Genomic DNA, 55,629 nt, shown 5'->3' on the forward strand with positions numbered 1-55,629 from the left:
CCCACCTGCGTATCGGCAAGTACTGGCGTGGGAGACCCGCTGGGACCCCCGATTCGCCGCCTCCACTCATACTTCAAGCTTCACACAGCGCGTGCTGTGTGGGGCTTTTTTGCATTTCGGGCTCGCTCCTGGCGGATGGTGTGGTCGCTTTGGGGGGAGTGGCCACGCTGGCGCGTGCTCACTCGCGGAGGTACGCTCCCGATGGCCAACCCGTGGCGTGGGTCTGAGAGCGTTTTTCCGGCAATACATTCAGGAGGCCAAACCGATCGGATTTGATTGGGGAGACGAGCACGCGGACAGCGAGGAGAAGTGGCTGGCAGGGGATCGGCGACGCCTGCGTTCTACAACTGCGGCAGTGGCGACGATGTGAGCGCGGGAGGTGAAAACGTAACTCTCCAGAGATCGGAGACCTACTACCCGGATCTCGTCCTGTCGACGAGCTTCGTCCGGCCTGACGCGAGTGTCGCCCGGGGTTGAGGATTTCCGCTCGATGTGCCTGTCGAACTGTTTATTTGAACTGTGGGACTACCGTACTCGTATGTCTGTAGACGAGTCCGGCACTATCAGGAGGCTTCCGGCACGTGACCGACTGTTCCTCCCAGTGTTCGTCGTGACGTACGTCGCTGGCGGACTTGGCTTCGTTTCGTTTGAAACGGCAGTGTTGACGTTCCTCCTGTTCGTCGGATTGTACCTAGTGTTTTCGTAACGTGGTCCGTTCTCCCTTCCAGATCACAGTGAGTGGCGATGCTGTGCGGAGCGATACGGGAGGACCACCTTTTTAGCCCCTGCCCCGCGCATGGCCGTCCATGGTCGAGTCGGATCTACTCTCGCGGACGGCGGACGTACTCGCGGTCGATCCGGAGTCGTATCGGGCTGCGGTCGACGACGAAGCCGCGGAACTGAAGGCGGCACTGGCGGAGGGTGTCTTCGACAACCCCCAGGCCATCGTCGGCCTGGAGTACGAGTTCTACGCCGTCGATGCTGACGGCGCCGCCCTCGTTCGGGTGCCGCGGCGACTGCTCGACCTCATCGGATTCGAGAAGGAACTCGGGTTGCACAACGCGGAGATGACGACCAGTCCGCAACCGCTGTCGGCTCACGGCTTGCAGGCACAGGAGTCTGAGGTCAAGGCCAGACTCGAGACGGCGCTGTCGGTGACGAGTACGGAGGATATGCACCTGGTGAGCGATTCGATGTGGACGATCCCGCCGGAAGGTGAGACGGCCAGGGCGTACCTCACCGAGAGTGTCGAGCGGACCGTCGAGGTCGACGGTGCGGAACGGACGCTGCAGATCGCGGCCAACATGAGCGACTCGGCACGGTATCACGCGATGGCTAATACGGACCGTGCGTCGGCTGCGGGGATGCGGATCGAAGCACCGCACGTCTCGCTCGACGCGGATACCGTGATGCCGGAGAGTTTGATCACCTCGATCCAGCCCCACTATCAGGTCCCGCACGCACCCGACCTGCCGGCGTACTTCAACTACGCGCTGCGGATCGCCGGTCCGCTGGTCGCCCTTGGCGCCAACTCGCCGTTCTTTCCGCCGGATTGCTACGACGACGCCACGACCGTCGAAGACGCCCTCGCGGACGGCTGGATGGAACATCGGATCAGCGTCTTCGAGACGGTGCTGAACGCGAGTCGAGAGGCCCCGGGAAAGGTTCGATTCCCGGCAGATCTGGTCTCGACTGACGAAGCCGTCGATCGAATCGCTAACGACGACACCGTCGTCCCGATGCCCGTCGAGAAGCTCGGCCGATACGACGATCGATTTGCCCACCTCCGCCAGACCCACGGCACGTACTGGCGCTGGGTTCGGCCCGTCTTCGACGGCGCCTCTCGATCGGCAGCCAACGCCCGCATCGAGTTCCGTCCGATCCCGGCCCAGCCGACGGTCCGCGATTCGATCGCGTTCCAGGCCACGTTCGCCGGATTGATGGAGAGTCTCCCGCGGCTCGAACACCCGGTCGCGGACCTCGAGTGGGAATACGCCCGTGAGAACTTCTACGACGCGATGCGGGACGGCTTAGACGCTGACCTGTTCTGGATCACCAACGACGGACAGGAGACGACCGACGTCGACCGAATATACGCCGATATCCTCGCGTACGCGACCGACGGGCTGACGAGCCGGGGCCTTTCGAGCGCCGAGGCCGCCGCGTACGTCGACCCCCTTCGGAAACGCGTCAAGCAACGAACGACGCCGGCGGGCTGGAAACGTGACTGCGTTCGCGAGCACGCCGACGTCGGCGCCGATCTCGCCGAGGCGATCACCGAAATGCAGCGAGCGTACGTCGATGCCCAGCGCGAGACGATTCTCGACGGCTCGTTCGCGGAGTGGTTATAACTTTCCGTGAGGACGGCAGGGACCGCTTCGGGGGCCGCAACACCTTAGCCATCCCTCTCGAAACGTCCGTTCATGGTTACGTTCCTCTCCGGTGGGACCGGGACACCGAAGCTCCTCGACGGGGCGACGGCGGCGTTCACGCCGGCGGAGACGACGGTCGTCGCCAACACGGGCGACGACGTCGAACTCGGTGGTCTCTTCGTCTCTCCCGACATCGATACCCTTCTCTTTCAGGGTGGCGGCGTGCTGGATCGCGACACGTGGTGGGGTATCGACGGCGATACGCACCGTACGCACGACGCGCTCACCGATCTCGCCGCGTCGATGGGTCGGTCGTCGACCCCGACGTACCTTCCCGACGACGAACAGACGGCCGGTCGCGACCTCGCCAACTGGCGGCGCTTCTCCGGCGTGGGCGAGTTTATGACGATCGGGGACCGCGACAGGGCGGTCCACATCACGCGAACGAGTTTGCTCGACGAGGGCAAGTCGCTCTCGGGGGCGACCGCCGCGATCGCCGACGCGTTCGGCATCACCATCGACATTTTGCCGATGAGCGACGACCCGGTTGCGACGCTCGTGCACACCCCGGACGGTCTCATGCACTTCCAGGAGTTCTGGGTGGCAGAGAACGGTGAGCCGACGATCGAGAACGTCGAGTTCAGAGGATCGGCCAACGCCTCGCCGGCGCCGGGCGTGATCGATGCACTCGACGACGTCGTCGTCGTTGGCCCGTCGAACCCGGTCACCAGTATCGGGCCGATGCTCTCGGTTGCCGGGATTGGGGATGCGCTCGCCTCGACGACCGTCGTCGCGGTCTCTCCGTTCCTCGGCGACGACGCCTTCTCCGGCCCAGCCGCGAAACTGATGGACGCCGTCGGCGCACCACCGGGAACGGCTGGCCTCCCATCGGTCTACCCCTTCGCCGATGCGTTCGTCGTCGACGAAGCCGAGTCACGCTCGTTCGATCGGCCGACGATCGAGACGGACATTCGGATCGATTCGCCCGCGGACGCCCGTCGCGTCGTCGACGCGGTCTCCCGGGCGATCGACCGTGTCGAGTGACGATCGACCACTGATGGCACTGAGTTCCGATGCACCCTTCGAGCCACGACTCGCCCTGGCAAGCCTGAGCGGTGAGTCAGATGCCGCCTGGGCCCGTGAGGGAGCCGAGGAGGCCGGCGTCGCGTTCATGGGCGGGATCGCCCTCGACGAGGCCGCACGAGCGGCCGCTCGCGACCTCGTCGCTCGTGGCCGATCCGAGTTCCTTCCGCCCGACCCGATCCAGTTCGTCGACGAGCAACTCGGGGCGCTGTCGTCGGTGCCGATTCGACCGGGAATCAACGTCAGGTCCACCGCTCTCGAACCGATCCGGGCCGTTGCCCACGTGTGCCGACGCCACGATGCTCTGCTCGAACTCAACGCCCACTGCCGTCAGGATGAACTTCGAACCGTTGGGTGTGGCGAGACGCTCCTCGCGGATTCCGACCGGCTCGGCGAGTACGTCGCGACCGCGGCCGACACTGGTGCGACGGTCGGGGTGAAAGTCCGGGCCGAGGTACCGGGCGTCGACCTGCCGTCAGTCGCCCGCACCATCGAGGCTGCGGGGGGCTCGTTCGTGCACGTGGATGCGATGGATTCGGAATCGGTCGTGGCCGACGTCGTCGACGCCACCGAGTTGTTCGTCGTCGCGAACAACGGCGTCCGCGACGAGGCGACCGTTGCGGAATACGCGTCCATGGGGGCCGATGCAGTGAGCATCGGTCGACCAAGTACCGACCCACGCGTTCGCGAACGCGTTCGTGATGCCGTCGATCGATTGCTTCCAACCGATGAGAGGACCGAGGGCGGCGAGGTGGTTCGATTCACCTCGAATCGGCCTGGACCGGACGGCGACGAATCTCCCACCTCGATCGAGTCAGTGGACAAAAGCTAAGGACGCTCCTCGCTCACATTTGGTATGAACGGGCCGGCGGATCGCGCCCAGCTCGCGTTGTTGCTCGAGGTTGCCGGGACACCGAAACCCGGGAACGTCGACCGTGACCGTGACCTTCCGGACCTCCTGTTCGAGCACTTTCTCGCCGGTGCGATCGGTGCCAGACCGGGCCTCGAACTGGCCGAAGCTGGCGACCCGATCGGGACAGCCTTCGAACGAGCCGTCGAAGGGATGGCGACCCAGCGGGGCGGAAACACGCAGTTCGGTGCCTTACTCTTGCTCATCCCACTCGTGCGCGCAGCTGCCGAGGGGATGACACGACCGCAGTGTGAATCCGTCGTCGACGAGACGTCCGTCTCGGATGCGGCGTCGTTCTACCGTGCGTTCGACCACGTCGACGTCGCGGTCGGCGACCCGCCACCTGATGCACCCGCGCTCGACGTGCGCCGCGGTGCGGACGCGATTCCCGCCGTTCGCGAACGCGGGCTCGATCTCCAGTCGGTACTCGAACTCGGCGTTCCAGGCGACGACGTCGCGCGCGAGTGGGTGACGGGGTTCGAACGGTCGTTCGCGGCGGCCGATCGATTCGCCGATCGGGACGGTCCGATCGCCGACCGAGCCGGGGGCGTCTATCTGTCGTTGCTCGCCGAACGACCGGACACGCTAGTCGCGACGCGCCACGGCGAGTCCGTCGCGGCGGATGTCCACGAGCGAGCGGCGACGCTGGCCGATCGGAACGCGTTCGAACGTGATCGAACCGCGGTCGCCGACTTCGCGGACGACCTCGTCGCGGCTGGGATCAATCCGGGAACGACGGCAGATCTCACCGCGGCCGGGCTGTTCATCGCCCTGGAACGAGAATCGATCACTGTATGACGGGGACTGACGAGCCGGACGCGCCAGGTTGGTCTGCTGGGGCGCCCACCGATGACACCCCCGGCGACTGGCCGGTCGAACTCGCCGGCGTCACGGAGTCCCTCGTGACGACGCTGGGGCCGAACGACCGGTGGAACGTCGCTCCACTGGGGCTCTTCGCGGACGAGCCGGTGACGGCCACTACGTGGGGTCGGACGCGAACCCGGCGGAACGTCGAGCGGACCGGCGAGGGGTACGTCCAGTTCGTCACCGACCCGGTCACGTTCGTCGACGCGGCGCTCTCGATCGTCGAGGTGGACGATCCGATCCTGGAGCGGGCACTCGCGTGGGCGCGCGTTGAATTCGAACGGAGCGCGTCCGGTACCGAGGACGGGACCGAGTGGGTCCGCTGGAAACTCACGCCCGTCGAATCTGTGGTCGTCTCCAGCGGCGTCCCGACACTGTCGCGCGGGCTCGGGGCCGTCGTCGAGGCCAGCGTCGCCGCCTCTCGCCTCGATGTCCCGGGATACGACGACGGTGTATGTCGACGGACGATTACCCACGCGAAGGAGGTGGTCGAACGAGCGGGCAGTCCCCGCGAACGGGAGGCGTTCGACCGGCTGGTGTCGCACGTCGATGCTGACCTCGAACTCGAGTGAGTGAGATCGTCGGCCCCTTCGACGATCGGAAAACGGTGTTTATTAAGGGCCGGGGATCGGAGGCATACGCATGGCCATCAAACCCGCCTACGTGAAGAAGACCGCGACGCTCCTGCTGGAGCGCTACCCGCAGGCCTTCACGGACGATTTCGAGCAGAACAAAGAGAGCGTCGAGAAGCTGACGAACGTCGACTCGAAGGGCGTCCGGAACCGGATCGCCGGCTACGTCACGCGCAAGCAGAGCGTTCCGGCGTCGGCCTGACGTCGCTTTTTGACGTACGTCTTGTTGAACCTCGACCAAGTGAGTTGACGCAACGTCCTGGATCGGTCGACCCACGAGCCGTCGTTCGGAAGCAATATGGCTCGCTTTCCGACTCGTGCTATCGCTCTATCAGTTCGGTCAAAAGCCGCCTGTGAACGCGTTCAAGAACGAGTCCGTCGAGCAGGGCGTCAGTGTGAGGGTTCGGGGCTCAGCGAGAAGTCCGCGTATTTGCCGAGAATGATGGCGAAGAGGCCACCGATCACGCAGATGAACGCGGTGAGGATCGGTCGAAGCCGGTCGGTTTCACTCGGACCAGGGATGAGTTGATTCCAAATCTCTGCGTAAACGCCCAGAATCGTATACGCCCCGTAGAGAACGAGGCCAATCCCAACGACTAGGGCGAGATAATTGATGACCTTCCGTTCTACCAGCGTTTCGTAGATCGCGATGAGTTTGTCGAGCATGGGTGTTCGATTGCTCGCCGATGGCCCGGTCACCGTCCGGTTCGCCACCAGCTGCATGGTTGGTCGGACTAATTCGCTCCGGTCGCTTAATATCTTCTATCTGTGCGGGCCGCGGCCGGTGTCACCGTCGGTACGAGCCAGGAGTGAGGAGCATCTACGCGGCAACGCGACGGTTTCGACGCGGCCCAGATTTTGCACACATCCAAACGGCTTTCTTCGCCGGCGGCCGATGAGGACCTAATGAGCGTACGTGTCGGAATTCTCGGGGCAACCGGGGCGGTCGGCCAACGCCTCGTCGAGTTACTCGCACCGCACCCGCAGTTCGAGGTCGCCGCCCTGACGGCGAGCGAATCGAGCGTTGGACGCCCGTATCGTGAGGCGGCCACGTGGCGATTGGACGTTCCCATTCCGGATGGGGTCGCTGATCAGACCGTCGTCGAGACGGACCCGTCGGCGCTTCCCGGGGACGTGTCGTTGCTGTTCTCTGCGCTCCCGTCGGACGTCGGTGCCCAGGTCGAGCCGGCCTTTTGCGAGGCGGGCTACGTCGTCTCGTCGAACGCCTCGAACGAGCGCATGGCGACCGACGTCCCGCTCGTTATCCCCGAACTCAACGCCGATCACCTCGAACTACTCGAGGTTCAGCGCGCGGAACGCGGCTGGGACGGCGCGCTCGTCAAGAACCCCAACTGCTCGACGATCACGTTCGTTCCGACGCTGGCGCCGCTGACCGATTACGGCCTCGAACGCGTCCACGTCGCGACGTTGCAGGCCGTTTCGGGGGCCGGGTACGGCGGCGTCACGTCGATGGAGATACTCGACAACGCGGTTCCACACATCGGTGGTGAGGCCGAGAAACTCGAGACCGAGTCGCGCAAGCTGCTGGGATCGATCGACGGCGACCGGGTCAGCCACCACGACGTGACCGTCTCGGCGTCGGTCAATCGAATCCCGACGTTCGACGGCCACTTGGAGAACGTCTGGGTCGAGACGACTGACTCCATTTCGCCTGACGTCGCTGCCGACGCGATGGCCACGTATCCTGGGATCGACCTGCCCACCGCGCCCAATCCGTTCATCGAGGTCCTGGCAGATCCTGATCGACCCCAGCCGCGACTGGACCGTCGTCGCGGTGACGGTATGGCCATCTCCGTCGGCGGACTCGAATCGACGACCACCGACGGCATCCAGTACAACTGCCTCGCACACAACACGATTCGCGGTGCTGCCGGGGCGAGCGTTCTCAACGGCGAACTGCTCGTCGAGCGCGGCTACGTCTGACAGCCCGGTACGTCGTTGGTTGCGTCGTCAAGTGCGTCGGGTGGCGTCGTTCGGTAGGTAGTCAGGGGCACCGTGTGGTGAGCGACGTCGGTACCAGCGTCCTTCCGAGCCTGTCCGCGTTCCGAACGGCTTAATCGCTCCGGCGTGACAGTCACTCGTATGCACGTAGCCGTACTCGGTGCCGGAACGATGGGTCAGGGGATCGCGCAGGTCGCCGCCCAGGCCGGCCACGACGTCGTCGTCAGAGACATCGAGTCCGAATACGTCGCCGACGGCATCGACGAGATCGAATCGACGCTCGCAGCCGGCGTCGAACGCGAGAAGGTGACGCCCGACGCAAAATCGGCGACGCTCGATCGACTGTCCGGAACGACCGACCTCGAAACGGCGGTCGCGGACGCCAACGTCGTCGTCGAGGCCGTGCCCGAAGACGTCGAGCTCAAACAGGAGACGTTCACGTCCATCGAGGACGTAACGGGTTCGGAGACGCTCATCGCGTCGAACACGTCGGCCCTGTCGCTGACCGAAATCGCGAGCGTCCTGGAGCGGCCCGAGCGGGCGATCGGCCTCCACTTTTTCAATCCGGTGCATCTCATGGCGCTCGTCGAGATCGTCGTCCCCGAACAAGCGACCGACGAGACGGTCGAAGCGGCCCGCGAGTTCGTCGAGGGAATCGAGAAGACACCGATCACGGTTCGCGATTCACCCGGCTTCGCGTCCTCGCGACTCGGGGTCGCCCTCGGCGTCGAGGCGATCCGCATGCTCGAGACGGGCGTGGCGTCCCCGCGTGACGTCGACCAGGCGATGACACTCGGATACAACCACCCGATGGGCCCGATCGAACTCACCGACATTGTCGGGCTCGACGTGCGCCTGGACATCCTCGAACACCTCCGCGAGGAACTCGGAGAGCGCTTCAAGCCGCCGCAATTGCTCAAGCAGAAGGTGCGCGCCGGGAAGCTCGGTCGCAAGACGGGTGAAGGCTTCTACGTCTGGGAGGATGGCGAGATCGTGGGTGTGAGTGGCGAGACGACGAATTCCGTGGGGGCTGGCCAATGAGTGACGACGAAGCGAGAGGCGACGAGCAACCGACTGCTGAGGCTGATCTTTCGGATCGATCGTTCGAGACGATCGACGTCGAGATCGGCGAACGCACCGACCACGTCGCGACCGTGACGATCGACCGACCCGACGCCAGAAACGCCCTGAACGGGACCGTTCGAGAGGAACTGAAGACGGCGCTGCCGGCACTCGAATCGGACGAACAGGTCCGTGTCGTCGTGCTCACGGGATCGGACGAGGCGAAGGCGTTCGTCGCCGGCGCGGACGTCGGCGAGTTGCGCGAGCGCGACCTCGTCGCACAGCGCGAGAAGAGCAAACGCCCGCGGGTGTACGAGGTCGTCGACGACCTCGAGTTACCGGTGATCGCCCGCGTGAACGGCCACGCGCTGGGTGGCGGGCTCGAACTGGCGACCGCCTGTGACGTTCGAATCGCCGACGAACGGGCAAAGCTCGGTCAGCCCGAGATTACGCTAGGGTTGATCCCCGGCGGTGGCGGAACCCAGCGGCTCCCCCGACTCGTCGGGCCCGGTCAGGCGAAGCGGCTGATCCTCTCAGGCGACGTGATCGGCGCCGACGAGGCGCGCGACATCGGTCTCGTCGAAGAGGTGTGTTCACCCGATACGCTCGACGAGACCGTCTACGACCTCGCCGAGTCGATGGCCGCGAACAGTCCACTCGCCCTCGAGTACGCCAAATCGGCACTCCAAGCCAGCGCCCGAATGCCGCTCGACCGGGGCATCGACTACGAGTCGGAACTGTTCGTCCAACTGTTCGCGACGGCCGACAAGAACGAGGGAATCGACGCTTTCTTCGAGGATCGAGAGCCGGAGTGGGACGGACGCTGACGATACCGACACGTGCCGCATCGTCACGGAGGTGACGGGCGAGTTTTCAGCGAAACGGCGTGAGCGCGCCAGTCGATCAGTCGGCGTTGACGGCAGGGGAGTTACTCGCGGCTTCGACCGCAGTGTACTCGACGTCGTCCTCCGGGCCGTTGACGAACAGTGCGTGACCGATCAGCGCCGTCGCGACGAGCGCTCCGCCCGGGATCGCCGTGACCGTCGGGAGGCCGGCGACGATCAGGACCGCTGCGATACCCAGCAGCGAGAGGGGGATAAGGGCCAGAATGATGTCGTAGTACCGGGCCATAGCTATTCAGTACTACGTGAAATGGCTATATAAAGATTCGCCATATTCTAATCGTACTTGACTCGATCATCACAGTCTGGTTTCGAATGTGTTTTCGATAAGTTATGAATCAGGTGTGGGTAACGTCGACTCGAAGCGGGCATCGCCGACTCGAATGTGGATCGGCTGGGCCGAGTGCGAGTCGGCCATAGTACGCACCTCCGCGCCCACGTCAGTAACTGTGGTGGGCTGTCCGATGGATGTGTGAATCAGTGGGGCTGGACGAACGCTCGATGGGCTAGAGGCGATTCTCGTTCGTCCGGATGACGTACTCGTAGCCCAGTCGGGTCGTGAGAATAGCGATGGCGCCAAGCCCGACCATGACGACCATGAACGACCACGGCACGTTGCCAGGGGTAACGGGCAGGCCGCGGATCAGGAACGCCACGTTCGTGGCGGCCAGCCAGCAGACCAGGACAGCCCGGGCGTGCGTCGGGAGAGTGAGTCGCCGTCTGTTCCGATACAGGCCGAGCAGGGCCGCACTGACGAGCCAGCCGAGGACGAACGGTGCGATGGTCTCGACGGTGCGGATCGGCCAATCGAACGGCGTGTAGCCGTGTCTCAACTGGCCGGCCATCGTGAGGACGACGATGGCGAGACTGTCCAGCGCGAGCGGCCACTGATCGACGCGTCGAACCGGCGGCCAGCGATTGTCGGTAGCCACGTTCATAGCGGAGATGCTCGCTCGAACGGTATCGATGTCTCGATTTCCGTGAACCGGCCGGGTGTGGGAGAGCAGAACTAATATATCACGAACACATATTCCCCCGTAGATGGGTGTCGCCGACAACAGACGGAAAGGCTGTGACGGCTGCGACCGGTCCGTCGTGCTCGGACGGCTGACGACCGTCTCGATGCCCGATGGCACACAGGTTGCCTGTTGTCCGACCTGTACGCCACACGCCCGCGCAGCCGCAGCACGGGCGGAACTCGATACGGCGAGCGCGGCCTGCGAAGGCTGTCGGTCGACCGTCGGGACGGCCGACGTCGAGGACGTCGTCCTGACGGACGGCACCGTCATGTCGCTGTGTTCGGCGTGTCGGGCGCGCCGACCCAACAGGGGAGACGACGGGACCGGTTCGTCAACCACCACTTCCGACGCTCGGTCGGCTCCCGACGCCGATGTGGCCGCCTCGACCGAAATCGCTCCCAGTAAGCGACTGTGCGGTCACTGTCGTGAGTGGATCCGTGCGGAACCGTACCGCGTCACGCTCGTCGACGATCGGGTCGAATCCCTCTGTCCGACCTGCAAAGAGACTGCGGTCGACGAAGGGATCGTCGTCGACGTGGCGATGCGGCGTGTCGATGCTAGGGAGATCTTGGACGTGGACGAAGACGCCTCGGCCGAGGAGATCCGCGTGGCGTTTCAGGAACAGGTCAAGCACGCACACCCGGATCGACCGACGGGGACCCGCGAGGCGTTCCGGCTCGTCAGGGACGCCTACGAACGGCTGAAGTGAGTTTTGTCGGTTCACGCCCGCGCGTGGTCGGTGTGTTGATCCCCGTCACTTGATCGTCGCTTCTTCCCGTCTGACGAAGCCGATGGTCGCCGGGTCGAAATAATAACTCGTCTTACAGACGTCACAGCTCGTTTCGAGCAACTGGCCATGTTTGTGGAGTTTCCAGAGTTTCGTCTGACCCTCTTCGAGTTCGAGCGTTACCGGGTGGCCACAGTCGGCGAGCGTGCAGGGAAACCTGATGTACCAGTTCGGGACCGAGAGTGCGCCGAGAGGTGCGAGTTCGGCCCGGAGTCGGCTGAGAAGATTGAAGACGGTCTCGGTCAAGTTATCCCGATCGAGCGTGACGCCCTCGACGCCGTCGAGGAACCCACCGCCTAGCGACGGGTCGGTGTACAGCGCCACCACCGGGATCCCTTTCGCGATGGCGTAGCCGACTTCCTGGTTGATCCATTTGCTGTCCGCGGACGATTCCGTCAGGACCGCGACGACGACGTCGCTGTTCGCCAGCCGGCCTTCCAGTCGCTCACGGCTCCGGCCGGACTCGACGGCTTCTAGCGCGAGATGCACCCCGAACGGGAAATTCTTCACCGTCGAGAACAGCTCCTGAACGACAGACAGATCGGCCGGATCGTGCGAGACGAACACCTGTTCTCCGGACATTATCGGTTGGTCTACCACGGCGGTACACCGTTATTAATGTATCTACATCCCGCTGCCAGATACGGAAATGTGGCCCGGATCCGCCACAGATTTAGAAATAAAAGATTAGGGCCGGGCGGTCCGTCGTCTTTTGTTGGTTCTGTCTATCGATACCTGTGCCTCCCCGTCGATCGATCTGTGATTCCGTGGGTTGACGGCGGCCTAGAGCGGATCGACGAGCGACTCGAGTGCGCCGGCAGGATCGTCGGCCTTCGCGACGCCGCTCGCGAGTAAGACGCCGTCGGCGCCCAACTCCCGGGCGGCAAGGACGTCGTCGCCGGTCGAGATGCCGGCGCCACAGAGGACCGACACCGCGGAGTCGACCGCGCCGACGGCGTCGACGGCGTCTTCGACGATGTTCGGGTCCGCCTGACTGACCGGCGTGTCGCCGCCGATCAGTGCCGGGGGTTCGATCGCGACTGCATCGGGGCCGAGCGCGGCTGCGGCCCCGGCCTGGGCGGGCGTGTTCGCACAGACGATCGTTTCGAGGCCGGCTCGCTCGCTCGCCGCGAGGCTTTCGTCCAGTTGGTCGAGCCGTTGGCGACGCTCCGAGTGGTTGAGCAGCGTTCCTGCGGCTCCGGCGTCGGCGACCGACTCGGCGAGGATCGAGCCGGTGTTGCTGCCCGGATCGATCGGGTCGACGTGCTGGGCCCAGGTCTCGATGCCCGTCTCGGCGACTGCGGCCAGTGCGGTCGGCCCCGGTGCGACGGCGAGTCTGGCATCGGTCGACGGTTCGACGGCCGTTGCCGCCTTGGCGACGGCGACGGGGTCACACGGATACGTCTTGGTGTTGATGAGGACGAACATACCCGAACGGCTTCCGGGCGGCAGGAAAAACCTTGCGAGTCCGGGGTCAGCATGGCCAGCCGGCGGTGGCTGACGATCTCAGTCCTTTCGTTTCACGACGTCTCCGAGGGTGTAACTTCCCGAGGACGAGCCGCCACTCCACTCGGTATCGTCGCTCCCTCCGGTGCTCGCGGAGAGCGACAGGTCGAAGAATCGTTCGAGTTCCGACTGGACCTCGTCACTCGGCAACGTCTCGCCGCGTTCGAGTTTGCGGATGAGGCTCGCCTTCTCGTTGAGTTCGTTCGCCAGATCAGACTGGCTCAGCCCGGCTTCCTCGCGGGCCTGGCGAATGGTGTCGTCGTAATCCGGCGCGATTTCGTCCATCTCGTCGAACATATCCGACGATCGGCCGCCACCGCCGCCGCTGCTCCCACCACTGCTCGACCGACTCGTCGACCCACTCCCACTGCTCGACCCCGAACTGTCGGTGGAGTACTTCGTCGACGTGCTCGAGGTGGAGCCTGGCGTTTTGACCTCCGTCCCGAAGTCGGTACAGTTCGAGCAGACGTCCAGCTTCGCGCCCTCGACTTTGATCGTCTTCGGGGCCTGCGTCTCGGCGCCACACATCTCACACTGAACCATGGCAGTGGGTATGAGACGCCGAGTCATAAAGGATGCGCCCCGGTGGCCGTCTGACGAATCGATGCGTCCCCCTGGGTCGATTCAGTGTCTCTCGGGTGAACGACAGTCGCCTGGATTACTTGAGCGCGAGCCAGGCGTAGTAGAACCGCTGGATCGCCGTCAGGTGACCGACGACGGCGAGGAACGCGAGCAGCCACCAGACCAGTCCGTGGCCGCCGTACGCACCCGACAGGGGCACGACCAGGAAGCCGACCAGTCCGATCAGTGCGAGCCGATCGGCACGGCCGACGAGGCCCCCGTAGACGCGGTCCAGCCCGACTGCCTGCGCTTGCGTACCGAGATAGGAGGTGAGAAGAACGCCGGTGACGGCGGCGATTCCCAGCGGGTAGGCCTCGATCCCGGCGGCGAGTCCGACGATGATGACGACGTCGGCGTAGCGATCGAGCACGTGGTCGAGCATGTCGCCCGCGCGCGACGCTACCGATTGTTTTCTGGCGAGTGCGCCGTCGACGACGTCGAGCCAGCCGTTCGCCAGCACGAGCAGCGAGGCGACGGCGTACCACCACTGGGCCGATGCCCCGCCGAGGTAGAAGGCACCGGCGGCGCCGAGGGCCGTGACGAAGGCGACCACGCTTACGCCGTTGGGCGTCATTCCGAGTCGATCGAACCCGTTCACGAACGGTCTGAGGACCCCCGAGATGTAGGGGCGGAATTGATCGAGCGTCATTGCAGATACCCCACGAAGTCGACGGTCCCGGCACTCGGTTCGCGTTCGCCCGTCAGGACATCGACGATGCGGTCGGCCACGTCGTCGGGAGTGCGTTCCGTCGTGTCGATCTCGTAGACGGATTCCATGCCGTGGGATTCGACCGCCTCGGCGAGGATCACGTCGAGCGCCTCGCTCTCCGCGTTTTCGTGTGCTTTCTCGGCAACTTCGCCTCTCTCGCGCAGCCGACGGGCCAACTCGTTCGGTTCACACCGGAGGACGACGACGCGGTCGGCCGGCAGGTGATGTGCGAGGTGGGAGTCGACCACGACCGGCGCGCGGTCGTCGACGACCGATTCGAGGGCGTCCATATCGGCGATGACGCTGTCCCGATCCTCGTCGACGTCCGTGTACAGCGACTCGGACTCGATGAGGTCGTTCAGGTGACAGATATCGTCCTCGGTGAGTTCGTCGACCGTTGCCTCCCCATCGACTATCGCTGCGGCTGTCGACGTGCCGGCTTCCACGATGGCGTCGAACCGGTCGGCGAGGGCGGTCGTCGCCGTCGTCTTGCCCGTCCCCGGCGTGCCGGTCACGGCGACTCTCACGAGTGACTCACCTCCTCGCCAGCCGTGGATCGCCCGTCGCGCGCCGCGAGGACCTCGTCGATGGCGTCGGCGGCGCGCTTCGTCTCCGACTCCGTGCCACAACTCACCCGGATGCACCCCGGAAGGCCGAAACTCGTACAGTCGCGGACGATGACGCCGCGGTCCTGAAGCGCCGCCGCGACGGCCGCGCCGTCTCCGACGTCGAAGAGGACGAAGTTCCCCCCGCTCGGCCACGCGGGTGCGTCGACGGTGGACGCCAGATAATCGCGAGCCCAGCGTGCGGAGTCGACCGTTTGCTCGACGTGGTCGGTATCGTCGACCGCGGCCAGCCCGGCCCGACAAGCGAGTTCGCTCGCCGCGAACGGCGTGTTCACGCGTGCGTAGGCGTCCGCCCACGCCCCGGGAACGACGGCGTAGCCGAGGCGAACGCCGGCCAGGCCGTAGGCCTTCGAGAAGGTCCTGATCACGGCGACGTCGTCCCGCGCGTCGAACCCGTCTCGCCCTTCGATCAGGGCGACGCCGCTCTCGGTCTCGGCGAACTCGCCGTAGGCCTCGTCGACGACGACGAGCGTCTCGTCGGCTGTCTCGCGGGCGATCCGTTCGACGGTCTCGAGCGAGGCCGTCGACCCGGATGGGTTGTGTGGTGAGGTGAGATAGAGGAGTCGCTCGCATTCGGCGGCCGCCAGGAGCGAATCGGGGTCTTGCTCGAAGTCGTCGTCCTTCGAGAGTTCGTAGGTCCTGACGCGGCCGTGGTGAAAACGTGCGCTCATTGCGTAGTAGGCAAACCCCGGTTCGGGAACGAGGACGGTGTCGTCCGGTTCGAGCATCGCCCGGGAGAGGTAGTCGATCGCACCGTCGCCGCCGTTTCCGAGCCAGACCTGGTCGGGTTCGACATCCCACTTCTCGGCCAGCCGATCGGTCAGATCGGCGTGGGAAGCCTTGGGATAGGCGTGTGCCGATGACGCGGCCGCCCGTATCGCCTCGACGGCGGCGGGGGCGGGCCCGTGCGGGTTCTCGTTCGAGGAGAGCGTGACGAACTCGTCGGGGTCGCGCCCCTGTTCGCGGGCGACCTCCTCGACGCCCCGACCCGCCTCGTAGGTCGCGTGGGTCGAGAGATCTCGTGGCTGCATATGCGCTACTCCTCACCGGCGACTCTTAAGAAGTCCGCAACGCCCGGATCGGGCTATCCAGCTCCAGCAGAGGGGGAAGGCCGTGACGACGAATCAGTGCGCTACACGAAGTCGCCGAGGCCGGATTGCCCGTCGCTTCCGTCTCCGCCGTCGCCTGCATCGCTATCAGCTGCGTCGTCACTCGCCTTGCCCGCGGTGTCCGCGTCCGAATTCGACCTGTCTTCGTCGTCTCCGGACTGCCCATCGCCAGCGAGCGTCTGCTGGTTCGCCGGTTCGCTGTCGGCCGTCGACTCGTTCGTCTCGTCGTGGTCGCCGTCCGACCGAACGGCATCGAGGAAGGCATCACCGGAGTGTTCGACCGCTGCTCCCTCGCGGCGTGCTTCGGCGTCTTCGACGATCGATTCGACCTTGTTCGTGTCCTTGCCGCTGCCGGTGACGAACGAGACCTCACTCTCGTCTAGCTCGTAGGCGGCCGCCATCTCGACGGTGAGGTCTCGATTGTGGCAGTGGTGGGTCATCGACGCCAGATACGGGAGGATGTCGTTGCGGGCGGTCGCGATGCTCGCTCCCTCGCGGTCGGCGATGCGGCTGGCGATCGCGTCGCGCGTGTTCCGGCTCCCCCGACTCCGCCCGAGTTTGGACCAGTAACTCGGCGGGCCGTAGCGAGTCCAGCCGCCCTTCGACTCCCGGCGAGAGGCGGCGACGCCGGCGGTCATGTTGTCGGTGGCGTAGCGCCAGTAGCTGTACTCCTGGGTCGCGCGAACCCGCCCGAGCCAGCGGTCGGCGTTCGACAGATAGCCGTACGCGTCGGCGAGTTCGGCGCCGGCGTAGTCCTTCGGCATGTTGTCCTCGATCCAGTTGATCAGATCGTCCGGCGTTTCGTCGACGTCGTAAGAGGCTTTCAGCGCTCCCTCGGCGTCTTTCTCTTTGATGAGTTCGTCGAGGTAGTCGAAGATGCCTTCCGTGGTGTCTCGCGACCCGGTGACGACGTCGTCCTCGGTGAGCCGTTCTGTCGATTCGGCGATCGCCTGCAGGTCGTTGACCGCCGATCGCAGATCACCGCTCGTGTTTTCAGCGATCGCGCGCAAGGCGTCCGCCTCGAACTCGATGTCCTCCTTGCGGCAGATATCTCGGAGGACGGGAACGATCGAGCGCGTGGAGACGTCGCGGAATTCGATTGTCTTGCAAGCGTTGCGCAACGAGTTGCTCATGTCGTAGAACTCGTTGGCGACGAGGACGATGGGCTGGCTGGCCGACTTGACGACGTCCGTGACCGCCCGCGAGCCGCCGTAGTCGGCGTTGCCGTGGAAGTTGTCGGCTTCGTCCAGGATGACGAGCCGGCGGCCGCTCGTGCCGCCCGTCAGCGTGCCCGACTTCGAGGCCTCGCCCGCAACGCGGTCGATGATGTCTTTCCCGCGGTGGTCGCTCGCGTTCAGTTCCATCACGGGCCAGTTCATGTCGGCGGCCAGCGCGTGCGCAGCCGAGGTCTTCCCGACACCGGGGCTCCCGTGGACGATCACTGCCTTCCGGTGGTCGTCCCAGCTCTCGGCCCACTCGCGGAGCGCGTCGCGAGCCTTGTCGTTTCCCCGTACCGCCGACAACGTATCCGGGCGGTACTTCTCGGTCCAGTCGGTCATTGGCGGCGATTAGGCTGCGTCAAGTTTAGTGATTCCGGAGTGGGTCCTCGGCTCGCTTCCTCACAGGTTCCGTTCGATCGCGGTCGCGATGGCATTGTAGGTCGGCGAATCGACGGCCTCTCCTTCGACGAAAATGGCCGGCGTCCCCCGAATGCCCATGTCCGTTCCCTCTTCCTTGGCCGCCTCGACCACTGGCTTGTATCGATCGTCGGAGACGTCCGAGAGGAGCGAGTCGCCGTCGACGCCGAGGGCTTCGGCGGCCGACGAGAGCACGTCTTTGCTGTACGCTCCCTGGTTCTCGAACATGCGATCCTTGAACGTCCAGAAGGCGTCGGAGTCGTCTGCGTCGTCCTGGACGACGCGGGCCGCCTCGGAGACATCCCACGACCATCGGGTGAGAGGGATCGGAAAGTCGTAGAAGACGTACTGGATGTCGCCCGGAGTCACGTAGTTCTCGACCAGTTGCGGGTAGACGTTTTGGTCGAACGTCTTGCAGTGCGGGCAACTGAAGTCTTCCCAGACTTTGACGGTGACCGGTGCGTCGTCCGGGCCCAGCGTGGGGTTGGGGAGGCCATCGTCGCTATCGCTTCCCAGCAGGTCACCCAGGCAGCCGGAGACGGAGAGGGTCGATGCGCTGGCGATACCGGCGAGGGCGTGACGTCTATTCATACCGACATCTATGTGGCTGCCACCAAAAACGTCCCTCTTCTCGATTCCGTCGGTCGCCGTTCAGAGCGGCCGAGCGACCATCTCGCCCCAGTGGTCGAAGTCGTGGCGGTCGTAGAAGCCGGCTGCGCGCTCGTTGTCCCCGTCGACGTCGAGGACGAGTCGGTCGATGGGGAGGTCCTGTTTCCGAGCCACGTCGACGGCGGCGTCCATCAGTGCGTCCGAGACGCCTTCGCCGCGGTGGTCGGGAGCGACGTAGATCTCGTTGAGTACCGCGGCATCCCAGATCAACGCGAGCGACTCCGGGAGGACGAAGACGTAGCCCGCGGGGTCGCCACCGACGGTCGCTACCGTCACCGCGCGTGGCTCGTCGGCGAGACACCGTTCGACCCACGCCAGATATCGTTCCCGGTACTCGGTCGTGAGTTTCTCCTCGTAGGCTGTCTGCTTGTCCGAGCCCCCGGTTTCGCTCCCGAGTTCGCGCTCGAACGCTCGTTTGTGTTCCCACAGCGCCTCTCGGTCGCGTTCCGGGTCGTACGGTCGAACCTCGACTGTCATCGACGGGTGTTGCTCGCCGGGTCCCTTCGTCGTACCGGTGTCGGCGAAGGTGTCGGTCGACACGGATGCAATCCCGGGAGAGCGGTGAGAAAACGCGAGATCCTCGAATGCCTGTCGCTATCGCCGTCAGTGGTCGAGGCGAGTCGATCGACGTCCCTCCCAGAGACGGACGGAGACCGCGAGGTAACCAGCGAGGGCGACGACGAACCGTTCGCCGTTGTACGCGATCGGGAAGATCCGTTCCGGATCCGGCTCGGTGTCGGGCCCCGGATCGAAGCCGGTCTCGTAGTGGGTGGTCTCGGTCGTCCCCGCGGTCGTCGACTCCGAGACGGTCCGCGAGCCGTCGTCCGCCGTGGTGAACTCGACGAACGTCTGGACGAGCCCGTCGTGATTCGAGAGGTAGAGTTTCCCCGAAAGGTCGTAGAACTGGTCGTGAAGCGGCCAGAAGAGGTTGACTCCGTTGAAGAAGGCGTCGAGCATGATGTGAGCGACGAGCAGACAGGCGAGTGTCACCCAGAGCACCCGCGGTGCGTCCGCTCCAAATCGCGTACGGACGATCGACTCCTCGCGTCGTCGGACGTCCCAGTACAGCAGCGCAGCCGGAACGGCGACGACGAAGAGATTGTGCAGTGCCGCCCGGTGTGTCCCCGTCCAGCCCATGCCGATCACCGTATCCAGGTCGAGCGCCGCAGTTGCGGCGAGCACCACCATAATCGCCTTCGCGTCGAAGCGATCGCCGAGCAGCGCGACGCCCAGCAGTCCGGCCAGGCCAACGTGGACGACGGTCGAGGGCATGTCGACCTCTACGCGTCGGATCGCTTGTACGTTTTCCCCCACGGGAGCCGTGATTGCTGTTCACCGAGTCGACCCTGATTCGACGGCTCGCCTCCGAAGGCACGGTTCCGACGACTCCGCTCCGGCGACACGGCTCCGATACGTTCTTGCGCGACGGCCCGAATAGCTGGCTATGGGCGATGACGGGGTCAAGACGGCGCTCGCGGAGAAGATCGCCGGCGAAATTACTCTCTCCAGTGATCCCGGCGCGACGATTCGCAAGTGGCGAACGGATTTCGGCATCTCTCAGACGGCGCTGGCCGACGAACTCGACGTCTCCGCTTCGGTGGTCTCCGATTACGAGAGCGGTCGGCGGGGGAACCCCGGTATCGGCGTCGTGAGCCGGCTCGTCGGGGGCTTGCTCGCCATCGACGAGCGGCGTGGCGGCGAGCGGATTAGACAGTACGGTCGCGTCCTCTCGGCGGGATTCGAGAGCGACGTCGTCTACGATCTCCGCGAGTACGCGACGACACGACCGCTCGGGACGCTGTACGACGCGCTCGACGCGACCGAAGTCGTCGCGGGCACGTCTGACCGCATCAGCGGTCACACCGTCATCGACAGTATCAGTGCGATCACTCGGCTCTCGAGCGAGGAGTTCATCCGCCTCTATGGCCAGTCGACGAATCGCGCGCTCGTGTTCACCGGCGTCACCCGCGGCGAATCGCCACTCGTCGCGCTCCGCGTCGTCACCCCGACCCCCAACGCCGTTATCCTCCACGGTATCGACGAATCGGCCCTGTGGGACCACGCGGCCGACCTGGCCCGTATCGACGGCTATTCGCTGGCTGTCACGGACGAGCCACTCGAATCGATGCTCGAGACGCTCGCGACGATCGACTGACGATGGTTCCGTCGGCTGAGACGGACTGCTCGTCTCTGTGAGGAAAGCTGTTCGGCTCTGTGAGAAGAGTTACTCGGTTCTGTCGGGTCGACGCGCGTCGACTCAGGCGATCTGGTCTTCGTACGCGTCGGCGTCGAGCAACGAATCGAGTTCAGCGTCGGCTTCGAGATCGAGTTCGAGCATCCAGCCGTCGCCGTAGGGATCGTCGTTGACGAGTTCGGGCGCGTCGAACAGCTCCTCGTTGACGGCCGTGACTTCGCCACCGACCGGGGCGTAGAGGTCGGAGACGGCCTTGATAGACTCGACGACGCCGAAGTTGTCGTCCTGTTCGATCGTCTCGCCGACGTCTGGCAATTCGACGAAGACGACGTCGCCGAGTTCGTCCTGTGCGAAATCGGAGATGCCGATCGTGACCACGCCGTCGCTTTCGGCCGCCCACTCGTGCGATTCTCGGTAGCGCCGGTCCGCTGGGATCTCGAAGCTCATTATTCCGTATCGATGAATGGGATGGGTGCAACCTTTGCCTTTTTCGTTCGGTCACGAACACGAACACCGATCTCGGTCCCCGGCTCGGCGTACTCGACGGGGACGTACGCGAGGCCGATGGCCTCCGAGAGCGTCGGGCTCATCGTCCCGCTGGTGACCGTGCCGACGACTTCGTCGTCGACGACCACGTCGTGGCCGTGGCGTGCGATCCCGCGCCCCTCAACGACGAAGCCGACGAGTTCCTCGTCGGCACCCGTCTCGTGCTGTTTGGCGAGGGCGTCACGCCCGACGAAGTCGGTGTCGAGCGAGACGGTGAACCCGATCCCGGCCTCGTAGGGCGTCCGGGGGTTCTCGTCCTGGTCGAAATCCTGTCCGGACAGCAGGAGGCCCGCTTCCAGACGTAGGGTGTCTCTGGACCCCAGGCCGCAGGGTCGGCAGTCGTCCGCGAACGCCGTCCAGATCTCTTCCGAGTCGTCGGCGGGGAACACGAGTTCGAAGCCGTCTTCCCCGGTGTAGCCGGTCCGGGCGGTCCAGCACTCGACACCGTCGAAGGGGACGTACGTCGCTTCGAACCGACCGATGTCGTCGATCGCGTCGGCGTCGTCGGATCGCTCGGCCACGAGCTCGGGTGCACGCGGGCCCTGCACGGCGACCATGCCGTAGGCCGTGGTCTCGTTCGCCACGTCGGCGTCCAGATCCCACTCGTCCCGGTGGCGCTGGAACCGTTCGGTCATCGCGTCGTCCGTTCCCGCGTTCGGGACGAACAGGTAGGCCGCGTTGCCGTCGCGATCGGGGAGCCGATAGATGACCGTGTCGTCGATGATCGAGCCGTCCTCGGCCAGGATCGTGCTGTACTGGGAGTCACCGGGTTTGAGCCGGCTGACGTCGTTGGACGTCAGTCGATTCAGGAGCGAACGGCCGTCGGGGCCGGTCACTTCGAGCTGGCCCATGTGTGAGACGTCGAAGATGCCGGCGTCCTCGCGGACGGCTTCGTGTTCCGTGCGGATCGAATCGAACTCGACGGGCATCTCCCAGCCACCGAACTCGGTGAAACTGGCTCCCCGTTCGTCGTGGACGTCCCGCAACGGCGGCGCGTTGAGCGACATATCCGGACGATTGCGACGTGCGTAGTAATGTCTTTTCGTCGGACGAACGTCCACAGGAATTGCCGGTTCCGGACCGTCAGTCGGTTCCGTGACGGCACGTTTTTCGTTCGGGAGTCGAAGGGGAGGGCATGTTCGAGTCGTTGCTGGAGCGCGTACGGTCCCCGTCGACCGGTGTGGGCCTCGTCGTCGACGGACCGAACGTCTTTCGCGAGGAGTTCGATGTCGATCTGGACGAGCTCAGGGATCTCGGCCGTTCGGAGGGTACGCTCGTCGTCTCACGACTGTACGTGAACGAGCACGCGACGCCGGGGCTCATCCAGGCTGCGGAGGCGCGCGGGTTCGAGGTCGTCGTGACCAGTGGCGACGTCGACGTGAGACTCGCCGTCGACGCGACAGCACTCGTCACCAGTGAACGGATCGGGACGCTCGTCGTCGTCTCACGAGACACGGATTTCAAACCCGTCCTCGAACGGGCCAGAGTCGACGGCATCGAGACCCTCGCGGTCGCCCCTGGGACGTACGGTCGCTCCGACGCGCTTCAAAACGCGGCTGATCGGGCGATTACACTGGACACGTCCGACGAGACGGACGGGTAGGAACGAGTCGGAGACAGCGGTCTCGACGGCTGACGGCAGAAGTACTGGGGTATACGCTCAGCGAGCCCCGAGGTCTGTCGGTGCGTTGCAGTGGCTCTGTTTGGTATTGCGATGAGAGGAGTAAGGGGGTCCGCTATCGGTGCAACGGTTCGCTCGTGGTTCGTCGACGGGAGACCGGATTTCAGATCGTGATTACTTGCCAAGTTCGTCGACGGTCATCGTGTAGGACCCACTGCCCGAGTAGGCGTCGACGAGCAGGCCGAGTTCCTCACCGCCGGAGAGATCGACGGTGATCTCTTCCTGGCTGTCCGGTGAGGTCGACGCCTCGTCGTAGTCCGAGGTCGTCGGCGTGCGACCGTCGAGCGTGAGGAAGAGGTCGAAGTCGGCCGACGAGGGGCCGGACAGCGTGACCGTCGCCTGGCACGGGTTCGCCGTGTCGAGCGTGTAGGTGTAGCTGTCACTGCCGTTGCCCCACCAGCCGCCGCTGAGCGAACCCGAGACCGAATCGGAGCTCGTCTCGGCGCCACACTGGCCGCCACCGCCGTCGCCGCCGACGGCGACCGTCTGCGTGGATGTGTCCGTGTTGCCGTTACCGGCGGTCACGGTCAGCTCGACTGAGTAGTCGCCCTCGGACGCGAAGCGATGGTCAGCGGTCACACCGGAAGCCGTCGAGCCGTCGCCGAAGTCCCACTCGTAGCCGCTGATGCTCCCGCCATCGGGTGCCGACGAGCCGCTGGCGTCGAACGTGACGGTCTCGTCGGCCTCGGGGTCGGACGGGCTGAAGCCGAAGCTCGCGGTCGGGCTGTCTGGTTGGCCGCCGCCTTCGACGATGTTGGCCGCGTCGACGCGACCGTTGCCCTGCTCATCCGAGGAGAGGCCGATGTCGACGGCCGTCTCTTCGAGGAGCTGGCGGAGTTCGCTCGGGGAGTGGTCCGGATGAGTCGCTTTCCCCAGTGCGGCGACACCCGCCGCGACGGGCGATGCCATCGACGTCCCGTCGAAACTCGCGTAGCCGTCGGTCGGCACGGGCGCGAGCACGCCGACGCCGGGCGAGGCGACGTCGATGTTCGGTCCGACGTTCGAGAAGCTCGCGATGTTCTCGTTTTCGTCGATCGCGGAGACGGCAACGCAGTTCTCGTAGGCTGCCGGGTACGAGACCGGCGAACCGGAGTCGTTACCGGCCGCCGCGATCGGGAGCGTGCCGTTTTCGAACGCGTAGTTGATCGCGCTGCGCCCCGTCTCGTTGGCGCCGCCGCCACCGAGCGAGAGGTTGATGATGTCCGCCCCTTCGTCGGCCGCCCACTGGATCCCGTCGGCGATGTCCGACAGCGATCCGCTTCCGCCGCCGAGGACGCGGGCGTTGATGAGGGTACTGTCGCTGATGCCGGCCGTTCCGGTGCCGTTGTCGATCGTCGCCGCCGCACACCCGGAGACGTGCGTCCCGTGCTGTTCGCCCGACGGCGGGTACGGGTCACTATCGTCGTCCGCGAAGTCGTAGCCGGGGTCGTCCCGGTACTGGGCCGCGAGGTCTTCGTGGTCGTACTGGGCGCCCGTGTCGACGACCGCGATGGTGACATCCGACGAACCCGTCGTCGTGTCCCAGGCCTGCGGGGCGTTGACCAGCTGTGGCGCGTACTGGTCGCCAAACTGCGGGTCGTTTGGCTCGTAGAACGCCTCCAGCGTCACGTTCCGTTCTGCGTACTCGACACCCGGCTGGCGCTCGAGTCGGTCGATGACCGAGTCCATCGCACTCGGGCCGTCGTCGGCGACTTTTACGGCCATGTAGCCGAGCGTCTCGTTCTCGTGAACGACCGATGCGTCGCTCGGAATTGCAGATTCGACCGTCGAGCGTGCGCTCGCGAGACCGACGGTATCGGTCTTGCCCACCAGGATCTCGTCTTCCTTCGGGCCGGGTTCGCGACCGGGCGTCGCCGAAACGACGCTACCGAGTCCGAGGAACGCGCCGGTTGCCGCAGTCGACTTGAGAACTGTACGTCTACTCGTCTGTCCGGAATGCTCGTGTGTCATTCCAACCCACCCTTTCGTAGCTCACCATAAAACCGTTCGTAAACTATGTGTATTTTATTGAGAAATAAATAATAGTAACGTGACGTACAACACACTGAACCATTTCGGCGGAAAATACGGCGTATTTGCACTGCCTGGCGGGAGCTATTGTCCAGACCGAAAGCGAAGTTCATGTATCGGAGATAACCAACGGAACTCGAGTTTACTATCGGTGGATGATATAGTGAACAGAACACTATCTCGAGTCAGCGTCCGACTCCGGCTGGTTGTCGGCTTTCTCGCGCGCTGAACGCCTGCGGCCGACGGACCGCGGCTGACTGACCGCAACCGTTCGTTCGTGTGGTGGCCGACGCGGACCCGACCGTTTTTGCAGGCGGCGCCGAACGTCCCGATATGACCAGCATCGACGCTCCGGTTCTCGACAACCACCTGCATCTGGATCCGGCAGCTGGAGCCGGGATGGACGCCGTTCGCGACTTCGAGCGGGTTGGCGGAACACACCTGTTGATCGTCAACAAACCGTCGTGGCATCTCGGCCCCCTTCCCGAGGATCCGGCCGATTTCGACGCCGTCTTCGAGACGACGGTCGAGATCGCCGACCGCGCCTCGGAAATCCTTCCCGGCCGCGCGTGGCCCGTGCTGGGTGTCCACCCGACGCTCATTTCACGACTCGTCGACGACGGCTGCTCCCCCGCGGGGGCCGGCGAGCGGATCAGGATGGGGCTCGATCGAGCCAGCGTGTTCGTCGATGACGGGCGAGCGCTTGCGCTGAAGTCCGGCCGACCACACTACGACGTCTCGGACGATGTCTGGGCCGAATCCAACGCCTGTCTCCGACACGCGCTCGAACGTGCGAGCGACGCAGACTGCGCACTCCAGTTGCACACTGAAGCCACGGATGAGTTGACCGACGTGGCCGGGTGGGCGCGTGACGTCGGTCATGATCCGACTCGCGTCGTGAAACACTACGCGGCCGGTCGCCTCGAGGGCGTCACGCCGAGCGTGATGAGCGAGAAAGATCGCCTCGAACGAGCGGCCGAGCGGGGCGACCCGTTTCTCATGGAGACCGATTTCGTCGACGACCCGGAGCGTCCGGGCGCTGTCCTGGGGCCAAAGACGGTCCCGCGTCGCGTTCGCTGGCTCGCGGAAAATGGATTCGACGATGCGATACACACTGCACACGTCGAAACGCCCCGTCAGGTGTACGGAATCGACACGGAAGCGACGCTCTCGTGAGGGGTCAGACACGAGGCCACATCGCCGAACCCGGTGGACTGAAGTCGGGCGGACAGCGCAGCCGTGGACCGAGTCGGGCTGGGTACCAGCGTCGTAACTGACCTGCACGTGTTCCTACGGGAAACACTCACGCGGGCTGATGCCCGTAGAGAAAGGCATTTTACGCGGCCGGTGTAGGTTCGGGTATGAGCAATCCCCCGACCGAGTTCTACTCGGCGGAACGCTGGCAGAACTGGATCGACCGACTCGACGACGAAGAGATCGACCCCGAGGACGAGTCCTCGGCCAGATTGCTGCTCAACCTGCAGGACGATACGGCCATCGCCGTCGCCAAGATCGTCGCCGCCTACGACGATGGCGAGCTCGACGAGGAGACGACGCTCGAAAAACTCGGCGAAGTCAGAGAGATCGTCCTCTCCGAGGTCGACATCGACGACGAGGAGACGCTCATGCTGGTCGACGGCGTCCAGACGAGTCTGGTCTGTGTCTTCTACGCCGCCGAGGAGTACGTCGCCGGCGGACCCGCCGACGACGCGAGCGTCGACGAGTACGTCCGGGCCGCCGCGGACGCCGAAGCCGAGGAAGAACTCGACGCGGCACTCGGTTACGCCGCACAGGCGGGAACGCTCGTTTTCGACGACGAAGACGTCGATATCTCCGTCGCCGAGGACATCGAGTACGGCCTCGTCACCGAGTGGGTCAATGGGCTAGACAGCCTCCAGAGTGCCATGAGCGATCCGGAGGTCGTCGAGGAGGACGAGTAGGGGGAGCCGGCCGCCACACGTTTAACTGATCGGGACTTTCTTCCGTGCATGCCCGCCGAGGGTCGGGAGCGCGCCGTCACCGTCGTTATCGGAGCGGTGCTCATGTTCGGCCTGCTCGTGTCGGCCCTCGCCCTCTACCAGGCCAACGTCGTTCCGACAGAGAACGAACAGACCGAGTGGGACCACCAGAACGACGTCGAGGCCGAGCTCGTTGACGTGCGGAACGCGATACAGAACACGAACGGCGGCTCCGACGCGCGGACGCTTTCGGTCACCCTCGGTACGTCCTACGAACCTCGGACGTTCGCCATCAACCCGCCACCTGCCGCCGGACGGCTATCGGCGGTCGAAGCCGACTCGCCGATCACGATCGACGGCGCTGGGGCGTTAGACGAGATTGACGGAGCGAATCCGACCTCGCTCCAGACGAGTTTCCTCAGGTACGAACCGGGGTACTACGAGTACGAGTCCGCCCCTGTCACGACGATCGAACACTCCCTCGTCTACAACGAGTTCGACGATGGAAACGTGACGATCGCCGACCAGCGGCTGTTTTCCAGAAATGCCGTCTCGCTCACCGCCCTCGACGGTGAGTGGAGCAAACATGGTCGCGCTGCCGAGTCGATCGACGTGACACAGTTGGATGGCCGGGTTCAGCGCACCATTCGGGACCGCAGTGACCTGAACGTGACTATTCCGACACAAAACCCAACTCACTGGGCGAAGACGTTGCGCGATAACGGCGTCGACGACTATGCCGATCTTACGGTCGGTTCGTCGACGGTCTCCGTCGATTATAACGACAACGAAACCGACCCGATTACCCTCTCGATCTCTCGTGTCGGTGTCGGATCGAACGGTGAATCGACGGGCCAACTAGATGGCATTAGCGACGGATCCGGCCAGTACGACCTCGTCTGGAACAAGACGGACGTACAGATGGACACGTCGGGCGATACTGAACACTTCGAAGTGACGGTTACCGACGGACGAACCGGCGGGCCGGCCCAGAACACGCCGATAGATATCTACGCCTCACACACCGGAGACCTCTCTGTCTCCGCGGACAACCGCACCGATGGATCCGGCGTTGCTACCGTAACGGTAGAAACAGACGATACGGAGAGCGGCCAGGCAAGCCTCCACGCAGCCGTCGGCATCTCATCCGCCCGGAGTAGTATTACGGTCGGTGATGGCGGCGGGGCACCCCCGTCCGAGCCAACTCTCGAGGTTCACCCGGTCACGATCTCGGATACTGACAGCGAGACGCAGTTCCCCGTCGACGTGACCGTAGAGGAGACGAACGGGGTCGCAACCGAGGGACTATCGGTCGGGGTGACTGTCGAGGCACCGAACGGAACGGTCGTCTACGACGAATCGATGTCGGTCGCCGAGATTACGGGTGAGACGACGACCGTCACGTTCGGCGAAGACGGCGGGACGTCGCAGCTTGGTCCATTCGAGGCTGGCAGTCCGTACACGGCGACGGTTACGACGGACGCAGACAACGCAAATCCGGCAACGGTGACTGACACGTTCGCCGTTCAGGCGGCCAGCTCACCGGCCGAATTCGACGTGAGTGACGTTTCTACCGACAGTACCACGCAGACGATTACGTTCAATTCGGACGCGGTCGGCAACAAGGACGAGGTGACGATCGATCTCTCAGCTGCTCAGGGTGGGGTAATCGATTACACCGGTGCGACGGTATCCGTGACGAGCGGTCAGAACGTGGAATACGTGACGTACGATCCGTCGACCGACGAGATTCGGCTGTCACCACAGGGCAACAGTGGTGGACCGTTGACGATCGAAGTGACTGGCATCGACGTGGTGGGTGATGCCGGCCAATCGGCCTCGATCGGTTACAGTGACACCCTCGGCACCAGTGATACGGACACTGTTACGATTGAACAGGGCGTTCCATCGTTCGAGTCGCTCGAAGCGACGGCGAACGTCGACGGGCAACTGTGGATCTGGCCATACACTAACTCGGTCACGGTCGACTACACTATCGACGCCCCCGATTCAGTCTCTCGAGTCACGACGACTATCTACGACAGTTCCGGTTCACCGATCGGTTCGCGTCGACAGACCTCCCCGGCGAGCCCCTTTACGGTCTCACTCGACTCGTCACAGTTAGAGTCGGTCGATGTCGAGATCGCCCTCGAATCGTCTGCCGGAAGTCGGTGTTTGCAGGGAACTGTCGACGTTGGGGGGACGATCACGCGCTCGGACTTCAGTGAGTGCTCCTGACCGGTCCCGGGGATCGACGATTGTCGAAATCACGAACGACAATATGATATAGCTCCTCGGATACACTCTCACTATGACCAGTGTCGGTATCGACGCGATCGAGATCTGGACGGGGAACCTCGAACTGGACCTCCCCAACACGTTCGCCCCGGCGCAGGGGAAAGATCCGGAGTACTATACGAAGGGCATCGGGCTCAACGCGAGTTCGTTCCCGGACAGCTACGAGGACATCGTCACGATGGGGGCCAACGCAGCTTACCGGCTGATGGAACGCAAGGGCCTCGAACCGGCCGATATCGGCCGTATCGACGTCGCGACCGAGAGCTCGTTCGACAAGTCCAAGCCGATCTCGACGTACGTCGCGGGCTGTCTGGAACAGGTCTACGACGGGGACTTCCATCACGCGAACAAGGGCGAGCGCAAGTTCGCCTGTATCGCCGGGACCCAGTGCCTCGACGACGCCTACAACTGGATCCGCGCGGGGCGCAATCGCGGACGCGCGGCGCTCGTCATCGCGACGGACACGGCGCTGTACGAACGCGACGACCCCGGTGAGGCGACTCAGGGTGCCGGCGCCGTGGCGATGTTGATCGACGAGGATCCGGCAATCGTCGAGTTGACGACCGACCAGGGCTACGGCAGCGCCGACGAGACGGACTTCCTCAAACCCCAGCAGCAGTTCCCGAGCGTCGACGGCAAGCGCTCGATGCAGGTCTACCTCGCCCGCATGCGCGAAGCACTGGAGGACTACGAACGCGTCGCGGGCGACAGTCACCCGGACGACTTCGCGTACGTCCCGTTCCACACCCCGTTCCCCGGCATGGTGCGCAAGGCCGCCGTCCTCGCGTATCGCCACTCCATCCGAAACACGCCGATCGAGGACGAACTCGCCGAGGAGATCGGCCGCCAGCCCCGCCGCGAGGCGTTCGACGACGAAGAGGCCTACGAGGAAGCAGTCCGCGAGTACATGGACGCGTTGAAAGAGACCGATCTCTATCAGGAGTGGTACGCCACCACGATCGAACCGACTCTCTCGATCTCCCGCGAGGTCGGAAACTGGTACACCGGCTCGGTCCACGTCGCTCGGACGTCCGCGCTCAAGCACGCGCTGGAGAACGATATCGACCTCGTCGGCGAGACACTCGGTGTCGGTTCCTACGGCAGCGGTGCGCAGGCGGAAGTCCACGGCGAGGTCGTCGTCGAGGGCTGGCGCGACGAGGTGGCGGCGATCGACATCGACGACCAGCTCGACGCGCGTCGGTCGATCACCTTCGAGGAGTACGAATCGATCCACGACGCCCACAACCACGACAAAGACGTCGAACCGGCCGAAATCACCACGCCCGAGAACGAGTTCGTCTTCGATGGCTGGGGCCGGATGGGCGAGCGGACCTACCGGTTCGTCGAGTAACTCGCGACGGTTTCTCCGGGCTGACGTGTTAGCGATCGGCCACAATCTATCAGAGGACTAATGTGAGGGGCGCCAACACGTAGTGGCATGGCTGCGACCCGTGACTCGCCCGACTGGTTCACCGAACAACCCGGGCTGACTGCGCTCGCGCTGGTCAGCGTCTTTCTCGCGTTCCTGGTGATCGTCCCGTATCTCCAGTACGTTCTCTTCGGCGTCGTCCTCGCGTATATCGCCTACCCGGCTCAACGACGACTGGAGCGGTACATCCGCCCGACGTTCGCGGCACTGGTGGTCGTCGTCGCCACGGTCGTCGCCCTGTTACTCCCGCTCGTGTACCTGTTGACCGTCGCGTTTAGACAGGGTGTCCTCGTCGTCGAGTGGATTCGAGAAGAACAGATCAACGTCGAGACGATCGAACAACTGTTGGAGAGCAATGGCTACGCCGTCGACCTCGTGGAACTGTACGAGGCCAATCAGGACCGGATCGCCTCGGCGATTCAGCAACTGACCGACGGGGCGATCGACCTCGTCGGCGGCCTCCCAAACATGTTCATCGGGCTGACGATAACGACGTTCGTCCTGTTCGGTTTGCTTCGTGACGGGGCTCGTCTCGTCGCGTGGATCCAGTGGGTCATCCCCGTCGACGACGAGGTCCTGGCCGACCTGCAGGAGGGGATCGACGAACTCATGTGGGCCTCGGTAATCGGCAACGTGGCAGTCGCGGTGATCCAGGCCGTCATGCTCGGTGTCGGCCTCTGGGTCGCGGGCGTTCCCGCCGTGATCTTCCTCACCGTCGCGACGTTCGTTCTGACGCTCTTGCCGCTCATCGGCGCCTTCGGGGTCTGGATCCCAGCAGCGCTCTATCTCCTCGCGACCGGTAGTACGACGGCTGGGGCGGCGATGGTGGGCTACGGCTTGTTCGTCACCCTCTCGGACTCGTACTACCGCCCGGCCATCATCGGCCAGACCGGCGGCTACAACGCCCTCATCGTCATCGTCGGCATCTTCGGTGGACTCGTCGCCTTCGGTGCTGTCGGCTTATTCCTCGGCCCCGTCGTTCTCGGTGCGACGAAGCTCGTCCTCGACAGCTTCGCCCGGGCCCGGACGGGGACGGAGCCGCCAGGTGCGGTTGCCGACGATGCTGGGGGTCCGAAGTCGGGCTCGAGTGCGACTCCACTTGATAACCCGTCGGGCGACGAACCGGTGGACGGTACCGACTCTGACTCCCAGGAATCGACGGATCGAACCGGCTGAGTACCCGGACGAGCGACCGAGACGGATCTCGAAAGAGGTGCGTTCATTATCCCCCCGTGGCTAGCCTCTAGTACTGTGTACCGTCACGTCGCCGACGCAGTGTCTGGCGGAGGGTTCGAACCGACGGCGAACTGGCGGCACCGAACGTAACAATGTACGGATCACGCACGACGGGGAGTCCGTACGCTCCTCACACGGACACGGAGACGGTGGCCATGCTCGATGCGGTCGGGGTCGACTCGGAGGAAGCGCTCTTCGACATTCCGGAGCCGGTGCAGTTCGACGGTGACTTCGGAATCGACGCCCGATCGGAACGAGCAACGCGCCAGCTGGTCGAATCGATTCTCGAACGAAACGACGACCTGGTCGAACTGCTCGGTCGCGGCCACTACGGCTACTACATTCCCTCGCTGGTCGACCACCTCTCGGACCGCTCCGAGTTTCTCACCTCGTACACGCAGTACCAGCCGGAGGTCTCGCAGGGCTTCCTGCAGGCGCTCTTCGAGTACCAGTCGATGCTCGTGGAGTTGACGGGCCTCGAGGTCGCTAACTGCTCGATGTACGACGCCGCGACGGCGCTCGGCGAAGCGGCGACGCTCGCCGACCGACTTCGCTCGGTCTCGGGCTCGGTCGTCCTCGTTCCGGAACTGCTCGCGGCAAACAAGCGTTCGACGCTCGGCAACTACGTGGCGGGGACGGATCTCACCGTCGAGACGTACCCGATGGTCGACGGCGCGGCCGACCTCGACGCGATCGCCGATCGGCTGGACGGGGACGTCGTCATGCTGTACGCCGAGAACCCGACCGTTCGCGGGACGATCGAACCGGGACTCTCGACACTCGGCGATCTCGCGACCGAGTCGGATTCGCTGTTCGTCCTCGGTTCCGACCCCGTTGCCCTCTCGCTGCTCGAACGGCCGGCCGACGTCGGCGCCGACGTCGTGATCGGTGACGCGAGCGTCCTCGGGCTGCCGACCGCCTACGGCATGGGCCTCGGCCTCTTCGCGACGCGTGAGGACTACCTGCGTCAGGTTCCCGGCAGACTGGTGGGTGCGAGCGAAGACGGCGACGACCGTCGCGCCTACACGCTCACCCTCCAGACGCGCGAACAACACATCCGTCGAGAACGGGCGACGAGCAACATCTGCACGAACCAGGCCTGGGTGGCGCTGCGGACGGCGATCCACGCCGCCGCGCTCGGTCCGGACGGCCTGGTCGATCTGGCGACGCGCGACGTCACCCGAGCGCGCGAACTTGCCGAGCGCGTCGACGACCTCCCCGGCGTTACGGCGCCGGTTCACGACCGACACCACGTGCGTGAGTTCGTGGCTCGTGTCGACGGAGCCGCATCGACGATCGCCGCCGATCTCGAGGACCACGGGTACGCGGTGCACACCCTCGGCGAAGACGAACTCCAACTCTGCGTCGCTGGCGCGACGGACGACGAACTCGACGGGTTCGTCGACGCCCTCTCGGAGGTGGTTCGATGAGTGACGATAGCGGGTCAGCCGAGATTCGCCACGACCAGGCTCGCTGGTCGACGAACGGAACGTACGAACCCCTGCTCTCGGAGAAGGACTCGACGGAGATCGCGGTGGACGCCGACGCGGCTGGCCTCCCCGACGAACTGACTCGTGACTCGGTCGAGCTGCCGAACCTGTCCGAATCGGAACTGGCGCGTCACTATACGAGACTCTCCCAGCAGACCTACGGCATCACCAGCGGGCCGTACCCGCTCGGGTCCTGTACCATGAAGTACAACCCGACGTTCACCGAGGACGTCGCAGCGCTGCCGGGCGCGGCGGTTCACCCCGACCGGTCGGAGGGGTCCACCCAGGGGACGCTAGAACTCCTGTACCGGCTGCAGGGCTACCTCGCTCGCATCGGCGGGATGGACGCCGTGACCCTCCAGCCACCCGCGGGGGCGGCCGGCGAGTTCGTCGGCATTCGGGTGGCTGCGGCCTACCACGAACACAACGGCGAGAGCCACCGTGACGAGGTCATCGTCCCCGAGAGCGCCCACGGGACGAACTTCGCAACGGCGGCGCTGGGCGGATACGACGTCGTCTCGCTACCGAGTGACGAGAGCGGCCGCGTGGATCTCGAGGCGCTGGAGGCAGCCCTCTCTGAGAACACCGCCGCGCTCATGCTCACGAATCCGAACACCCTCGGGCTCTTCGAGCGCGACATCCAGACGATCGCCGAGATGGTCCACGACGTCGGCGGACTACTCTACTACGACGGGGCGAACTTAAACGCCCTCCTCGGGCGAGCCCGCCCCGGCGACATGGGCTTCGACGTGATGCACTACAACGTCCACAAGACGTTCGCGACGCCCCACGGCGGCGGCGGTCCCGGTGCCGGCCCTGTCGGCGTCGTTTCCGAACTGGCGCCGTTCTTGCCCGCACCGCGAGTGCGCGAGGCCGACGCGGAGTCGGCGGACGGTCCGCGGGAAGCCGACGGCCCCGATCCGACGACCGACAGCACCGACGCGATCTACGAATTGTTCGACCCCGAGCACACGATCGGCACGGTCCACGGTTTCCAGGGCAACTGGCTCGTCCTGGTGAAAGCCTTCGCCTACATCGCCCGGCTGGGCGACGAGGGACTCGCGGACGCGAGTGCGAAGGCGGTGCTCAACGCGAACTATCTGGGGAGCCAGATCGACTACGAGATCCCCTACGGACCGTTCCACCACGAGTTCGTCGCGAGCGCGGGCGAGCAGGACGCCGCCGACGTTGCCAAACGGATGCTGGACTACGGCGTCCACCCGCCGACGACGAAGTGGCCCGAGATCGTCTCGCAGGCGCTCATGACCGAGCCCACGGAGGTCGAGACCAAGTCCACGCTCGACCAGCTCGCTGCCGCGTTCAACGCGGTGGCCGAGGAGGACGACGCGACGATCGAGGCCGCGCCGAACCGAACGACGGCCAAGCGCATCGACCAGACGAGCGCCGCGCGGAACCCGCGACTGTCCTGGCAGGCGCTCGACGCGGACGACGAGTAGGAGGCCGGGACGCGATTCGTGCGACCGTAGCCGTATTGAACGAGCTGAGCTCAGTCGTTGGCATATTCTCTCAGCGAACGGGGAGCGAAGTCGAACGTCTCGACAGTTCAATCGGCGATTCCGGTTGGTGAGTCACCAGCAAGGAACGTAGACAGGGTCGAGTGCGCTTGAATTACTTGCTCGGTTGGTTCCACGAGTTGGCGCTCGGCGTCGTAGGTTACGTGCCCCTTCGCGGCCAACTTCGGGAGGTGGATGTGATACAACGCGGTACGGATCTCCGTGAGCACGGCCTCGGATGCCTCCGTGATGGGGGTCTGATGAATGTCCGTGAAGATGGCATTCGAAAGCTCGTCGATCGTCATCGACCGCTGTTCTTCCGCGAGCGTCCGGATGGCGATTCGGCAGTACTGATTACGACACAGGTCGAGTATCGAATCGATGGCGACCGGAGTCTCGCTCATGACACGAATGCAGCCGACCCACGGCAATCACGGTGACTTTTTCGTGTACAAATCCCTTTTATGTATCCGACTGGGGGCGAACTGTAAGGGCCGAGAGCGTGCTCCCCAGGATGTGTTTGATCCCTCCTCGGAGGCGAGAGCCGACGGCCTGTTGTGAGATGCCGAGTTCCTCGCCGAGGGCTTCGAGCGTGACTTCGCGAGGAGACTCGAAGTACCCGCGTTCGTGGGCGAGCACCAGTGCCTCTTGCTGGGTGTCGGTGAGGGAGGCTTCGGTCGCCGTTTCGACCGGCGTGAGCGCGTGCAACTCCGTCAACGTGATCGGGATGTCCAACTCTCGACATCGTCGTTGAAAGGCAGCGAGATCGTCCCGATCGTCACCGCGTATCTCGAACGTCCACTGCTGGTCCGTCCCGGTGACCTCGATCAGTGGCACCTCCGTCTCTGCCAGTACCGTTAGTACGTCGTCGTAGTTCAGCGCCCACTCGACACGTAACAGGTACTCGTCCTCGACGGAGTCGACGAACTGAATCTCCGTTACCCCCGGATGCTCGGTGAACGCGCCCTCGATGTCGTCGACTTCGGTTCCCCGCACCCAGAAGTAAGGGATAACCACGTCCTGTGCAGGAATGAGTCGCTCGAGCGTTATCTGTACGTTCGGCAACTGATCGAACACCGTTCCCAGGGGAAACTGGTCCGACGGAACCGTGAACGTCGCCTCGGTAGCCATCGTTCGTCCTATCGGCTTCCAACTGTTTAGGCCTGGTACTGATTGTCTTGCGTTCATGCCGTCACCGTTCCCGCATGCCCGATCATTCGACCGATGACGGACCCTTCGGGCCATCCACGACAGGCCCTGTTCCGGCCAGTATCGAGATTCGGAGAAACGGGTGTGCGTGGACTGCTGGCCGCCCTTGGAATGGTGGAATTCGAGATGGAACACCCACCTCGAAGTGACCCTGCGTAGGAAAGCCGGGCTCTCCGGCTCGCCACTCGGTTTTAAACCGTTGGCTGTGACCACGGCGGATTGCGTTTTCGCGATTCCGGCTGTACGTAGTGAACTAATTTCCATAATTGCACAGCCGAGTACGCTCCCAGTGGGAGTACGAGAGCCGTATCGTGTTCCGGCGTGTCGCCGGAACACGCGACATTGCCTCGTGTTCGAATCCGTGATCTAGCCCGCTACTGACGAAACTATAGAGGGCCGCGGTAGCGGGTGGTTAGTCGACGATGAACCCACTCGCCAGTTCCAGGACCTCAGCGCGGGACCGCGGCTGATCGAACGGCGTCGGGAATCCAAGTTCGTCGTTGAGTTCCCGGAGGAACGAGGCGTGTCGCGCCTCGACACTGTGAATGCTCAGCGCCGGCGGGACGAGTGCTGCGTTCTGGATATACGGTGCGGCCCCGGCGTACGCGGAGACGCCAACGTCTTCGAGCAGGGCGGCCGTGGCGATGAACTCGCCGGGGTCCTGGACGGCCGATCCGAAATCGAACTCGGGACTCGAGACCGGATCACCGCCGAGCTGCGTTATCGTCTGCCCGAGAACTTCCGCGTGAGTGACTTCGTGATTGCGCACCACGCGGATCCGGTCGGCGACGCGATCTTGAATCGGCCCCCATCCGTCGAAGTGTTGTCTGAACCCCTCGTCGCCGATGTTCTCGATTCCACGCTGGTAGAACACCGCCTCGAGGAGTTCGAGCGTTCGGGCGTAATTGAGTAGGTCGATATCGTCCTCGAAATCGTTCTCGACAGCTTCCGGCGGCTGCGCATCCATCCCGTGGTCCGCTTCGTCGTCCCCGTGGTCTTCGCCGGTAGCCGAGGTCATCGGCACGATTCCTGCCGTCGCGGTACCGAGAATCGCCGACGCAGCGAGGACGCGACGCCGCGACGTAGACGGGTTCGGTCGTGTGTTGTCGCTTGGTTCCGTGGCCGTCTCGATGTCGTACTTCTCGTTTGACATGGATTGAACTGATGGTTGAGTCCGACGATGACCGTTTCCCCGGACTCGGATACGCAGGTACCAGTATCAGGCACTTATAGCCCATTTCAGAGACGTCGGGAAGTTCACACAAGAGTTGGTGTGATCGCAGGTACCGTGTGACGATTTGTGGTCGTGAAGACAGGTTGCTAGTTCTTGATCGTTGGTGGGTGGGCGCGGCCGGACGATCCATCATAGGCGGCGACAGAATTTCCGCACTCCTGTGGTGCTGAGCGGAGGCGAGGCAGATGAATTGGAACCGTGGCCGTACCCACTACAGCGACTCGGCAACTGACCCAACCTGTGAACCGTGCGAACTAATCACACATTCACGCCCCTGGCAACCGAGATGCTCAACAGAGATTCCCTCACTTCAGGCGAACTGGGTACTGCGGCCGGCGGACCAGTATCGCATTCAACTGGTATCGTTCGTGACAATGTGTCGGGACGCGTCAACCGATCAAGTTGGGCATTTCGTCGCCCAGCAGGACCCGAATCAGCGAGTACACCACCCCGACGACGAATGCGACGGCGACGACAGTGAGTACCGGTTCCACAGTCACGGATTCACACCACGACGAAAAGTAAGTGGTGGTCGGTTCGTCACGGGGATGGCGAGGGGGTGCATACGTTGCCGGTACGGGCTAACTCAGCGACAGTATCCACCTCACTCCATGCCGAAGCACTCCGCCCACAACACCGTCCGCGACCGGTACGATTTATTGGCCCCGTTGCGAACCCCTGTCTATGCACAAGCACGTTGCACTGCTGACGCGCGCAGACGGTGTCTCGCACGACGAGTTCGTCGACCTGTGGGAGGCGACGGATCTCGACGACGAGATCGACGGTGTCACCCGGTATCACGAGGTGCTCCCGACGATGCCCGAACACGCAGAGTTCGACGGCCTCGCGGAGTTCTTCTTCGCGGACGAAGCGGCTTACGAGGACGCAGTCGACGACGCCGACTCGGTCGTCTCGGACACCGGCGGCGAGTTCGCCGAGGCCGTCGCGGCCGAGCGCGGGATGGCCGGCGACCCGATCGTCCAGCGCGACGAGGTCGACGGCGACTCCGACGAGTTGTACAAACACTCGGCGTTCCTCGTCCGCCAGGAAGACATGACTCACGACGAGTTCATCGACCACTGGCAGAACAACCACACGCCGATCGCCCGCGAGATCACTGGCGTCGTCAAGTACGACACCGTCGTCCCCACGGATCCCGATGCCCAGCCGTTCGACGGCATTGCGGAACTGTACTTCGAGGACATCGACGCGCTCTACGACGCCCTCGGCAGCGAGGGGTCACGCGACTACGAGGCGGTCGGCGAGATGGCCGAGAAGGCCCGCGAGGACGTGAACAACTTCCTCGCGATCGACGAGCGCCCGCGCTTCATCGGCCAGGAACACCTCGTCAGCGGGCGGTGATCCCCATGTCCGACTTCGACGCGCAGGTTCGCGAGGCGTTCCCGGAACTCGAGCAGATCGCAGACGACGACCTCCGCGAGCAGGTCGTCGAGGCCTGGGCCCTCGGCCTCGAACGCGGCGGCTGGCAGGAAATCGAGGACATTCCCTACGCCTGGAACATCCACGAGGTGACTAACGTCGAGCACGTCCGCGGCGTGACGAGGATCGCGGTCGAATCCGCCCGCGAGCAGCGCGAGTTCCACGGCGCCGACCCCGACCTGGACGTCATCGTCGCCGCCTGCCTGCTGCACGACGTCGGCAAGTGCTACGAGTACCCGGACTTCGTCGACGACGATCTGCTCGACGAACCGAACCCGACCTACGTCAGCGAGGAGGTGCCCCACTCGATCTCGGGATACGCGCTCGCCCACGAAGTCGGCTGTCCGCTCGCCGTGCAGCGGGCGATCCCGCACTTCCTCGGCGAGGTCCCGACGCGCACGCTCGAAGCCGAACTCGTCAAGAGTGCGAACTCCGCGTCGTCGAACGCGATCACGCAGGCGGCGATGGGCATCACGTTACAGGAGTGGGTCGAAGAGTATTCACAGACGTCCTGACGTGAGTGCATCGCCACTGACGGCCGGAATTACCACTGTCTGACGCGAACGCCATCAGTCGTCGAACGACTCGTCGAGGATGCGTTCTTCCGGCGTCGGCGCGTCGGGGTGGAGGCCGTACTGGGCGAGCGCGGCCATCACCGTCGTCGTGACTGCCGTGAGAAAGAGCGCGCCGGCGATGGCTTCGAGTGCGACCCCGCCGATCGTGGCACCGAACTGACTTCCGAGCGCCGCGGCGGCATCCGTCTGCGGGGCGGTGGCGAGTCCGTACGGGACGAACCCGACGACTGCGAGCAGCCAGCGACGCCACGCGGCCCGGTGCAGTTCGCGGACCGAGGCATCGGCGGCCAGGCGCGAAATCCCGACGGCACCGACGGCGAGCAAGCCCAGCGCGAGGAAGGTTCGCGGCGACGGGGCGAGTCCGTCCGCGATCGCGACCCCGGCGGCCGTAAGCGAAATCGAGCCGACGAACTGCACCCGTGACAACAGAGCTGAGGACACGGCTGGCGAGCCAGCGCTGGAAGGCATAGACGCTGGTAGTGAACGATTACACATAACTCCCGCGAACCGAAGATACAGGCCGTTTCGTGACTGTTCAGTGTTCCTGAGGATGGGCAAACAAAGGACGTATTACCGGTCCGTTCCGAACCCCATCCGTGCCTCGCCGAATCGATTTCGACCGGCCGTCGGCTGCCCTTTCGTTCGACGGCGATTCACGACGGGAACCGACGTACCTGACCCGTGATTCCTGCTCACACTCCGTTGTTGCGGCGCCGATGCTCCTCGAAACCGAGTCCGGGGGTTTCAGATGAGTTTGCGCGCTCGCCTCTGGCGCCTCCTGCGAACGCGCTGGAAACGTGACGTCCGCGCCCAACCGGATCGATATCAGGTGTACGTCTCCTTTCCCACTGACGAACGCCACTCCCGAACGGGGCCGGTTGCCGAGCACGTCACCGAACTGGAACACCTCTTCGAGGGATGGATCGACGTCTACGCAAGATCGTCCGGGCTGGCCGTCGTCTCCGATCCCGTCTCCGCGGACCGGTTCGCTCTGCCCCGATTCCGGGATCTTCTCGATCGGATCGAAGCGACCTACGATCCCACCCACTCGCTTACGTCGCTCGAGAAGTGGCGGACCATCGACGGTGCGCTCGTGAAATCGTTCGTTGTCGTCCCGGTCAAACCGCTCTTCCCAGCGGCCGAGACGGAATCTGAGCCACGACGGCCAGCCCCGGCGCCCGCCGAGTGAGTCGGGGCCGACGTGCGTCCGGGTTCGACACATCGACTGTTCGGGTGCCGGGCACCACGAATCAATCCGCGATGCGTGCTCGGACTATGTTTCCGATCCGTGGTCCGCCTGGGCTGTGTCGCGGGGGGTCTGCGACAATCTCCGTCAGTCGTCTTCGGCCCCGGGTCCGGTTTCGCGGTCGGGTCCGCGTCGGTCGCTCGATCGGGGTCCACCAGCCGACTCTTCTGGCGTAATCGCGTCGGTTCGCCCCATCCAGCTGTCGATGTTTTCGGCGACGTAATCCTTTCCGCCCCAGCCGAAGGCGACGCCGGCACCGATGGCGACGGCGGCGGCGAGTCCCCACGCGAGCGCGCGAGCGAACACGTAGAGGATACCGACGTCGATCCCCATCGTCTCCAGGCCGATGACCAGCGCCGTGGCGTAGAGGAAGATCCGCGCGCCGTTGGCGAACCAGCTCGTGTAGGCCGTCTCCGTGGCCGCTCGCGTGCGCTCGATCACGTCGCCGATGAAGTCCGCCACGACGAACCCGATCGTGATGACGAGCAAGCCGGCGATAAAGGCCGGCAGGTACGAGACGGCCGTCGAGATCCACTCGGACAGCATCGGGATCGCCAGCACGTTGGCCGCTGCGAGGATGGCCAGTGCGTAGACGAACCACTTGCCGAGCTTGCCGAACGCGCCCGAGACCGCCCGCTCGGTGCCGCCGAGGACCCGCCCGAGCGGCGTTTCGAGGACCATCCGGTCGAGTTCGATCCCGTCGGCGAGGCGGCGAACGGCACCGGCCACGACGCGGCCCACTACCCAGCCGATGAGCAGGATGACGACGGCGCCGAGTAATCGAGGAACGAAGACCGCGATGTCCGCGATCGGGTCTTGCAGGTAATCAGGGACCTGTACTTGCTGGACGACCAGTTGCATGTCTCCCATAGCAATGGGGAGGGCGGAGACAGCTTTCGTAATTGTGGGGCTACAAAAAAGTCGTCTGTGAAACAGTCTCGCCGCGACGAGTGCGAAATCGTTGAATGATAGATTACGACCACGCGCGCCACAGCATCCACATCCGTGTGTACGGGCCATCAGCGACCGATTCCCCGCCGATCGGCACCTGGACGGAGCGTCGCCACGGAGGGAGCCGATGACAATGCCGTTTTACTTTTGTCCGAACGCTGTCTGCGAGAAATGGCCGCATCGTGCGAGCGCTCCGCATCGACAGGCGACGCTGGCTTGCGATTAGACTTCGTCGAGCCCGGCGTCGCGGCGGAGCGTGTTGATGTACTTCCGGAAGCCCGTTTCGAGATCGTACTCGGGATCGTACCCGAGATCGTCCTGGATCGCACTCATCTCGAGTTGCTGCGTCCAGGGTAGTTCGCCCTCGTCGCTGACGGTGATGTCGGCGTCAGGCATGATCTTCTCGACGGTCTCTGCGGCCTCGCGGATGGTCGCGACCTCGCCGCGGACGTTGTACACCCGCTGGGAGAGGTCGGACTCGTCGGCGAAGGCGGCCAGGCGGAACGACTGGGCGATGTCCTCGACGTACTGCCAGTCGATGACCTGATCGCCGTACTCGACGCTGAAGGATTCCCCCAGTGCTGGCTTCTCGATGATGTTCGCGAGGAAAGCCGAACCACCCGTCTCGCGGTAGGGGCCGTACGCGACCGTCGGTCGCAGGGCGACGTGGTCGAGCCCGAAGTCTTCGTGATAGATGCGGGCCTGGTGCTCGTTGTACTCCTTGGTCGCGCCGTAGAGCGTGTCGGGGTAGACGAGGTCGTCTTCCGTGACCCAGTCGTCTTCGTAGTTCGTCGGCGGCGCGAAGACGGCCGCGGAGGAGGCCCACGCGACGCGCTCGACCTGGTCGTCCAGCGTGCGTGCAGCCTCGAAGATGTTGTTCGTCCCCATGACGTTGACGTCGATCGCCGCCCGCGGATTCTCGCGGGCCGTCGTCGTCAGGAGTGCGGCCAGGTGGACGATTCGTGTCGTCCCCGTCTGGCGAACGGTTCGGATCACGTCGGTCGGATCGGTGACGTCACCGCGAACGACCTCGACGTCGTCGGCGACGTCGAGCGCTGCAAGGATGCTGGTGTCCGTCGAGAGGTCGTACGCGACCACGTCGTGGCCGTGCTCGATCAGGTCGGCGCAGATGAACGAGCCGATGAAGCCGGTGCCGCCGGTTACGAGTACGGTTTCGTCAGACATTCGTTCGACTCGATCCGTTCCACCGTAAAAAGTGTATTCAGATCGGTTCGATTTGCCTACAGTTCGCCACCGTGCGGGTCGCCGCGGTGCTGGGCGGCCAGGTAGCCTCCATTGACCGTCTCCGTGTGTCGAGCACTGTTGTGTTTCGGCGGCGTCGGGTGACGGCGGGATCGAATCGCGGATTACTCGTGCAGGCCGCCGACGGCGTCGTAGAACGACGAGGTGAGTTCTTCCTCCATCTCCTCGTCGCGGTCGATACGAACGTCGATGACGGTGGGAGCGTCGTTTCGTTCCTTCCCCGCGACGAGTGCCGAGGCGAGTTCGTCGGGTGCGGTCACTCGTTCACCGACCGCGCCGAAGGCTTCGGCCACGGCCACGAAGTCGGTGTCGTGGAACTCGACGCCGGCGATGTCACCGTCGGCTTCCTGCATCTGGCGGACCATGCCCAGGCTCGTGTCGTTCAGGACGACGAACGTGGGAGCCACGCCGTACTCGACGGCGGTCTCGACGGAGTTCATCGTCATGGCGAAGCCGCCGTCGCCGGCCACGGAGATGACGTCCCGATCGGTGGTCAGCGCGGCGCTGACGCCGGCGGGGACGGACCAGCCCATCCCACCGACGCCGCCGCTGCCGAAGTAGGTGCGCACGCCGGGCGTCTGCAGGTAGTTGAGTAGCCAGAACCGGTTGTTCCCCGAATCGGCGGTGACGATCGTGCCGGCGTCGACGACGGCCTCGATCTCCTTGATCGCTCGCTGGGGTTTGATCGGTGAGGCGTCGGACTCGCAGGCCGGTGCGTGGAAGTCCGCACGGGCGTCGGCGGCTCGGTCGCGCGCCGCATCGGGGTCCGCTCCGGCGTCGTCGCCCGCCCGCTCCGTGAGTCCGGTGAGCGCGTGGGTCGCGTCACCGATCAGGCCGACGTCCGCGGGGTAGACCCAGCCGGCGTTGCGTGCGTCGATGTCGGCGTGGATGATCGTCTGCTCGTCCGGACGGATGAAGCCGGGCGCCTGCCAGTTGGTGTCCATCGGGTTGAGCCGACAGCCGACGACGCAGAGGACGTCGGCGTCGCTGACGAGCTGGTTTGCCCCTTCGTGGCTGAACGAGCCGATGACGCCGCCCGCGAGTTCGTGCGTCTCGGGAATCGTCGACTTGCCGAGGTAGGAGGTGACCACGACGGCGTCGTAGGCCTCGGCAGCCGCCTCTAGTTCGTCGTAGGCCTGGGCCGCGTGGACGCCGTTGCCGGCGATGATGACCGGTCGGTCGGCGTCGGCGAGCGCGTCAGCCGCGTCGTCGAGATCGTCCGCTGCGGGGGCCGCTTTCCATGTCTGCACCTGCTCGTCGGCGTCCCAGACGGGCGGCGTGGGGTCTTCGGGAACCTCCTCGTGGACGGCGTCGCCGTCCAGGATGACGGCGGTCGGGCCCGGACGGCCGGCCACCGCGTGCTTGAACGCGAGCTGGAGGCTGCGGATCGTCTCCGTCGGCGTCCGGGGGAACCAGTGTTCCTTGGTGATCGAGTCGAGAATGTTCGGCAGGTCGAGCCCCCCGTAGTCGCCGCGCGATTGCTGGTAGGGCGCGAGCGTCGAGTATTCACCACGCTCGGAGGCTTCCGTGATGGCCACCATCGGCGACGAAGAGAGTCGCCCTTCCATCTGGCCGATCGCCCCGAGACTGCCGATCCACGGCCCCTGTCCGGCCAACACGCCCGGCGTCTGGGTGAGCCGTCCGTGTACTTCGGCCATGACACTGGCCTCGCGCTCGTCACGCGGCCGGACGAGCGTGATCGGGGAATCCGGCACCTCGTCTAACACTTCGATGACCCGGCCGCCCGGATAGCCGAAGATGTATTCGACACCGAGATCGTCCAGGGTTTCGACGAGCGCCGCGGTGGTGTTGGTCATCGGCCGATCACCCCAGTCTGGCTGGTGCACTTCGATAGCGATAGCTGGCTGGTGGCGGTCGATCGGTGTCCCCCAGCGAGTGGGTTCGACGACGCGCACTGGTCTCGGGATCGGTCCCCAGTGTCGTGCATGCCGTAGCGTGCACAGCCCTGTCCCTTTGCTTTATTGATGCCGGAGGCACACGTCGCCGGTGGTCGGCACCCGTCGCCGACCGCGTCAGGGCTGGGTTCGTGAACGGTAGCCTTTTTGTCCGGTCCCGCGAGGGGTTCGAATGGCAATGACGTTCCACGAACGTGACTTCATGGAGGGGACCCTGGGAACCCAGGCGGTCGACTGGGAGGGCCGCATCGACACCCAGCGGCTGCGCGAGGAGCGCAAACAGCGCGCGCTGGAGCGACTGCAGGAGACCGACCTCGGCGCATTGCTCCTGCTCTCGGATCCGAACATCCGCTACGTCACCGGCCTCGCGATGACCGGCGGCAGCGGTGCCGACCACTACACCCTGCTGACCGAGGAGGGTGACGTGGTCCACTGGGACACGGCCGATCACGCGAGCAACCAGCGCGCGAACTGTCCGTGGCTGCAGGACATCCGCTACGCCTGTCCCGGCTTGGGGAACGTTCCGCGCGCGTCGGGCAGCGACTCCGCGCGTCGCTTCCTGATCTCGACGATGGTCGAGACGGTGACGACGGCCATGGACGAGTACGGCGTCGCGGACGAGACACTCGGTCTCGACGTGGGGAACTCGGGCCTTGTCTCCGGATTCGAAGACGCCGGCGTCGAGGTCGACGTCTCGACCTGCAACGCCGTGATGGAGGACGCTCGCAAGATCAAGACCGAAGAGGAGATCGAGGCGTTGCGGATGGTCGCCGCGATCTGTGAGGCCGGCTTCCAGAAGATCACGGAGACAGCCAAACCCGGCATGCGCGAGAACGAGGTGTGGGGCGAGGCCGTGGGCGAACTTTGGCGCCACGGCGCGTTCGTCGGCGGCGGCTACCTCACATCGGGTCCCAACACCTGGCCGAAACACCAGGCCAACACCACTGACCGGATGATCCGGCCTGGCGACCTGGTCTACGCCGACATGTACAACATCGGCTATCTCGGCTACCGCTCGTGTTACTACCGCACGTTTGCCATGGGCGAGCCGACCCAGGCCCAGCAGGACGCCTACGAGACCGCGCGCGACAACCTCTACGACGTGCTCGAACGGATCGAACCCGGCGTGACGACGGACGAGATCGCCCAGGGCTTTCCCGATATGGAGGGCGAGCACGCCGACTTCTACGACGCCGACGAGCACTGGCAGATGACCACCAACCACTGGGCTCACGGGCTCGGCCTCCAGCTCTACGAGGTGCCGCTCATCTGGCGCGGCCTCTCGCCCGACCACCCGATCGAAATCGAGGAGGGCATGACGATGGCCGTCGAGACGCAGGAACCCGCCGACCGGCAGGGCGTCCGCGTCGAGGAGATGGTCGTCGTCCGCGAGAACGGCGTCGAGATCCTGAGCCAGTGGCCCGTCGAGGAGATCACGACGATCGACTACTGAGCCCGCTCCGCCCACAGACGCAACTGCGAGCCGGATTCGTGCTCCCGCCGCCGAGGGGTCCCGTCGGGGCTAACCGGAGTCGGGAGATGTATAGTGGTCTCCGAGAAACCCTCCCGTATGCAACTCGGGACCGGCCTCTTCACCGGCCAGCGCCGACCGGACGATGACCGACCGACGAGCGAGCTGTACGACGAGATCCTGGATCTCACGCGGACGATCGAGGACGTCGGGCTCGACAGCGCCTGGGTCTCCGAACACCACTTCCTCGAAGACGAGTACCTCTCCGGCACGTTGCCGACGCTGGGGGCGATGGCGGCGGTGACCGACGAGATCGAGATCGGCTCCTGCGTGGCGCTCGGGCCGCTGTACGATCCGATCCACCTCGCCGAAGACGCCGCGACGGTCGATCTTCTCTCGGGTGGCCGGAGTACGCTCGGGCTCGCGATCGGGTCGAACCCCACGGAGTTCGACGTCTTCGGCGTTCCCCTGGAGGAACGCGCCGAACGGCTGGCCGACCTCGGCTCCTTCCTCGATGGCGCCTGGAGCGAGGGTGACCTCGGCTACGACTCCGAGTTCCACGACGTACCGACAGACGTCTCGATCACACCCAAACCCGACGACGGGCACGTCCCCACGATGCTCGGCGGGGCGGCAAAACCCGCCGTTCGCCGGGCGGCACGAACCGCTGACGGCTGGTGCGCCCCATCCTCGCTGTCGATCGAGGGCGTTCGCAAGCGCGTCGAGGACATCCGGAACGTCCGCGAGGCGGAGGATATCGACGGCGAGTTCACGATCTACGTGCTCCAGCACGGGTGGGTCGGCGACTCCCGCGAGGACGCGTGGGAGACGATGCGCGACGGCTACCTCTTCATCCAGCGTCGCTACGCCGAGATCTTCTCCGGCGACCCCGTCGATTCGCTCGACGAGGAGCGAATTCAGGAACTCAAGGAACAGGCTATCTTCGGGACGCCCGAGCAGGTGACCGAGGAACTGGAGGACTACCGGGAGGCCCTCGGCGACGACATCCACTTCATCTTCCGCACCTACCACCCCGGAACCGATACCGAAGCGATGACGGAGTGTGTGACCCGTCTTGGTGAGGAGGTCGCGCCGAATCTGCGATAGGACAGTTTTTGCCTCGGTCGCAGGTATCGTGGTCCATGAACGTTCGCCCGCTCCGTGCTGACGAGATCGACCGACTGATCGACGATCTCTGGCTGCCGTTCGCCCGCGAGATGGCCGATCTCGACGCGTACAACGAACTCGCCGCGGACGTCAGGGCGGACGCGTACTCGTACCGGCAGGCGAAACTGTCGGACGAGTCGACCGCCATCTTCGTCGCGACGGTCGACGACGAGCTGGCCGGGTACGTGCGGGTGACGGCCGACCAGACTCCACCCGTGTTCGCCCGCGGGCCCGAAGCGACTATCGGGGAAGTCTACGTCGCACCGTCTCACCGTGGCGACAGTCTCGCGACGGCGCTCCTCGATCGAGCCGAGTCGTGGGCCGAGGACCGCGGCTGTGAGTACGCCACACTGTCGGTCAACGAACGGAACGAGACCGCACAGGCGGTGTACGACGCGCGCGAGTACAGCCTGCGTCGGTACAAGATGGACAAACGCCTCGGCTCCCGTGTCGACTGATGGTCGCGGGACGCTGGTATCGACCATACCTAGTCGCGCATGGGGCCCGATTGTGTGAGCCGTCGGATCCGATTTCGGTCGGTCCCACTTCTGGAAGCAAAAATGGGGGCACGAGGAACGGGTTCGTTCCTCGACGGTACCGCCTCTCACCGTGGCCCGGTGAGTGCCGCTTCGATGAGTTTCGACTCGGCCTTCCGCAGGTGCTGGTGGAACGTCGACGGGGCGATATCGAGCGAGTCGGCGACGTCCTCGCCGGAGGCCAGCCGTGGCCACTCGAAGAACCCGCGGAAGTAGGCGGCCTCGACGCTCGAGCGCTGCTGGTCGGTGAGGCTATCGAGCGGCTGTTCACCGTCACCGGCGAACGGCGTTTCCCGGGTGACCTGCGTTCGCGAGAGCAAGTCGATCTGTGGATAGCCGTCCGTCATCGCGTCGACGAACGCTCTGATATCGGTGTGCGGTGAGAGCTGCACCGTCAGTCCGACGTCTCCATCTTCGACGACCGCTTCGTCGACGTACCCGCCCCGGGAGGCGATCAGCGAGAGAATCGTCGGTTCCGTGAGCCGTACGGAAAACCGGATCGAGTCGCCGGCCTCTCGAATCGTCAGGTCCGTCCAGGCCGAGGTGGTCTCGATGAGCCGTTCGAGGCCGTCGACGGCGCACGGGGTCGCCGATCCGTAGAGCTGGAAAGTCTCTTCGGACACCTGTGTGACGTGGTCGATCCGGGCGCTGCCATTCATCTCGACGTCGGTATCCTCCTTGGCGAACGCGTCCGGCAGGTGGAATTCGATCTCGACGACTTCGTCGCTCACGAGTGCCTGTTTACGCTCCGTGGCGGCGATCGAGTGGCCGATCACCTCGCCGAGTTGGGCGACGACGGCGCGCTCCTCGGCGGTGAAGGCGTTCTGGCGATCCGTGTAGACGTTGAGCACTCCGTAGACGGTATCTTCGTGGGCGATCGGGATGGCCGCAGAGGCCCGAAAGTCGTAGGCCTCGGCGGTGCCTCGCCAGGGATCGTAGCGCTCGTCGTCCCGCGCATTCCGCGTTACCTGGATCTCGCCAGTTCTGAACGCGCGCCCGGTCGGCCCTCGACTCCGTTCGTCGGCCGGGTCGATCGAGATGGTATTGTCGTCCAGGTAGCCCTCGACGCCGGCCTCAGCACGCATCGAGACGGTCTTCGAGTCGAAGTCGGCCGTCCCTACCCAGGCGAACTCGTAGCTCTCGGCGGCCGCCAGGCGTTCGACGACGGTCCGCTCGATCTCCTGACGTGTCGACTGGTCGATTACCGCGTCGGTGAGTTCCCGGACGACTTCGTTCAGCCCGTTGAGCGCCTCGAGCCGTTCGCGCTGATCGACGAGTTGGCGTTCGCGTTGGTCCCGGTCGATCGCCGACGCGAGGATGGTCGCCACGGTCCGGACGAAGTTCGTGTCGGTCTCGTCGACCGAGCGCCGCTCGGTGTCGTGGACGCCGAACACGCCCCACGGGTCGTTCGCCGGCCCGATGACGACGCTGATCCCGCCAGCGACGTCGTGATCGGTGAGGAGCGCCGGCCCGCTGAATCGGGTCTCCTCGCACAGGTCCTCGACGACGACCGGCTGGTCGGTCCGGAGCGTGTAGGCCGCCTGTGAGTCGTCCTCGGTCGCCGAGACCGTCGCTTCGCCCACGAGCCCGTCGTCCCACCCGACGCCCTGGCGCAACCGGAGCGCCTCGCCATCGTCGTCCAGATCGAGCACCTTGCAGTACTCGGTGTCGAGTGTCTCGGCGACGAGCGTCGTCACGCCGTCGAGTAGGTCGTCCACGTCGTGCATCTCGAGTGCTCGACGAGCGATCGTCGCCACAACGTTTTGTTGCTCGACGCGTTTTCTGAGCCGCCGTTCTTTCCGCTTGCGAGCCGTGACGTCGCGCGTGTAGACGGAGAGGCCCGACTCGGATGGGTAGATCGTGTACTCGTACCAGACTTCGGTCGTGCTATGTCTCTCCTCGTCGACGACGGGTTCTTGTGTGGCTCTGGCCGTCTCGAGTGCCGATTCGAACTGCTGAGACGTCTCGGTGACCACGACGAGTGGTTCGCCGATGTCTTCCTCGTCGACGTCGAGTATCGCCTTCGCGCGATCGTTCACGTACGTGAGTCTGTCTTCGTCGTCGAGCCCGTAGACCCCGTCCGAGACCCGATCGAAGACGGCGTCGAGCTCTCGCTCCAGTTCGTCGCGCTGTCGTTCGACGAGCTCGGCGTGATCTTCGAGGCGACGTTCGTAGGCGCGTCGCTCGGTCATGTCGCGCGTCACTTTCGTGAATCCCGTGAGGGTCCCGTCGTCGTCCCGGATCGCCGTGATCGTGACGTTCGCCCAGAATCGCGTGCCGTCGGCGCGCACGCGCCACCCCTCGTCTTCGATCGAGCCCAGCCGCGTGGCCGCTCGCAGATTCCGTTCGGGGACGCCTTCCGCGACGTCTTCGTCAGTGTAGAAGGTCTCGAAGTGTCGGCCGACGATGTCACCGGCCTCGTAGCCCTTGATCCGCTCGGCACCTTCGTTCCAGCTCTGGACGCGCCCGTCGGGGGCGAGGGCGAAGATCGCGTACTCGGAGACCGCCTCGACGAACTTCTCGAACTGCACCGACCTGCCGGGGTCGTCCCGAGCGGATTCGGCCGTCGACACCCCGGAGACGTCCTCCGGGTCGCGCCACCAGACCCGGGCACTCGCACCTACTTTCTTGGTCCGAACGACGCCTCGATCGGCGAGTCGCTCGAGCCGCTCGTACGTCGACCGTCGGCCGAGATCGAGTCGGGACGCGACCTCCGATGTCGACAGCGGTTCGACGCGATCGTCGAACGCCCCGACGGTCTCGCGAAGTGTGTCCGTCAGTTCCGGTGGCACCATTACGTGCGGGAAGCGCGGAACCGCCGTCAACCCTCCGCCGGCGGATGCCGGGACGCTTGACGAAACAGACTGTCATTACCGTTTGAATCGATCGTCCGAATCGAACGCTTCTAACGGATCGTTACATCGTTACAGGCCTAATTGTTGGCGCTCGCCACTTAGGGTCGTCCGGTTCTTCGTACCAGGTACGTCGGTGGTTGTCCGGGTGACGACGGATGGCGTTCACACGCTCGCCCTCGTCCCCCGCATCGCCGACGCGGTGGCTCGGCCGTCGGCGCTCTCCCGTTCGCGGTGGGACGCCTCGATGGCCGACGCCGAACGACGCGCGATATCCATGACACAGGCATACCCGCACCCCACGATCGAACTGACCGAACAGAACGACCTGACCGACAGCGAACGGTACCGTCTGCTCTCGTCGGAGCGTCGGCGCCGCGTGCTGGCGATTCTCGCGAACCGGAACGGTCCGATCTCGTGTGACGAACTCGCCGGGATGCTCGTCGCCGAACAGGGCGGGAGCGACGCGAGCGAGGACGGCCGCCGTGACGTGGCCATCTCGCTCCATCACTCGGACCTGCCGATGCTCGACGATCTTGGAATCGCCACGTACGATCCCACGGCGAACGTCGTCGTCGGCCATGGGCGCTGACCGTCCATCGACGGGTCGAACTGCACCAGTGAGCACCGCTCGGCGGTAGCCGGCACCATCGCGCGTTTTGCCGGCGGTGAGTACTTTACACATCCAACGCCGTAGCCAGTACATCGTCGCCAGTCGGCCGAATCGAGTTCTCGCGCCTCCTTCGATCCGAACAACCGGTAGTCACCCGAAGCGATCGCTCTCGGATCGGTCGAACAGCGGAGTCGACAATCGACCGAATCGATTACTCGCAATGCATCTGAACGGCGGAAAAGGCCGTCACCCGGTCTTGTAGACGCCACGAGCGTCGGCGACGTGCGTGTCGTCGTCCGCTGCGTAGACGTCGACGTCCACGACACCGACGTCGCCGCCTTGCCTGACGACGTCCGCTTCGGCGTAGAGGTCGCCCGTGCCAGCGCTCAGGTAGTCGATACGCATGTCGATCGTCGGCACCGGCTGGTCGACCAGCGAGACGAGCGCCGCGCCACCGACCGTGTCGGCGAGCGTGAACGTGACGCCGCCGTGAGCCATCAACCGGTCTTCGTTCCAGGAGAGGTCCTCGGTCATCTCGAGTTCGCCCTCGGCGTGTCCGTCGGCACACGCCGTGACGTCGATCCCGAGCATCGATGCGAACGGCATGCCCTCGAAGAATGCTTGCGGATCCATACGGAAGCATGCGCGTTCCTATCGTATAAACGAGTTGGACTATCGATATCCGATGTGGTGTACGATCGAGTGAGCCCACTCCTGAACGGCGGATTCAATCACCGTCGTCGATAGTGATCTCGACCCAGACGCGGGCGCGGCCCTGGTTGCGTTCTGGTCGCACGAAAATGCGGTGGGTCCCGGTATTTTCGATCGAAAACGTCGCCCTGGGCTCGTTGTCCCGAAGCCTCGCTTTCCCGATTCCAGTACCGTCGGGACCGGCAACCTGAACGAGGGTGGAATCGGGTGTCACTCTGCGCGTATCGATCCGAACGACGAGCGTCTCGTCGCTCGCGACGTGCATATCGAACGTCGGATCCGCTTCCCACTCGCGGACCGGTCGATGAATCCGTCGTTCCTTCTGGCCCCGAGCGAGGCACCCGGCCGTCGAGAGCCCGAGAACGGTGACGACGAACGATCGACGATCCATGCAGATTCATCTCCTTAGTCCACGAACATTATTCTACCGCTCCGGAGCATCATCCAAGTCGGGAGCTAACCGAGTTCCGGGACTCGAGGCGGTCACCGACGACCGGTATCGACTCGCGGATCGAGCGCTCGGTACGCGAAATCTTGGAGCGCGTTCGCGCACACGCCCAGAAAGACGATCACGATCACGCAGCCTAACAACACGGGTACGTCCTTCGAGTTCGCCGCTCCGAACACCAGAAGGCCGAGCCCCTCGATTCCGAACAGCACCTCGACGACGAAGACGGAGAGGACGAGCAATCCAAGCGCTTCGGTAAATAGCATCGATAGCAGTGGTATCGCCGCGTTCGCGAGCACGTGTCTCGCGACGCGTACCCGTGTCGCTCCCTTGGCACGGACTAGCTTGACAAAGTCGCTCGTAACGTACTCGAGCGACTGGGCGCGTGCGTAACTCACGTAACTCCCCGTGAGCGTTACAGCGATGAGTGCCACGGGAATCACGTGCTTGAACAGGAACGAGGAGTAGGGGATTCGTCCCGAGATGGAATACGAAAGGAGCATGCCGCCGATCCAGAAATTCGGGATGGCGAACAACACGTACGTCGCTACGACGCCACCATTTGCCACGCGGCTTCGGGGCCGGATGGCCGCGAAGAGTCCAATGGCGATGCCCAAGAGGATGGCCAGGAGGATTGCTGGACCGACGTACTGCATCGTTCGCCAGAGTGCGTTCAGTACCAGTGGAAGAACAGGCTCGCCAGGGGTGTAGACGTATTCGTTGACGGCCGGTCCGCCGCCCTGTGCACCTCCCCAGTCGAGCGTGAACATCCGGATGAGCCAGTCGACGTACTGTTGCCAGAACGAGCCCTCGCCAGTGAGGCCGGGCGGTCGCGCTCCCGCTCGTGGCATCATGAAATCGCTCGTAACCGTAAACAACACGAAGACGGCCGTTACTACGGCCCAGACGGCGGTTACTGCGAGACCGAGTTGTTTCAGAACGAGGGTCGTTTGTCTCATACTTCCGCCTCCATCCGCTGCGTCTGCGGTACGGGTCGTCGGCCCGCGGACGCTACCTGTGTGAACACCCCAGACACGTCGACGGGCGTCGACTCGAAACTGAGTCGACCCAATGGTCTATGCGGTACGAATGTACCAGTCGGCATTCCAGACCGGCCGATCGGCCGCACGGATCTGTCTGTCACCGGCCCGTCCATGTCAACTAATCTACGCGCATGGTGATAAAAATCTACCGTCGTCGACCCATTACCGGGGAGCTCCGGGTCCGTTAGTATAGATAGATTTATGATATTCTATTTTATGTTTGCGACTAGCGTCCATGCAAGACGTCGGCACTACCGAATCCTTCGAGGATGTCGACTGGTCCTCGATCTCCCGGTCTCGACGGCTGATTTCGTGGGAGCTGGGAACGCTGATAATCGGTTACGTTACGCTCTCGTGCCTTTATGCAACTGACCAGTTGTCCGTCGCCCCATCCCTGCTTAGCACTTGGAGACCGGAATTCGTCGAGTGGGTGCTTCTGTACGGCGTCGTTTTCCTCGTGGCATATGGTGTCGTCCCGGTTGCCCGCAATCGTCACGCTGTCTGGCGTCTCCTCACTCGACTTCAGAACAGGCCCATCACTATCTTTGCCGGTCTCTACCTGCTCGTATTCTTCGTAGTCGGACTCTTCGGCCCCATCGTCTACGAGGATCCCGGCCTCAACTTCGGATACGCGTTTCAACCTCCGATCGGGTTCAGCGGCGAGTTAACGGCCCCACAGTGTGCGGGGGACGTAACCGGCGGCGCGTTCGACCGTCGCTGCCACGGCTCGTGGAGCTATCCCCTCGGGACGAACCATCGCGGCTATCCCCTCGGCTATCTGTTGATCGAGGGTGCTCGAATCGCTGTCTACGTTACCGTGTTCACGGCGGCGTTCGTCGTCCCGATCGCCACCGGTCTTGGGATCGTCACCGGTCTCCACGGGGGCATTGTTGACGACATCCTGATGTCGATTATCGACGTTCAGATGTCGATTCCAGCCATCCTTCTCTACTTCGTTGGATACGCAATATTCAACCCGTCCCTCCTATTATTGCTGGTCTCCTTCGGACTTCTGAGCTGGGGCGGTATTACTCGTCTCGTCCGAAGCGAGACGTTGCGACGGCGGGAGCGCGGCCACGTGCTCGTCGCGAGGAGCCTGGGGGCGCCGAATTCCTATCTCGCTCGGCGGCACATCCTTCCGAACGTGACAAACACCGTCGTTCCTGCGATGTTTCAGTTGCTGGCCCTGTTGGTGCTGATCGAGGCGGGAATCGCCTTCCTCGGTTTTCACGAACTCGAACTGTACTCCTGGGGATCGACGATCAGTGAGTCTATCAACGCTCAGATCGCCGGACAACATCAGATTCGTGCCGATCGACCGGCGTCCGATATCTGGTGGGTGTCGGCATTTCCCGCGCTCATCTTGACCGTCACGATCTCCGCTCTCAAGGTCGTCGGCGACGGGCTACGAGACGCGCTTGATCCACGGCTGTAAGTCGGTTCGTGGTCGGTAACGTGATTCGTACTAGCTGAGCCTACGCCACCGCCGATCGAGTGATTACCACGGGCGGACTGTTTTCGTGTGTTCGCTAGGCACCCAACCAGCCCTGCCGTTCGTATCGCGGGCCGTTCACTCGAACTTCTCGAACGGCTGTTCGCAGGCGGTACAGAAGTGCATGGACCGACAGAGCGACGGGCCCTTCGGGTGTTCGCGTTCGGTCTCCGTCGAGCCGCAGTAGGGACACTCGGCGCCCGATTCCTCCCCGCTCGTGGACACGCTGGGATCGAATCCTCTCATGCTCTTAGACGCTCAGTCCGAAGTCTCGCAGGTCCTCCTTGCCCGCCTCGGTAACCAGTTCGACGGACCATTCCGGGCTCCAGACGAGGTTGATGTCGACGTCGTCGACGCCGTCGACGGCTTCGATGGCCTCGTGCACATCGCTCTGGAGCATGTCTCGGGCGGGACAGCCGCTGTAGGTCAGCGTCATGTCGACGCGTGCGCGGCCGTCGTCGACACCGACGTCGTAGATGAGGCCCAGATCGACGATGCTGACCGGCATCTCCGGGTCCTCGACCGCGTAGAGGGCGTCCCAGACCGCGGCGTCGACCCCCGTGGCGCCCACACCGGTTGCTGGCAGGTCGTCGATGGCGGGACCCTCGCGGTACTCGGTGTATCCGCAGGGCGTGG

General features: G+C 64.5%; 57 protein-coding genes (1 of these 57 only partly in view). 28 read left to right on the forward strand and 29 right to left on the reverse strand.

The genetic code is table 11. The annotated features are described in order from the left end of the window. Positions 1–538 precede the first annotated feature (538 nt). The 7 genes from C479_RS16175 to C479_RS00030 all read left to right on the forward strand — a co-directional run bounded on the left by C479_RS16175 (position 539) and on the right by C479_RS00030 (position 6,063). Positions 539–706 (forward strand): hypothetical protein, encoded by a 168-nt coding sequence (locus tag C479_RS16175; RefSeq protein ID WP_161607153.1) that lies wholly within the window; start codon positions 539–541, stop codon positions 704–706. Between the two features lie 100 nt (positions 707–806). After that, positions 807–2,351 carry a hypothetical protein gene (locus C479_RS00005; RefSeq protein WP_007696118.1) on the forward strand — a complete coding sequence of 515 codons (1,545 nt, stop codon included), beginning with the start codon at positions 807–809 and terminating at the stop codon, positions 2,349–2,351. Positions 2,352–2,423: 72 nt separating this feature from the next. After that, positions 2,424–3,416 carry a 2-phospho-L-lactate transferase gene (gene cofD, locus C479_RS00010; RefSeq protein ID WP_007696120.1) on the forward strand — a complete coding sequence of 331 codons (993 nt, stop codon included), beginning with the start codon at positions 2,424–2,426 and terminating at the stop codon, positions 3,414–3,416. A 13-nt stretch (positions 3,417–3,429) separates the two neighbouring features. Then, the gene (locus tag C479_RS00015) at positions 3,430–4,287 is read left to right on the forward strand and encodes a dihydropyrimidine dehydrogenase (protein WP_049906990.1); all 858 of its coding nucleotides are present in this window, start codon (positions 3,430–3,432) and stop codon (positions 4,285–4,287) included. A 24-nt stretch (positions 4,288–4,311) separates the two neighbouring features. Continuing rightward, a complete protein-coding gene (locus C479_RS00020; RefSeq protein ID WP_007696124.1) occupies positions 4,312–5,163 on the forward strand; it encodes a triphosphoribosyl-dephospho-CoA synthase in 852 nt (283 codons plus the stop codon). After that, positions 5,160–5,801, forward strand: coding sequence for a DUF447 domain-containing protein (locus tag C479_RS00025; RefSeq protein WP_007696125.1), 642 nt, complete (start codon positions 5,160–5,162; stop codon positions 5,799–5,801). The genes C479_RS00020 and C479_RS00025 overlap by 4 nt, the downstream gene beginning before the upstream one ends. Before the next feature lie 70 nt (positions 5,802–5,871). Then, positions 5,872–6,063, forward strand: coding sequence for a 30S ribosomal protein S17e (locus C479_RS00030; RefSeq protein ID WP_007696127.1), 192 nt, complete (start codon positions 5,872–5,874; stop codon positions 6,061–6,063). 188 nt (positions 6,064–6,251) lie between these two features. Here the strand turns inward: C479_RS00030 and C479_RS00035 are convergent, their stop codons facing one another. After that, positions 6,252–6,584, reverse strand: coding sequence for a hypothetical protein (locus C479_RS00035; RefSeq protein ID WP_241430135.1), 333 nt, complete (start codon positions 6,582–6,584; stop codon positions 6,252–6,254). Between the two features lie 183 nt (positions 6,585–6,767). On the opposite strand from C479_RS00035, the gene asd reads away from it, so the two are divergent. From asd to C479_RS00050, 3 genes are all read left to right on the forward strand, one after another. Next, a complete protein-coding gene (gene asd, locus C479_RS00040; RefSeq protein ID WP_007696131.1) occupies positions 6,768–7,805 on the forward strand; it encodes an aspartate-semialdehyde dehydrogenase in 1,038 nt (345 codons plus the stop codon). Between the two features lie 159 nt (positions 7,806–7,964). Beyond that, on the forward strand, positions 7,965–8,864 hold the full coding sequence (locus C479_RS00045) for a 3-hydroxyacyl-CoA dehydrogenase family protein (RefSeq protein WP_007696133.1): 900 nt from the start codon (positions 7,965–7,967) through the stop codon (positions 8,862–8,864). Further along, positions 8,861–9,712, forward strand: coding sequence for an enoyl-CoA hydratase/isomerase family protein (locus C479_RS00050; RefSeq protein ID WP_007696135.1), 852 nt, complete (start codon positions 8,861–8,863; stop codon positions 9,710–9,712). The genes C479_RS00045 and C479_RS00050 overlap by 4 nt, the downstream gene beginning before the upstream one ends. A gap of 76 nt (positions 9,713–9,788) precedes the next feature. Here the strand turns inward: C479_RS00050 and C479_RS00055 are convergent, their stop codons facing one another. Both C479_RS00055 and C479_RS00060 read right to left on the reverse strand, forming a co-directional pair. Further along, entirely contained in the window at positions 9,789–10,016 is a 228-nt protein-coding gene (locus tag C479_RS00055) for a hypothetical protein (protein ID WP_007696137.1), read from the reverse strand. A gap of 277 nt (positions 10,017–10,293) precedes the next feature. After that, positions 10,294–10,725, reverse strand: a complete 432-nt coding sequence (locus tag C479_RS00060; protein WP_007696148.1) for a DUF3054 domain-containing protein — start codon at positions 10,723–10,725, stop codon at positions 10,294–10,296. 103 nt (positions 10,726–10,828) lie between these two features. Between C479_RS00060 and C479_RS00065 the strand changes: the two genes are divergently transcribed. Further along, entirely contained in the window at positions 10,829–11,515 is a 687-nt protein-coding gene (locus C479_RS00065) for a J domain-containing protein (RefSeq protein ID WP_007696150.1), read from the forward strand. Positions 11,516–11,560: 45 nt separating this feature from the next. Here C479_RS00065 and C479_RS00070 read toward each other — a convergent pair whose 3' ends face one another. The 10 genes from C479_RS00070 to C479_RS00115 all read right to left on the reverse strand — a co-directional run bounded on the left by C479_RS00070 (position 11,561) and on the right by C479_RS00115 (position 19,742). Then, on the reverse strand, positions 11,561–12,175 hold the full coding sequence (locus C479_RS00070) for a toll/interleukin-1 receptor domain-containing protein (RefSeq protein ID WP_007696152.1): 615 nt from the start codon (positions 12,173–12,175) through the stop codon (positions 11,561–11,563). A gap of 201 nt (positions 12,176–12,376) precedes the next feature. Next, positions 12,377–13,021, reverse strand: coding sequence for a triose-phosphate isomerase (tpiA, locus tag C479_RS00075; protein WP_007696154.1), 645 nt, complete (start codon positions 13,019–13,021; stop codon positions 12,377–12,379). Positions 13,022–13,099: 78 nt separating this feature from the next. Continuing rightward, positions 13,100–13,642 (reverse strand): multiprotein bridging factor aMBF1, encoded by a 543-nt coding sequence (locus C479_RS16695; protein WP_007696156.1) that lies wholly within the window; start codon positions 13,640–13,642, stop codon positions 13,100–13,102. A gap of 115 nt (positions 13,643–13,757) precedes the next feature. Next, entirely contained in the window at positions 13,758–14,369 is a 612-nt protein-coding gene (locus C479_RS00085) for a CDP-alcohol phosphatidyltransferase family protein (protein ID WP_007696158.1), read from the reverse strand. Then, entirely contained in the window at positions 14,366–14,956 is a 591-nt protein-coding gene (locus C479_RS00090) for an adenylate kinase family protein (RefSeq protein ID WP_007696160.1), read from the reverse strand. The genes C479_RS00085 and C479_RS00090 overlap by 4 nt, the downstream gene beginning before the upstream one ends. Next, positions 14,953–16,086 (reverse strand): histidinol-phosphate transaminase, encoded by a 1,134-nt coding sequence (gene hisC / locus C479_RS00095; protein WP_007696165.1) that lies wholly within the window; start codon positions 16,084–16,086, stop codon positions 14,953–14,955. The genes C479_RS00090 and hisC overlap by 4 nt, the downstream gene beginning before the upstream one ends. A 101-nt stretch (positions 16,087–16,187) precedes the next feature. Continuing rightward, positions 16,188–17,723, reverse strand: a complete 1,536-nt coding sequence (locus tag C479_RS00100) for a replication factor C large subunit (RefSeq protein WP_007696166.1) — start codon at positions 17,721–17,723, stop codon at positions 16,188–16,190. Between the two features lie 60 nt (positions 17,724–17,783). After that, complete coding sequence (locus tag C479_RS00105; protein WP_007696168.1) at positions 17,784–18,392, reverse strand: DsbA family protein; 609 nt, start codon at positions 18,390–18,392, stop codon at positions 17,784–17,786. Positions 18,393–18,452: 60 nt separating this feature from the next. Further along, entirely contained in the window at positions 18,453–18,947 is a 495-nt protein-coding gene (locus C479_RS00110) for a GNAT family N-acetyltransferase (RefSeq protein ID WP_049906991.1), read from the reverse strand. Positions 18,948–19,073: 126 nt separating this feature from the next. Next, positions 19,074–19,742: a metal-dependent hydrolase gene (locus tag C479_RS00115; RefSeq protein WP_007696171.1), complete on the reverse strand. Its 669-nt coding sequence runs from the start codon at positions 19,740–19,742 to the stop codon at positions 19,074–19,076. A gap of 172 nt (positions 19,743–19,914) precedes the next feature. Between C479_RS00115 and C479_RS00120 the strand changes: the two genes are divergently transcribed. After that, positions 19,915–20,625, forward strand: a complete 711-nt coding sequence (locus C479_RS00120) for a helix-turn-helix domain-containing protein (protein WP_007696173.1) — start codon at positions 19,915–19,917, stop codon at positions 20,623–20,625. Positions 20,626–20,727: 102 nt separating this feature from the next. On the opposite strand, the gene gcvH is transcribed toward C479_RS00120, so the two are convergent. Then, positions 20,728–21,111 (reverse strand): glycine cleavage system protein GcvH, encoded by a 384-nt coding sequence (gcvH, locus tag C479_RS00125; RefSeq protein ID WP_007696176.1) that lies wholly within the window; start codon positions 21,109–21,111, stop codon positions 20,728–20,730. After that, positions 21,111–22,217: a glycine cleavage system aminomethyltransferase GcvT gene (gene gcvT / locus C479_RS00130; RefSeq protein ID WP_007696177.1), complete on the reverse strand. Its 1,107-nt coding sequence runs from the start codon at positions 22,215–22,217 to the stop codon at positions 21,111–21,113. Before gcvT ends, gcvH begins: the two co-directional genes overlap by 1 nt. Positions 22,218–22,345: 128 nt before the next feature. On the opposite strand from gcvT, the gene C479_RS00135 reads away from it, so the two are divergent. Continuing rightward, the gene (locus tag C479_RS00135; protein ID WP_007696179.1) at positions 22,346–22,813 is read left to right on the forward strand and encodes an NYN domain-containing protein; all 468 of its coding nucleotides are present in this window, start codon (positions 22,346–22,348) and stop codon (positions 22,811–22,813) included. A 192-nt stretch (positions 22,814–23,005) separates the two neighbouring features. Here the strand turns inward: C479_RS00135 and C479_RS00140 are convergent, their stop codons facing one another. Continuing rightward, positions 23,006–24,841 (reverse strand): S8 family serine peptidase, encoded by a 1,836-nt coding sequence (locus tag C479_RS00140; protein ID WP_007696181.1) that lies wholly within the window; start codon positions 24,839–24,841, stop codon positions 23,006–23,008. A 393-nt stretch (positions 24,842–25,234) separates the two neighbouring features. Between C479_RS00140 and C479_RS00145 the strand changes: the two genes are divergently transcribed. From C479_RS00145 to gcvPB, 7 genes are all read left to right on the forward strand, one after another. Next, on the forward strand, positions 25,235–26,077 hold the full coding sequence (locus C479_RS00145; RefSeq protein WP_007696182.1) for a TatD family hydrolase: 843 nt from the start codon (positions 25,235–25,237) through the stop codon (positions 26,075–26,077). A gap of 185 nt (positions 26,078–26,262) precedes the next feature. Next, complete coding sequence (locus C479_RS00150) at positions 26,263–26,841, forward strand: DUF2150 family protein (protein WP_007696184.1); 579 nt, start codon at positions 26,263–26,265, stop codon at positions 26,839–26,841. A gap of 48 nt (positions 26,842–26,889) precedes the next feature. Continuing rightward, positions 26,890–29,097 carry a hypothetical protein gene (locus tag C479_RS00155; RefSeq protein WP_007696186.1) on the forward strand — a complete coding sequence of 736 codons (2,208 nt, stop codon included), beginning with the start codon at positions 26,890–26,892 and terminating at the stop codon, positions 29,095–29,097. 73 nt (positions 29,098–29,170) lie between these two features. Continuing rightward, positions 29,171–30,508, forward strand: coding sequence for a hydroxymethylglutaryl-CoA synthase (hmgB, locus tag C479_RS00160; protein ID WP_007696188.1), 1,338 nt, complete (start codon positions 29,171–29,173; stop codon positions 30,506–30,508). A gap of 87 nt (positions 30,509–30,595) precedes the next feature. Beyond that, positions 30,596–31,762: an AI-2E family transporter gene (locus C479_RS00165; protein WP_007696191.1), complete on the forward strand. Its 1,167-nt coding sequence runs from the start codon at positions 30,596–30,598 to the stop codon at positions 31,760–31,762. A gap of 152 nt (positions 31,763–31,914) precedes the next feature. Further along, positions 31,915–33,252: an aminomethyl-transferring glycine dehydrogenase subunit GcvPA gene (gcvPA, locus tag C479_RS00170; RefSeq protein WP_007696192.1), complete on the forward strand. Its 1,338-nt coding sequence runs from the start codon at positions 31,915–31,917 to the stop codon at positions 33,250–33,252. After that, on the forward strand, positions 33,249–34,769 hold the full coding sequence (gene gcvPB, locus C479_RS00175; protein WP_007696194.1) for an aminomethyl-transferring glycine dehydrogenase subunit GcvPB: 1,521 nt from the start codon (positions 33,249–33,251) through the stop codon (positions 34,767–34,769). Before gcvPA ends, gcvPB begins: the two co-directional genes overlap by 4 nt. 107 nt (positions 34,770–34,876) lie before the next feature. Here gcvPB and C479_RS00180 read toward each other — a convergent pair whose 3' ends face one another. The 3 genes from C479_RS00180 to C479_RS00190 form a co-directional block, all read right to left on the reverse strand. Next, on the reverse strand, positions 34,877–35,230 hold the full coding sequence (locus tag C479_RS00180) for a DUF7344 domain-containing protein (RefSeq protein ID WP_007696196.1): 354 nt from the start codon (positions 35,228–35,230) through the stop codon (positions 34,877–34,879). 58 nt (positions 35,231–35,288) lie between these two features. Then, positions 35,289–35,957, reverse strand: coding sequence for a helix-turn-helix domain-containing protein (locus C479_RS00185; RefSeq protein ID WP_007696197.1), 669 nt, complete (start codon positions 35,955–35,957; stop codon positions 35,289–35,291). Between the two features lie 490 nt (positions 35,958–36,447). Then, complete coding sequence (locus C479_RS00190; RefSeq protein ID WP_007696198.1) at positions 36,448–37,188, reverse strand: ferritin-like domain-containing protein; 741 nt, start codon at positions 37,186–37,188, stop codon at positions 36,448–36,450. A gap of 765 nt (positions 37,189–37,953) precedes the next feature. Here C479_RS00190 and C479_RS00195 point away from each other — a divergent pair. Together C479_RS00195 and C479_RS00200 are read left to right on the forward strand one after the other, a co-directional pair. Then, positions 37,954–38,631 carry an EthD domain-containing protein gene (locus tag C479_RS00195; protein ID WP_007696199.1) on the forward strand — a complete coding sequence of 226 codons (678 nt, stop codon included), beginning with the start codon at positions 37,954–37,956 and terminating at the stop codon, positions 38,629–38,631. 5 nt (positions 38,632–38,636) lie between these two features. Next, complete coding sequence (locus tag C479_RS00200) at positions 38,637–39,224, forward strand: HD domain-containing protein (RefSeq protein WP_007696200.1); 588 nt, start codon at positions 38,637–38,639, stop codon at positions 39,222–39,224. Between the two features lie 54 nt (positions 39,225–39,278). On the opposite strand, the gene C479_RS00205 is transcribed toward C479_RS00200, so the two are convergent. Beyond that, positions 39,279–39,725, reverse strand: a complete 447-nt coding sequence (locus C479_RS00205) for a hypothetical protein (RefSeq protein ID WP_241430137.1) — start codon at positions 39,723–39,725, stop codon at positions 39,279–39,281. A 307-nt stretch (positions 39,726–40,032) separates the two neighbouring features. On the opposite strand from C479_RS00205, the gene C479_RS00210 reads away from it, so the two are divergent. Beyond that, positions 40,033–40,473: a hypothetical protein gene (locus C479_RS00210; protein WP_007696202.1), complete on the forward strand. Its 441-nt coding sequence runs from the start codon at positions 40,033–40,035 to the stop codon at positions 40,471–40,473. Between the two features lie 144 nt (positions 40,474–40,617). Here the strand turns inward: C479_RS00210 and C479_RS00215 are convergent, their stop codons facing one another. From C479_RS00215 to C479_RS00225, 3 genes are all read right to left on the reverse strand, one after another. Continuing rightward, positions 40,618–41,400: a mechanosensitive ion channel family protein gene (locus C479_RS00215; RefSeq protein ID WP_049906981.1), complete on the reverse strand. Its 783-nt coding sequence runs from the start codon at positions 41,398–41,400 to the stop codon at positions 40,618–40,620. A 303-nt stretch (positions 41,401–41,703) separates the two neighbouring features. After that, positions 41,704–42,666 carry an NAD-dependent epimerase/dehydratase family protein gene (locus C479_RS00220; protein WP_007696204.1) on the reverse strand — a complete coding sequence of 321 codons (963 nt, stop codon included), beginning with the start codon at positions 42,664–42,666 and terminating at the stop codon, positions 41,704–41,706. Positions 42,667–42,848: 182 nt separating this feature from the next. Next, positions 42,849–44,561 carry a thiamine pyrophosphate-binding protein gene (locus C479_RS00225; RefSeq protein WP_007696206.1) on the reverse strand — a complete coding sequence of 571 codons (1,713 nt, stop codon included), beginning with the start codon at positions 44,559–44,561 and terminating at the stop codon, positions 42,849–42,851. Positions 44,562–44,838: 277 nt separating this feature from the next. Here C479_RS00225 and C479_RS00230 point away from each other — a divergent pair, with 277 nt between their 5' ends. From C479_RS00230 to C479_RS00240, 3 genes are all read left to right on the forward strand, one after another. Then, on the forward strand, positions 44,839–46,113 hold the full coding sequence (locus C479_RS00230) for a M24 family metallopeptidase (RefSeq protein ID WP_007696207.1): 1,275 nt from the start codon (positions 44,839–44,841) through the stop codon (positions 46,111–46,113). Positions 46,114–46,230: 117 nt separating this feature from the next. Beyond that, positions 46,231–47,238, forward strand: a complete 1,008-nt coding sequence (locus tag C479_RS00235) for an LLM class flavin-dependent oxidoreductase (RefSeq protein ID WP_007696208.1) — start codon at positions 46,231–46,233, stop codon at positions 47,236–47,238. Between the two features lie 35 nt (positions 47,239–47,273). Beyond that, positions 47,274–47,756 (forward strand): GNAT family N-acetyltransferase, encoded by a 483-nt coding sequence (locus C479_RS00240; RefSeq protein WP_007696210.1) that lies wholly within the window; start codon positions 47,274–47,276, stop codon positions 47,754–47,756. A 146-nt stretch (positions 47,757–47,902) separates the two neighbouring features. Here C479_RS00240 and C479_RS00245 read toward each other — a convergent pair whose 3' ends face one another. Beyond that, positions 47,903–50,629 (reverse strand): bacterio-opsin activator domain-containing protein, encoded by a 2,727-nt coding sequence (locus C479_RS00245; RefSeq protein ID WP_007696211.1) that lies wholly within the window; start codon positions 50,627–50,629, stop codon positions 47,903–47,905. Positions 50,630–50,834: 205 nt separating this feature from the next. Here C479_RS00245 and C479_RS00250 point away from each other — a divergent pair, with 205 nt between their 5' ends. Beyond that, positions 50,835–51,278, forward strand: a complete 444-nt coding sequence (locus C479_RS00250) for a DUF7344 domain-containing protein (protein ID WP_007696213.1) — start codon at positions 50,835–50,837, stop codon at positions 51,276–51,278. Positions 51,279–51,545: 267 nt separating this feature from the next. Here the strand turns inward: C479_RS00250 and C479_RS00255 are convergent, their stop codons facing one another. From C479_RS00255 to C479_RS00265, 3 genes are all read right to left on the reverse strand, one after another. Next, the gene (locus tag C479_RS00255; RefSeq protein WP_007696217.1) at positions 51,546–51,932 is read right to left on the reverse strand and encodes a PaaI family thioesterase; all 387 of its coding nucleotides are present in this window, start codon (positions 51,930–51,932) and stop codon (positions 51,546–51,548) included. A gap of 94 nt (positions 51,933–52,026) precedes the next feature. Next, positions 52,027–52,401 carry a hypothetical protein gene (locus tag C479_RS00260; protein WP_007696219.1) on the reverse strand — a complete coding sequence of 125 codons (375 nt, stop codon included), beginning with the start codon at positions 52,399–52,401 and terminating at the stop codon, positions 52,027–52,029. A gap of 92 nt (positions 52,402–52,493) precedes the next feature. Beyond that, a complete protein-coding gene (locus C479_RS00265) occupies positions 52,494–53,417 on the reverse strand; it encodes an ABC transporter permease (RefSeq protein ID WP_007696221.1) in 924 nt (307 codons plus the stop codon). Between the two features lie 319 nt (positions 53,418–53,736). Between C479_RS00265 and C479_RS00270 the strand changes: the two genes are divergently transcribed. Beyond that, complete coding sequence (locus C479_RS00270) at positions 53,737–54,936, forward strand: ABC transporter permease (RefSeq protein WP_049906982.1); 1,200 nt, start codon at positions 53,737–53,739, stop codon at positions 54,934–54,936. Between the two features lie 135 nt (positions 54,937–55,071). Here the strand turns inward: C479_RS00270 and paaE are convergent, their stop codons facing one another. Together paaE and paaD are read right to left on the reverse strand one after the other, a co-directional pair. Then, positions 55,072–55,239, reverse strand: coding sequence for a 1,2-phenylacetyl-CoA epoxidase subunit PaaE (paaE, locus tag C479_RS16335; protein ID WP_015300908.1), 168 nt, complete (start codon positions 55,237–55,239; stop codon positions 55,072–55,074). Positions 55,240–55,243: 4 nt separating this feature from the next. Further along, positions 55,244–55,629: the 3' portion of a 1,2-phenylacetyl-CoA epoxidase subunit PaaD gene (gene paaD, locus C479_RS00275; protein ID WP_007696227.1), read on the reverse strand. 31 nt of this gene lie beyond the right edge of the window; 386 of the gene's 417 nt are visible here — the last part of the coding sequence; its start codon lies off the right edge, out of view — the gene reads right to left on this strand; its stop codon occupies positions 55,244–55,246.

It is taken from the genome of Halovivax asiaticus JCM 14624, from assembly GCF_000337515.1.
Taxonomy (GTDB): domain Archaea; phylum Halobacteriota; class Halobacteria; order Halobacteriales; family Natrialbaceae; genus Halovivax; species Halovivax asiaticus.

Bases quoted from the DNA above. Each gene is read 5' to 3' on its own strand.
- C479_RS00165 (WP_007696191.1), top strand. From the start codon at position 30,596: ATGGCTGCGACCCGTGACTCGCCCGACTGGTTCACCGAACAACCCGGG.
- tpiA (WP_007696154.1), bottom strand. From the start codon at position 13,021: ATGTTCGTCCTCATCAACACCAAGACGTATCCGTGTGACCCCGTCGCC.
- C479_RS00190 (WP_007696198.1), bottom strand. From the start codon at position 37,188: ATGTCAAACGAGAAGTACGACATCGAGACGGCCACGGAACCAAGCGAC.
- C479_RS00065 (WP_007696150.1), top strand. From the start codon at position 10,829: ATGGGTGTCGCCGACAACAGACGGAAAGGCTGTGACGGCTGCGACCGG.
- gcvPA (WP_007696192.1), top strand. From the start codon at position 31,915: ATGTACGGATCACGCACGACGGGGAGTCCGTACGCTCCTCACACGGAC.
- gcvT (WP_007696177.1), bottom strand. From the start codon at position 22,217: ATGTCGCTCAACGCGCCGCCGTTGCGGGACGTCCACGACGAACGGGGA.
- gcvPB (WP_007696194.1), top strand. From the start codon at position 33,249: ATGAGTGACGATAGCGGGTCAGCCGAGATTCGCCACGACCAGGCTCGC.
- C479_RS00060 (WP_007696148.1), bottom strand. From the start codon at position 10,725: ATGAACGTGGCTACCGACAATCGCTGGCCGCCGGTTCGACGCGTCGAT.
- C479_RS00200 (WP_007696200.1), top strand. From the start codon at position 38,637: ATGTCCGACTTCGACGCGCAGGTTCGCGAGGCGTTCCCGGAACTCGAG.
- C479_RS00220 (WP_007696204.1), bottom strand. From the start codon at position 42,666: ATGTCTGACGAAACCGTACTCGTAACCGGCGGCACCGGCTTCATCGGC.
- C479_RS00005 (WP_007696118.1), top strand. From the start codon at position 807: ATGGTCGAGTCGGATCTACTCTCGCGGACGGCGGACGTACTCGCGGTC.
- paaE (WP_015300908.1), bottom strand. From the start codon at position 55,239: ATGAGAGGATTCGATCCCAGCGTGTCCACGAGCGGGGAGGAATCGGGC.
- C479_RS00055 (WP_007696137.1), bottom strand. From the start codon at position 10,016: ATGGCCCGGTACTACGACATCATTCTGGCCCTTATCCCCCTCTCGCTG.
- asd (WP_007696131.1), top strand. From the start codon at position 6,768: ATGAGCGTACGTGTCGGAATTCTCGGGGCAACCGGGGCGGTCGGCCAA.
- C479_RS00245 (WP_007696211.1), bottom strand. From the start codon at position 50,629: ATGGTGCCACCGGAACTGACGGACACACTTCGCGAGACCGTCGGGGCG.
- C479_RS00270 (WP_049906982.1), top strand. From the start codon at position 53,737: ATGCAAGACGTCGGCACTACCGAATCCTTCGAGGATGTCGACTGGTCC.
- C479_RS00265 (WP_007696221.1), bottom strand. From the start codon at position 53,417: ATGAGACAAACGACCCTCGTTCTGAAACAACTCGGTCTCGCAGTAACC.
- C479_RS00045 (WP_007696133.1), top strand. From the start codon at position 7,965: ATGCACGTAGCCGTACTCGGTGCCGGAACGATGGGTCAGGGGATCGCG.
- C479_RS00105 (WP_007696168.1), bottom strand. From the start codon at position 18,392: ATGAATAGACGTCACGCCCTCGCCGGTATCGCCAGCGCATCGACCCTC.
- C479_RS16175 (WP_161607153.1), top strand. From the start codon at position 539: ATGTCTGTAGACGAGTCCGGCACTATCAGGAGGCTTCCGGCACGTGAC.
- hmgB (WP_007696188.1), top strand. From the start codon at position 29,171: ATGACCAGTGTCGGTATCGACGCGATCGAGATCTGGACGGGGAACCTC.
- C479_RS00255 (WP_007696217.1), bottom strand. From the start codon at position 51,932: ATGGATCCGCAAGCATTCTTCGAGGGCATGCCGTTCGCATCGATGCTC.
- gcvH (WP_007696176.1), bottom strand. From the start codon at position 21,111: ATGAGCTTCGAGATCCCAGCGGACCGGCGCTACCGAGAATCGCACGAG.
- C479_RS00120 (WP_007696173.1), top strand. From the start codon at position 19,915: ATGGGCGATGACGGGGTCAAGACGGCGCTCGCGGAGAAGATCGCCGGC.
- C479_RS00230 (WP_007696207.1), top strand. From the start codon at position 44,839: ATGACGTTCCACGAACGTGACTTCATGGAGGGGACCCTGGGAACCCAG.
- C479_RS00225 (WP_007696206.1), bottom strand. From the start codon at position 44,561: ATGACCAACACCACCGCGGCGCTCGTCGAAACCCTGGACGATCTCGGT.
- C479_RS00155 (WP_007696186.1), top strand. From the start codon at position 26,890: ATGCCCGCCGAGGGTCGGGAGCGCGCCGTCACCGTCGTTATCGGAGCG.
- C479_RS00035 (WP_241430135.1), bottom strand. From the start codon at position 6,584: ATGCAGCTGGTGGCGAACCGGACGGTGACCGGGCCATCGGCGAGCAAT.
- C479_RS00070 (WP_007696152.1), bottom strand. From the start codon at position 12,175: ATGTCCGGAGAACAGGTGTTCGTCTCGCACGATCCGGCCGATCTGTCT.
- C479_RS00185 (WP_007696197.1), bottom strand. From the start codon at position 35,957: ATGGCTACCGAGGCGACGTTCACGGTTCCGTCGGACCAGTTTCCCCTG.
- C479_RS00135 (WP_007696179.1), top strand. From the start codon at position 22,346: ATGTTCGAGTCGTTGCTGGAGCGCGTACGGTCCCCGTCGACCGGTGTG.
- C479_RS00110 (WP_049906991.1), bottom strand. From the start codon at position 18,947: ATGACAGTCGAGGTTCGACCGTACGACCCGGAACGCGACCGAGAGGCG.
- C479_RS00100 (WP_007696166.1), bottom strand. From the start codon at position 17,723: ATGACCGACTGGACCGAGAAGTACCGCCCGGATACGTTGTCGGCGGTA.
- C479_RS00210 (WP_007696202.1), top strand. From the start codon at position 40,033: ATGAGTTTGCGCGCTCGCCTCTGGCGCCTCCTGCGAACGCGCTGGAAA.
- C479_RS00145 (WP_007696182.1), top strand. From the start codon at position 25,235: ATGACCAGCATCGACGCTCCGGTTCTCGACAACCACCTGCATCTGGAT.
- C479_RS00085 (WP_007696158.1), bottom strand. From the start codon at position 14,369: ATGACGCTCGATCAATTCCGCCCCTACATCTCGGGGGTCCTCAGACCG.
- hisC (WP_007696165.1), bottom strand. From the start codon at position 16,086: ATGCAGCCACGAGATCTCTCGACCCACGCGACCTACGAGGCGGGTCGG.
- C479_RS00025 (WP_007696125.1), top strand. From the start codon at position 5,160: ATGACGGGGACTGACGAGCCGGACGCGCCAGGTTGGTCTGCTGGGGCG.
- C479_RS00115 (WP_007696171.1), bottom strand. From the start codon at position 19,742: ATGCCCTCGACCGTCGTCCACGTTGGCCTGGCCGGACTGCTGGGCGTC.
- C479_RS00240 (WP_007696210.1), top strand. From the start codon at position 47,274: ATGAACGTTCGCCCGCTCCGTGCTGACGAGATCGACCGACTGATCGAC.
- C479_RS00215 (WP_049906981.1), bottom strand. From the start codon at position 41,400: ATGGGAGACATGCAACTGGTCGTCCAGCAAGTACAGGTCCCTGATTAC.
- C479_RS00050 (WP_007696135.1), top strand. From the start codon at position 8,861: ATGAGTGACGACGAAGCGAGAGGCGACGAGCAACCGACTGCTGAGGCT.
- C479_RS00235 (WP_007696208.1), top strand. From the start codon at position 46,231: ATGCAACTCGGGACCGGCCTCTTCACCGGCCAGCGCCGACCGGACGAT.
- C479_RS00195 (WP_007696199.1), top strand. From the start codon at position 37,954: ATGCACAAGCACGTTGCACTGCTGACGCGCGCAGACGGTGTCTCGCAC.
- C479_RS00140 (WP_007696181.1), bottom strand. From the start codon at position 24,841: ATGACACACGAGCATTCCGGACAGACGAGTAGACGTACAGTTCTCAAG.
- C479_RS00030 (WP_007696127.1), top strand. From the start codon at position 5,872: ATGGCCATCAAACCCGCCTACGTGAAGAAGACCGCGACGCTCCTGCTG.
- C479_RS00150 (WP_007696184.1), top strand. From the start codon at position 26,263: ATGAGCAATCCCCCGACCGAGTTCTACTCGGCGGAACGCTGGCAGAAC.
- C479_RS00020 (WP_007696124.1), top strand. From the start codon at position 4,312: ATGAACGGGCCGGCGGATCGCGCCCAGCTCGCGTTGTTGCTCGAGGTT.
- C479_RS00180 (WP_007696196.1), bottom strand. From the start codon at position 35,230: ATGAGCGAGACTCCGGTCGCCATCGATTCGATACTCGACCTGTGTCGT.
- cofD (WP_007696120.1), top strand. From the start codon at position 2,424: ATGGTTACGTTCCTCTCCGGTGGGACCGGGACACCGAAGCTCCTCGAC.
- C479_RS00260 (WP_007696219.1), bottom strand. From the start codon at position 52,401: ATGGATCGTCGATCGTTCGTCGTCACCGTTCTCGGGCTCTCGACGGCC.
- C479_RS16695 (WP_007696156.1), bottom strand. From the start codon at position 13,642: ATGGTTCAGTGTGAGATGTGTGGCGCCGAGACGCAGGCCCCGAAGACG.
- C479_RS00015 (WP_049906990.1), top strand. From the start codon at position 3,430: ATGGCACTGAGTTCCGATGCACCCTTCGAGCCACGACTCGCCCTGGCA.